Origin of the sequence: Nitrosomonas sp. Nm34 (genome assembly GCF_900113925.1) — a bacterium.
GTDB lineage: Bacteria > Pseudomonadota > Gammaproteobacteria > Burkholderiales > Nitrosomonadaceae > Nitrosomonas.
In genome coordinates this window covers 1-55,572 of record NZ_FORD01000022.1, presented here as the reverse complement: position 1 = coordinate 55,572, position 55,572 = coordinate 1, and the positions used below count along the sequence as shown (strand labels likewise).

At 44.8% G+C, this 55,572-nt stretch carries 43 protein-coding genes and 1 pseudogene; 13 read left to right on the top strand and 31 right to left on the bottom strand.

The window, feature by feature from the left end; all coding sequences use genetic code 11:
• The 7 genes from BM283_RS10225 to BM283_RS10195 form a co-directional block, all read right to left on the bottom strand.
• Positions 1–152: GTP-binding protein (locus BM283_RS10225; RefSeq protein WP_254776322.1), on the bottom strand; the 152-nt coding region annotated here is incomplete at its 3' end.
• A gap of 22 nt (positions 153–174) precedes the next feature.
• A complete protein-coding gene (gene fusA, locus BM283_RS10220; RefSeq protein ID WP_090692701.1) occupies positions 175–2,268 on the bottom strand; it encodes an elongation factor G in 2,094 nt (697 codons plus the stop codon).
• A gap of 109 nt (positions 2,269–2,377) precedes the next feature.
• Positions 2,378–2,848: a 30S ribosomal protein S7 gene (gene rpsG / locus BM283_RS10215; RefSeq protein WP_090692698.1), complete on the bottom strand. Its 471-nt coding sequence runs from the start codon at positions 2,846–2,848 to the stop codon at positions 2,378–2,380.
• A 79-nt stretch (positions 2,849–2,927) separates the two neighbouring features.
• Positions 2,928–3,305 carry a 30S ribosomal protein S12 gene (rpsL, locus tag BM283_RS10210; RefSeq protein ID WP_090692696.1) on the bottom strand — a complete coding sequence of 126 codons (378 nt, stop codon included), beginning with the start codon at positions 3,303–3,305 and terminating at the stop codon, positions 2,928–2,930.
• Between the two features lie 426 nt (positions 3,306–3,731).
• The gene (locus BM283_RS10205; RefSeq protein WP_090692694.1) at positions 3,732–4,955 is read right to left on the bottom strand and encodes an argininosuccinate synthase; all 1,224 of its coding nucleotides are present in this window, start codon (positions 4,953–4,955) and stop codon (positions 3,732–3,734) included.
• Positions 4,956–4,997: 42 nt separating this feature from the next.
• Positions 4,998–5,921, bottom strand: coding sequence for an ornithine carbamoyltransferase (argF, locus tag BM283_RS10200; protein WP_090692692.1), 924 nt, complete (start codon positions 5,919–5,921; stop codon positions 4,998–5,000).
• Positions 5,922–5,933: 12 nt separating this feature from the next.
• On the bottom strand, positions 5,934–7,151 hold the full coding sequence (locus BM283_RS10195) for an aspartate aminotransferase family protein (RefSeq protein WP_175492099.1): 1,218 nt from the start codon (positions 7,149–7,151) through the stop codon (positions 5,934–5,936).
• A 447-nt stretch (positions 7,152–7,598) separates the two neighbouring features.
• Between BM283_RS10195 and gyrA the strand changes: the two genes are divergently transcribed.
• From gyrA to BM283_RS10160, 7 genes are all read left to right on the top strand, one after another.
• Positions 7,599–10,145, top strand: coding sequence for a DNA gyrase subunit A (gene gyrA / locus BM283_RS10190; protein WP_090692687.1), 2,547 nt, complete (start codon positions 7,599–7,601; stop codon positions 10,143–10,145).
• Between the two features lie 63 nt (positions 10,146–10,208).
• Positions 10,209–11,312 carry a 3-phosphoserine/phosphohydroxythreonine transaminase gene (serC, locus tag BM283_RS10185; protein ID WP_090692685.1) on the top strand — a complete coding sequence of 368 codons (1,104 nt, stop codon included), beginning with the start codon at positions 10,209–10,211 and terminating at the stop codon, positions 11,310–11,312.
• Positions 11,305–12,513 (top strand): phosphoglycerate dehydrogenase, encoded by a 1,209-nt coding sequence (locus BM283_RS10180; RefSeq protein ID WP_090692683.1) that lies wholly within the window; start codon positions 11,305–11,307, stop codon positions 12,511–12,513. The genes serC and BM283_RS10180 overlap by 8 nt, the downstream gene beginning before the upstream one ends.
• A gap of 12 nt (positions 12,514–12,525) precedes the next feature.
• The gene (pheA, locus tag BM283_RS10175) at positions 12,526–13,593 is read left to right on the top strand and encodes a prephenate dehydratase (protein WP_090692681.1); all 1,068 of its coding nucleotides are present in this window, start codon (positions 12,526–12,528) and stop codon (positions 13,591–13,593) included.
• Between the two features lie 51 nt (positions 13,594–13,644).
• A complete protein-coding gene (hisC, locus tag BM283_RS10170; RefSeq protein ID WP_090692678.1) occupies positions 13,645–14,763 on the top strand; it encodes a histidinol-phosphate transaminase in 1,119 nt (372 codons plus the stop codon).
• Between the two features lie 54 nt (positions 14,764–14,817).
• Positions 14,818–15,699, top strand: a complete 882-nt coding sequence (locus BM283_RS10165; protein ID WP_090692676.1) for a prephenate dehydrogenase — start codon at positions 14,818–14,820, stop codon at positions 15,697–15,699.
• A 142-nt stretch (positions 15,700–15,841) separates the two neighbouring features.
• Positions 15,842–18,607: a M16 family metallopeptidase gene (locus tag BM283_RS10160; RefSeq protein ID WP_090692675.1), complete on the top strand. Its 2,766-nt coding sequence runs from the start codon at positions 15,842–15,844 to the stop codon at positions 18,605–18,607.
• 121 nt (positions 18,608–18,728) lie between these two features.
• Here BM283_RS10160 and BM283_RS10155 read toward each other — a convergent pair whose 3' ends face one another.
• Both BM283_RS10155 and BM283_RS10150 read right to left on the bottom strand, forming a co-directional pair.
• Positions 18,729–19,142, bottom strand: coding sequence for a VOC family protein (locus BM283_RS10155; RefSeq protein ID WP_090692672.1), 414 nt, complete (start codon positions 19,140–19,142; stop codon positions 18,729–18,731).
• A 261-nt stretch (positions 19,143–19,403) separates the two neighbouring features.
• On the bottom strand, positions 19,404–19,988 hold the full coding sequence (locus BM283_RS10150) for a CBS domain-containing protein (RefSeq protein ID WP_090692669.1): 585 nt from the start codon (positions 19,986–19,988) through the stop codon (positions 19,404–19,406).
• Between the two features lie 354 nt (positions 19,989–20,342).
• On the opposite strand from BM283_RS10150, the gene BM283_RS10145 reads away from it, so the two are divergent.
• Complete coding sequence (locus BM283_RS10145; protein WP_090692667.1) at positions 20,343–22,994, top strand: cation-translocating P-type ATPase; 2,652 nt, start codon at positions 20,343–20,345, stop codon at positions 22,992–22,994.
• A gap of 230 nt (positions 22,995–23,224) precedes the next feature.
• On the opposite strand, the gene BM283_RS10140 is transcribed toward BM283_RS10145, so the two are convergent.
• The 7 genes from BM283_RS10140 to BM283_RS10105 all read right to left on the bottom strand — a co-directional run bounded on the left by BM283_RS10140 (position 23,225) and on the right by BM283_RS10105 (position 33,758).
• The gene (locus BM283_RS10140; RefSeq protein ID WP_090692707.1) at positions 23,225–24,193 is read right to left on the bottom strand and encodes an ornithine cyclodeaminase family protein; all 969 of its coding nucleotides are present in this window, start codon (positions 24,191–24,193) and stop codon (positions 23,225–23,227) included.
• An 89-nt stretch (positions 24,194–24,282) separates the two neighbouring features.
• Complete coding sequence (trxC, locus tag BM283_RS10135) at positions 24,283–24,717, bottom strand: thioredoxin TrxC (RefSeq protein WP_090692664.1); 435 nt, start codon at positions 24,715–24,717, stop codon at positions 24,283–24,285.
• A gap of 201 nt (positions 24,718–24,918) precedes the next feature.
• Complete coding sequence (locus BM283_RS10130) at positions 24,919–26,529, bottom strand: S10 family peptidase (RefSeq protein ID WP_175492098.1); 1,611 nt, start codon at positions 26,527–26,529, stop codon at positions 24,919–24,921.
• A 54-nt stretch (positions 26,530–26,583) separates the two neighbouring features.
• On the bottom strand, positions 26,584–28,050 hold the full coding sequence (locus tag BM283_RS10125) for a DegQ family serine endoprotease (protein WP_090692660.1): 1,467 nt from the start codon (positions 28,048–28,050) through the stop codon (positions 26,584–26,586).
• Between the two features lie 515 nt (positions 28,051–28,565).
• Entirely contained in the window at positions 28,566–29,375 is an 810-nt protein-coding gene (locus BM283_RS10115) for a hypothetical protein (RefSeq protein WP_139225245.1), read from the bottom strand.
• A gap of 857 nt (positions 29,376–30,232) precedes the next feature.
• The gene (locus tag BM283_RS10110; protein ID WP_090692653.1) at positions 30,233–30,598 is read right to left on the bottom strand and encodes a glycine zipper domain-containing protein; all 366 of its coding nucleotides are present in this window, start codon (positions 30,596–30,598) and stop codon (positions 30,233–30,235) included.
• Between the two features lie 481 nt (positions 30,599–31,079).
• Positions 31,080–33,758, bottom strand: a complete 2,679-nt coding sequence (locus BM283_RS10105) for a bifunctional acetate--CoA ligase family protein/GNAT family N-acetyltransferase (RefSeq protein ID WP_090692650.1) — start codon at positions 33,756–33,758, stop codon at positions 31,080–31,082.
• A gap of 188 nt (positions 33,759–33,946) precedes the next feature.
• On the opposite strand from BM283_RS10105, the gene BM283_RS10100 reads away from it, so the two are divergent.
• Both BM283_RS10100 and BM283_RS10095 read left to right on the top strand, forming a co-directional pair.
• The gene (locus BM283_RS10100) at positions 33,947–35,512 is read left to right on the top strand and encodes an amino acid permease (protein ID WP_090692648.1); all 1,566 of its coding nucleotides are present in this window, start codon (positions 33,947–33,949) and stop codon (positions 35,510–35,512) included.
• 29 nt (positions 35,513–35,541) lie between these two features.
• On the top strand, positions 35,542–36,465 hold the full coding sequence (locus BM283_RS10095; RefSeq protein ID WP_090692646.1) for a histone deacetylase family protein: 924 nt from the start codon (positions 35,542–35,544) through the stop codon (positions 36,463–36,465).
• A 377-nt stretch (positions 36,466–36,842) separates the two neighbouring features.
• On the opposite strand, the gene BM283_RS10090 is transcribed toward BM283_RS10095, so the two are convergent.
• Positions 36,843–38,105 (bottom strand): AI-2E family transporter, encoded by a 1,263-nt coding sequence (locus tag BM283_RS10090; protein WP_090692643.1) that lies wholly within the window; start codon positions 38,103–38,105, stop codon positions 36,843–36,845.
• 778 nt (positions 38,106–38,883) lie between these two features.
• Here BM283_RS10090 and BM283_RS10085 point away from each other — a divergent pair.
• Positions 38,884–39,459 (top strand): hypothetical protein, encoded by a 576-nt coding sequence (locus BM283_RS10085; protein WP_090692642.1) that lies wholly within the window; start codon positions 38,884–38,886, stop codon positions 39,457–39,459.
• A 49-nt stretch (positions 39,460–39,508) separates the two neighbouring features.
• On the opposite strand, the gene BM283_RS18835 is transcribed toward BM283_RS10085, so the two are convergent.
• On the bottom strand, positions 39,509–39,664 hold the full coding sequence (locus BM283_RS18835) for a hypothetical protein (RefSeq protein WP_175492097.1): 156 nt from the start codon (positions 39,662–39,664) through the stop codon (positions 39,509–39,511).
• A gap of 157 nt (positions 39,665–39,821) precedes the next feature.
• Here BM283_RS18835 and BM283_RS10080 point away from each other — a divergent pair, with 157 nt between their 5' ends.
• Positions 39,822–40,847 (top strand): ornithine cyclodeaminase, encoded by a 1,026-nt coding sequence (locus BM283_RS10080; protein WP_090692639.1) that lies wholly within the window; start codon positions 39,822–39,824, stop codon positions 40,845–40,847.
• Positions 40,848–40,961: 114 nt separating this feature from the next.
• Here the strand turns inward: BM283_RS10080 and BM283_RS10075 are convergent, their stop codons facing one another.
• The 11 genes and pseudogenes from BM283_RS10075 to BM283_RS10030 form a co-directional block, all read right to left on the bottom strand.
• Positions 40,962–41,825: an arginase family protein gene (locus BM283_RS10075; protein WP_090692637.1), complete on the bottom strand. Its 864-nt coding sequence runs from the start codon at positions 41,823–41,825 to the stop codon at positions 40,962–40,964.
• A gap of 888 nt (positions 41,826–42,713) precedes the next feature.
• Positions 42,714–43,070: a DUF2934 domain-containing protein gene (locus BM283_RS10070; RefSeq protein ID WP_090692634.1), complete on the bottom strand. Its 357-nt coding sequence runs from the start codon at positions 43,068–43,070 to the stop codon at positions 42,714–42,716.
• A gap of 875 nt (positions 43,071–43,945) precedes the next feature.
• Positions 43,946–44,164, bottom strand: a complete 219-nt coding sequence (locus BM283_RS20565) for a transposase (protein WP_368086427.1) — start codon at positions 44,162–44,164, stop codon at positions 43,946–43,948.
• Positions 44,130–44,789 (bottom strand): annotated as a pseudogene (locus tag BM283_RS20560) (IS1380 family transposase). Before BM283_RS20560 ends, BM283_RS20565 begins: the two are co-directional and overlap by 35 nt.
• 189 nt (positions 44,790–44,978) lie before the next feature.
• Positions 44,979–45,248: a hypothetical protein gene (locus BM283_RS10060; protein WP_090692631.1), complete on the bottom strand. Its 270-nt coding sequence runs from the start codon at positions 45,246–45,248 to the stop codon at positions 44,979–44,981.
• A 105-nt stretch (positions 45,249–45,353) separates the two neighbouring features.
• Positions 45,354–46,076 (bottom strand): MT-A70 family methyltransferase, encoded by a 723-nt coding sequence (locus tag BM283_RS10055; RefSeq protein WP_254776321.1) that lies wholly within the window; start codon positions 46,074–46,076, stop codon positions 45,354–45,356.
• 113 nt (positions 46,077–46,189) lie between these two features.
• Entirely contained in the window at positions 46,190–47,092 is a 903-nt protein-coding gene (locus BM283_RS10050; RefSeq protein ID WP_090692629.1) for an alpha/beta hydrolase, read from the bottom strand.
• 3 nt (positions 47,093–47,095) lie between these two features.
• Positions 47,096–47,722 (bottom strand): alpha/beta fold hydrolase, encoded by a 627-nt coding sequence (locus tag BM283_RS10045; protein WP_090692626.1) that lies wholly within the window; start codon positions 47,720–47,722, stop codon positions 47,096–47,098.
• Positions 47,723–48,463: 741 nt separating this feature from the next.
• Complete coding sequence (smbP, locus tag BM283_RS10040; protein WP_090692624.1) at positions 48,464–48,838, bottom strand: small metal-binding protein SmbP; 375 nt, start codon at positions 48,836–48,838, stop codon at positions 48,464–48,466.
• Positions 48,839–49,474: 636 nt separating this feature from the next.
• Positions 49,475–50,113: a hypothetical protein gene (locus BM283_RS10035; protein WP_090692621.1), complete on the bottom strand. Its 639-nt coding sequence runs from the start codon at positions 50,111–50,113 to the stop codon at positions 49,475–49,477.
• A gap of 458 nt (positions 50,114–50,571) precedes the next feature.
• On the bottom strand, positions 50,572–51,846 hold the full coding sequence (locus BM283_RS10030) for an MFS transporter (protein ID WP_090692620.1): 1,275 nt from the start codon (positions 51,844–51,846) through the stop codon (positions 50,572–50,574).
• A 226-nt stretch (positions 51,847–52,072) separates the two neighbouring features.
• Here BM283_RS10030 and BM283_RS10025 point away from each other — a divergent pair, with 226 nt between their 5' ends.
• The gene (locus BM283_RS10025) at positions 52,073–53,965 is read left to right on the top strand and encodes a potassium transporter Kup (protein ID WP_090692617.1); all 1,893 of its coding nucleotides are present in this window, start codon (positions 52,073–52,075) and stop codon (positions 53,963–53,965) included.
• A 95-nt stretch (positions 53,966–54,060) separates the two neighbouring features.
• Here BM283_RS10025 and BM283_RS10020 read toward each other — a convergent pair whose 3' ends face one another.
• Entirely contained in the window at positions 54,061–55,293 is a 1,233-nt protein-coding gene (locus tag BM283_RS10020; RefSeq protein ID WP_302848286.1) for an SLC13 family permease, read from the bottom strand.
• A gap of 3 nt (positions 55,294–55,296) precedes the next feature.
• On the bottom strand, positions 55,297–55,572 hold a 276-nt coding region (locus tag BM283_RS10015), incomplete at its 5' end, for a transposase (RefSeq protein ID WP_175492096.1).

Below are 55,572 nucleotides of genomic sequence, written 5' to 3'. Positions count from 1 at the left end.
TCAATCTGAGCATACGACTTCGCCTCTCCCCCAAATTTTTTCGTCAATACCATCGTAATGGCTGCCGTCAATGTCGTCTTGCCATGATCCACATGGCCTATCGTGCCAACGTTTATATGCGGCTTCAATCGCTCAAATTTACTCTTCGCCATGCTATATCCTTATCTTCAATAATTATTTACTTTTATTGATAATTGCTTCAGCAACGCTTTTGGGTGCTTCTGCATAATGTTTAAATTCCATTGTATATGTCGCTCTACCTTGTGTTGCAGAACGCAGGATCGTGGAGTAACCGAACATTTCTGCCAAAGGTACTTCTGCTCTTATAATTTTGAAACCCATTGTATCATCCATGCCCTGAATCATGCCGCGCCTAGATGACAAGTCTCCAACAACATTCCCCATAAAATCTGCTGGCGTTTCCACTTCAACCGACATCATTGGCTCCAGAAGCACTGCATTGGCTTTACGCATACCGTCTTTAAACGCAATCGAGGCTGCCATTTTAAACGCATTCTCATTAGAATCTACGTCATGATAAGAACCATCAAACAACGCCACCTTAACATCCACCACTGGATAGCCGGCCAGAACTCCCGCTCCCAAGGAGTCTTGCAACCCCTTTTCAACGGCTGGAATATATTCACGAGGAACAACCCCACCTTTGATTTCATCAATGAACTCGAATCCCTTACCGGCTTCATTTGGTTCCATTCTTAACCAAACATGGCCATATTGTCCTCGACCACCACTTTGCTTGATAAACTTGCCTTCTATCTCTACTTTTTTCTTAATAGCTTCACGGTAAGCAACTTGTGGCGCTCCGACATTTGCTTCAACACCAAACTCGCGCTTCATGCGATCTACAATTATCTCAAGATGCAGCTCACCCATGCCAGATATAATGGTTTGACCCGATTCTTCATCAGTTCGAACTCGAAATGATGGATCTTCCTGCGCCAAGCGATTAAGCGCAATCCCCATTTTCTCTTGATCATTCTTGGTTTTTGGCTCAACGGCAACATGGATAACTGGCTCAGGAAACTCCATTCGCTCTAGCGTTACAACATGCTCGGTATCGCACAACGTATCTCCTGTGATGACATCTTTCAATCCTACCGCAGCCGCAATATCACCTGCACGCACCTCCTTGATTTCTTCTCGCTGATTAGCATGCATTTGCAATAACCGACCAATTCTCTCTTTCCGCCCTTTTACTGAGTTATAAACGGTATCCCCTGAGGTAACTACACCAGAATACACACGAAAGAAAATCAACTGACCGACATAAGGATCGGTAGCAATCTTAAATGCCAAACTAGAAAATGGCTCATCATCAGTTGCATGTCGCTCATCTTTTTCCCCATTTTCCTTGGTTCCCTGAATTGCCGGAATATCTGTTGGAGCTGGCAAATAATCCAAAACCGCATCCAGCATTGCCTGCACGCCTTTATTCTTGAAAGCCGAGCCACATAGCATCGGCACTATTTCGTTATTCAGTGTACGCGCTCTCAATCCCTGCTTTATTTCCTCTATTGACAAAGCACCTTCTTCAAGGTACTTATTCATTAACTCCTCGGAAGCTTCAGCAGCAGACTCCACCATTTTCTCATGCCAACTCTTTGCTTCACTCTTCAAGCTCTCGGGTATCTCGCGCTCCTCAAATTTTGTACCCTGAGTAGCGTCATTCCAATAAATTGCCTTCATTTTTAGCAAATCGACTATACCTTCAAACTTATCTTCTGCACCAATCGGCAACTGAATTGGCACGGGATTAGCTTTTAATCGCGTTTTAATCTGTTCCAGAACACGCATGAAATTCGCGCCTGAACGATCCATCTTATTGACAAAAGCAAGTCGCGGCACTTTATACTTGTTGGCCTGCCGCCATACCGTTTCAGTTTGAGGCTGCACTCCCCCGACCGCACAAAAAACCGTGCACGCACCATCCAATACTCTTAGAGACCGCTCTACCTCGATAGTAAAATCTACGTGACCCGGCGTATCGATAATATTTATACGATGCTCTGGATAGTTACCCGCCATGCCTTTCCAAAAACAGGTTGTTGCCGCTGAAGTAATGGTTATACCGCGCTCCTGCTCTTGCTCCATCCAATCCATCGTAGCCGCACCATCATGGGTCTCTCCTAACTTGTGAGAGACTCCAGTGTAAAACAACACGCGCTCTGTTGTAGTTGTTTTACCTGCATCAATATGCGCCATGATTCCAATATTGCGGTAGCGCTCTATGGGCGTTTTTCTAGACATTAAATTTAAACTCTTAAATTACTAATTTAACTAATTTTTAATAATATGACTCTTCCTGATATGCGCTATAAAGCATATTCATCAAAGCCAAACTCTCTATAAAACCCTATCAAAACCGAAAATGAGAAAATGCCTTATTTGACTCCGCCATGCGATGCACCTCTTCACGCTTTTTGACTGCCCCACCGCGACCTTCAGAGGCCTCCATTAACTCGCCAGCCAGGCGCACATCCATTGATTTCTCACTGCGCTTACGCGCAGCATCACGCAACCAACGCATCGCAAGCGCACTACGCCGTACCGATCTTACCTCTACGGGAACTTGATAATTTGCCCCACCAACGCGCCGACTTTTTACCTCAACCATAGGGCGTATATTTGCCATCGCCTGAGTGAATACCTCCACCGGATCCTTTCCAGTTTTTTTCTCGATTTGTTGCATAGCACCATAAATTATTCGCTCTGCAACCGATTTTTTTCCACCCGTCATCAAAACGTTAACAAACTTTGATATCTCAACATTATGATATTTCGGATCTGGCAATATTTCACGTTTTGGCACTTCTCTGCGTCTTGGCATTTACAAACCCCAAACAATCCTAGTTAACTTTAATTGACTTCCACTCATTTCCACTAACAGACTTCGCTGAAAAATTATTCTATGATGCCTTAGGTTTTTTGGAGCCATATTTAGAACGTGCTTTCTTACGATCTTTCACTCCAGCAGTATCCAAGCTTCCTCGCACAGTATGATATCGCACACCCGGCAAGTCCTTAACACGTCCGCCTCGAATCAATATCACCGAATGCTCCTGCAAATTATGGCCTTCACCACCAATATAACTTGCAACTTCAAACCCATTTGTCAATCTTACACGCGCAACTTTACGCAAGGCAGAATTAGGCTTCTTAGGTGTTGTTGTGTAAACCCGCGTACAAACACCTCTCTTTTGTGGACATCCCTCTAGAGCCGGAACTTTACTTTTTACACGCTTAGCTTTTCGCGGTTTTCTTACAAGTTGACTTATGGTTGGCATAATATTTTATTTCTCAATTAAACCCTTGTCTTATTCGTCTTATTCTTCATCACGATTTTAATGTTATGGACAAACTACTTTATATTTAACCTATCTCTTGACTTGCTTTTTCTTTTAAATCTATTTCTCTTTTTCTTCACCGTGTATTTAGTATTAGTATTCGAAAAGAGGAGGCTAAAAAGACTGCGGATTGTAGGGGTTTTATCGTTTCATGTCAAGGCAGAAAGATAAAAATTGCCTAATTTTCATTTACAAACATACCCTATATTCCGTAGGAATTTCAGCCATTATTTTAAACGCGCAACCTAATTTCCCGATAAATAATTCCATTTCTTCGATTCGCTCAATATTTCCTTGAATATTTACTCGGCCTTAAATCTCTACCCTATAACAATCCGATAATTTCTTATGTCAACCCGCTTGCCTTTATTTTTTCAATGATTTTCTGAGTTGCGCAGCAATTCGCATTCTAAGCGCATTCAATTTAATAAATCCTGCTGCATCTGCTTGATTATAAGCGCCGCGATCATCTTCAAAAGTTGCAACAGCCGGATCAAACAATGAATCGGTTCTAGAATCACGACCAACCACTACTACATTGCCTTTATAAAGCTTCACCCGCACCCAACCGTTGACATTAAGCTGAGATTCATCAATCATGGTTTGCAACATTTTACGCTCAGGACTCCACCAATAGCCGCTATAAATAAGAGCCGCATAACGTGGCATGAACTCATCTTTTAAATGCGCCACTTCTCGATCCAAGGTGATAGATTCAATGGCACGATGAGCGCGTAACATGATGGTGCCGCCTGGCGTTTCATAGCACCCCCGCGACTTCATACCGACATACCTGTTTTCAACCAGATCTAAACGCCCAATACCATGTTTACCGCCCAGCTGATTTAGTTTTGCGAGAACAACTGCAGGAGATAACCTTTCTTGGTTCAGCGCTACAATATCACCACGCTCAAATTCTATGTCAAGATACTCTGGTTCATCTGGCGCTTTCTCTGGCGCAACTGTCCACCGCCACATTGATTCTTCAGGTTCTTTTGCCGGATCTTCCAATAGACGCCCTTCATAGGAAATATGCAATAGATTTGCATCCATACTGTACGGAGACCCAGTTTGCTGCTTCATCTCAATGGGAATACCATGTTTTTTCGCATACTCCAAAAGTTTCTCGCGTGAAGTGAGATCCCATTCACGCCACGGAGCAATGACATGAATATTGGGTTTCAATGCATAATAACCAAGCTCAAAGCGAACTTGATCGTTTCCTTTACCCGTTGCGCCATGCGAAACAGCATCTGCTCCCGTTTCTTGAGCAATCTCTATCTGCCTCTTGGCAATGAGTGGTCTGGCAATGCTTGTTCCGAGCAAATATTCACCCTCATAGATAGTATTTGCACGAAACATTGGAAAGACATACTCTCGAACAAATTCTTCACGTAAATCTTCTATATAAATTTCTTTAATATCAAAGCTTCGTGCTTTTGCCCGCGCAGGCTCAATTTCTTCACCTTGACCGATATCAGCAGTAAACGTCACAACCTCACATTGATAAACATCCTGCAACCATTTCAATATGACCGAAGTATCCAATCCACCCGAAAAAGCCAGAACCACCTTGTTAATTTTATTCATAACAACAATACAATTTCCCTACCAATTAATTAAAGCATCCGCTTACTTAATTTCTACTTTTCCCTGCAATAAATACTCCATTAACGCTTTCTGAGCATGCAATCGATTTTCTGCCTCATCCCAGACCACTGATTGCGGCCCATCCAATACTTCGGCCGCCACCTCTTCTCCACGATGAGCGGGTAAGCAGTGCATGAATAGAGCATCCTTTTTGGCATAAGACATCATTTCTTCATCAACACAAAAATCAGCGAAGGCATTTTTTCTAGCCTCTTCCTCGGCCTCAAAACCCATACTTGTCCATACGTCAGTAGTCACAAGATCAGCATTTTTTACCGCATCATGTGGACAAGAAAACTCCTCATAATAATCAGCACTATACAATCCAGCACGCTCTAGCTCAACCTCATAGCCGGGAGGAGTTGAAACATGAACATTAAAATCAAAAATCTCTGCAGCCTGCAGCCATGTATTACACACATTATTGGAATCACCAATCCATGCAACTGTCTTACCGGTAATATTTCCACGATGCTCTATATAAGTAAAAATATCCCCCAGAATTTGGCAAGGATGATATTCATCAGTTAATCCATTGATAACAGGAACACGAGAATATTCAGCGAAACGTTCAATTATACTATGCTCATAAGTACGAATTATGACCATATCTACCATTCGCGACACTACCTGCGCCGCATCCTCTACAGGTTCACCACGGCCAAGTTGAGTATCCCGAGTTGAGAGATAAACCACATTTCCACCTAGCTGATACATCCCCGCCTCAAATGATAATCGCGTTCGCGTAGAATTCTTATCAAAAATCATCGCCAGAGTCCGGTCTGTCAGCGGCCAGTATCGTCGATATTGCTTGAACTCATTTTTAATCCAACGCGCTCGCTCGAACAAATATTCAAGCTCTCTACGGGTCAAATCGTTAATCTTGAGAAAATGCTTTATTTGCATATAATAGTTGATTTAATTTGATGAACCAGGTCGGTCACGCGTGATTATATTCGCAGCTTGACTTGTCAAGAATCTATCAATAATTTCCGAAGAAATATCAACTACCTGCTCAGCTTCCGCTTGATTTATTATCAGAGCAGGTAACAATCGCACGACTCTTTCCGAAGTGACATTAATTAATAGTCGATGTTTTAGCGCCTCCTTAACCAGCTCAACACAAGGTACAGGGAGTTCAATTCCCAGCATGAGCCCTTGACCTCGAATTTGTATCACATTCAGCCAATGAGCAAGTTTTTCCTTAAACCGATCTCGTATAAAATTACCCACCTGTACTGCATTTTGCATCAAACGGTCTTTTTCAATCACATCCAAAGTAGTTAACGCCGCTGTACAAGCCAGTAGATTACCTCCAAACGTCGAGGCATGATTACCAGGCTTAAATACCTCTCCCGCCTCACCTGTTGCAATACAAGCACCGATCGGTACACCAGAGCCCAGACCCTTTGCTAGCGTCATAACATCTGGCATGATACCGCTATGCTGAAATGCAAACCATTTTCCTGTGCGGCCGATACCACATTGCACTTCATCGAGCATCAACAACCAGCCATTCTGATCACATAATTGGCGCAAACCTTGTAAATAATTAATTTGCGGAAAATTGACCCCACCTTCACCCTGGTAAGTTTCCACTAACACTGCCACGACGTGCTTATTGTTATCAGCAATCTGAGCAACCGCATTGAGATCATCATAGGGAACACGCACGAAACCAGCGAGCAAAGGTTCAAAACCAGCCTGGGCCTTACGATTACCCGTTGCAGTCAAAGTTGCCATAGTGCGACCGTGAAAGGACCGCTCCATTACGATGATAGTAGGTAATTCAATTCCTTTATTGTGACCATACAATCTTGCCAATTTAATAGCAGCTTCATTTGCCTCTGCCCCTGAATTACAAAAGAATACTCTGTCCATTCCCGACAAAGCAGCCAACCTACCAGCCAGCAATTCCTGTTTTTCGATATGATAAAGATTTGAAGTATGGATTAACATCCCTGCCTGTTTACACAGCGCTTTGGTCAATTCAGGATGGCTGTGCCCAAGACTACATACAGCAATTCCACAAAGAGCATCCAGATAACAATCGTCACGATCGTCCCATAACCAGACTCCCTCACCTTTGATAAAAGTTACGGGAAGTCGCAAATAAGTACTCATCAAGTTTGACACAGCGCTACACTCTCGCATTTAAATTTGAAGAAAAAGAAAACAATACAGCGGCATTTGCCGCCGTTAATTGGTTAATTACCTTATACTCAATCTATATTTACTTATTTAGTAAGCTTTTTCAAGGGGCCTTTTGGTTTTATGTTATTTTTAACATGAAAACATTTTATGGTTAAGATATTTAATCTGCTCAATAATCTAGATTAATATATTTATTCTGTCTTAATATATTCTATTCTGTCATCAAAACTTATTAATACTTTCATTAGCTAAGTTACAGCCAAGGTTTATAAAGAAATAAATAGAGAGATGACATGCTAAAATATAATAACTAATGCTCTAACTGTTTTAGCAGGAAATCAATTTTTATAGCCATATCAGACTTTTCAGCTCAATCCATCAATAATGAATGAGGCGGGCTGAATTCCGAATTCGATAAAACCCATCAAAATGAACCAATTCGCCAAGGAAACTTTACCTATTAGTCTCGAAGAAGAGATGCGACGCTCCTATCTGGATTATGCTATGAGCGTCATTGTGGGACGTGCTCTACCCGATGTTCGGGACGGGCTGAAGCCAGTCCATCGGCGAGTTCTGTATGCCATGCATGAACTCTCAAATGACTGGAACCGTCCTTATAAAAAATCTGCGCGTATTGTAGGAGATGTTATTGGTAAATATCATCCACATGGTGACACCGCGGTATATGACACCATTGTCCGAATGGCTCAAGATTTTTCTTTACGTTATATGTTAATCGATGGACAAGGCAACTTTGGTTCGGTTGATGGTGATAACGCCGCAGCCATGCGCTATACCGAAATTCGAATGTCGCGTATCGCGCATGAATTACTTGTCGATCTGGACAAAGATACGGTTGATTTCGGGCCTAACTATGACGGGTCTGAACATGAGCCACTCATTTTTCCAGCAAAGATTCCCAATTTACTCATCAACGGTTCTTCGGGAATTGCAGTAGGCATGGCGACCAGTATTCCGCCACACAATCTACAAGAAGTAATCGATGCCAGTCTTTTGTTACTTAATAATCCGGAAGTGAATATAGATGCGTTAATGGATTATATTCAAGCACCTGATTTCCCTACAGCCGGCATTATTTATGGAACAGCAGGCATAAGAGATGGTTACCATACTGGGCGAGGTCGGGTAATCATGCGAGCTCGCACGCATTTCGAAGACATCGATAAAGGTAATCGCCACAGCATCATCATTGATGAATTACCTTATCAGGTAAACAAAGCTAATTTATTGGTACGTATCGGTGAATTAGTACGTGATAAAAGAATCGAGGGAATTTCTGAATTACGAGATGAATCTGATAAATCAGGCATGCGTGTCGTCATTGAGTTGAAGCGCGGCGAAATTCCAGAAGTAGTCTTGAATAATCTGTACAAAGAAACTCAGATGCAAGATACCTTCGGGATGAACATGGTAGCCCTGATAAATGGTCAACCTCGCCTATTGAATCTAAAACAGATTTTAGAAGCATTTCTGCGTCATCGGCGTGAAGTAGTGACGCGCCGCACCCGCTTTGAATTGAAGAAAGCACGTGAACGTGGACACTTGCTCGAGGGCTTAGCGGTCGCATTATCGAATGTAGATGAAATTATCGCACTCATCAAAGCTGCACCCACACCTGCCGAAGCTAAAAGAACACTCATGTCTAGAGTTTGGCGCTCCCGGTTGGTAGAAGAAATGCTCACGCGAGCAATGATCGATGCACAAGCTTTTCGTCCAGAGGGATTAGCAGCTGAATTTGGTTTATTCGATCAAAGTTATCGCCTGTCTGATACACAAGCCCAGGCCATCCTGGATCTTCGCCTTCAACGCCTTACCGGCTTAGAACAAAATAAAATTACTGATGAATATAGACAGATCATTGATAAAATCATTGATCTTCTGGATATTCTTGCTAATCCCCTGCGAATTACTGCTATTATTTCGGAAGAACTCACCAGTATAAAGCAGCAATTTGGGGATAAACGTCGCAGTGAAATCGTTATTGATACCCAAAATTTAAACACAGAAGATTTGATTGCACCAGCCGATGTCGTCATTACATTGTCGCATGCGGGTTACATCAAATCACAGCTGATGGACGATTATCGAGCTCAAAAACGTGGTGGTCGTGGAAAATTAGCGATAACGACTAAAGAAGATGATTTCATTGATAATATGTTCATCGCCAACACCCATGATTATATACTGTGTTTTTCTAGCCTAGGGCGCGTATATTGGGTTAAGGTTTACAATGTCCCTCAGGGTAGTCGATCTTCTCGAGGAAAACCCATAAATAATCTGCTACAGTTGGAAAAGGATGAAAAAATCAACGCAGTATTATCGGTAAAAATATTCGATGACAACCGTTATATTTTTATGGCGACTGCTTTCGGCACTGTTAAAAAAACACCCCTGTCTGAATTCTCACGGCCACGCAATAATGGAATTATTGCAATCGATCTCGATAAAGATGATTATCTCATCGGTGTCGCATTAACCGAAGGAAAACATGATGTCATGCTGTTTTCGGACAACGGCAAGGCCATGCGTTTCGACGAAAATGATGTTCGAGCAGTGGGGCGCAGTGCGCGTGGTGTGCGCGGAATGAAGCTCGGTGCTGGACACAAAGTTATTTCAATGCTTGTCGCTGAAAACGAGGAATTAGCTGTCTTGACGGCGACCGAAAATGGATACGGCAAACGTACTCCGATCAGCGAATATACTCGCCATAACCGTGGCACCCAGGGCATGATCGCAATCAACACGGGCGCACGTAATGGCAAAGTGGTAGCAGCACAACTCGTCAAGCCCGATGATGAAATCATGCTGATCACAACAGGGGGTGTATTGATTCGAACCCGTGTCAATGAAATTCGTGAAATGGGTCGTGCCACTCAGGGGGTTATACTCATTAACTTAGATCAGGGAGAAAAACTTGCTGGACTCGAAAGAGTGATTGAAACTGATGAAACATAGGATCAATCTCCTTTGAAATTGAGAAACCGCAGATTTAAATTGAAATAATTCAGAAATCCACCGATGAACACAATCTATAACTTTAGTGCCGGACCAGCTGTATTGCCCAAAGAAGTACTCGTAAAAGCTCGTGATGAAATGCTGGATTGGCATGGCAGCGGCATGTCTGTCATGGAGATGAGTCATCGCGGTGAGGAATTCATGTCCATCGCCGCCAAAGCCGAAAGAGATTTACGCGAACTCGCGATCATCCCTGATCATTACAAGATACTTTTTCTTCAAGGGGGGGCGTCCAGTCAATTTGCCATGGTGCCAATGAACCTTCTGCATGAAAAAAAGAAAGCTGATTACGTTAACACGGGTCAATGGTCACAAAAAGCTATTGATGAAGCAAAAAAATATTGCACAGTTCATCTCACTGCTTCAGCAGAAGATGCGCATTTTACCTATGTCCCTACACTCGATAAATGGGAAATTGACCCTGACAGTGCTTATGTCCATTACACACCCAACGAAACCATTGGCGGAGTGGAGTTCAACTGGATACCCGATCTTACACAAGTGAAAGGCGGGAGAGCTGATATTCCCCTGATAGCGGATATGTCTTCCAATATTTTGTCACGACCGCTAGATGTCACACCGTTTGGGCTCATTTATGCGGGCGCTCAGAAAAATATCGGTCCAGCTGGGCTTGTAGTTGTGATCGTACGCGAGGACTTACTAAGTAAGCCGCTAAATGGTACTCCTACCATGTATCATTATAAAACTCATGTAGAGCATCACTCCATGTATAACACACCCCCTACCTACCAAATTTATATCATGGGTCTTGTGCTTGAGTGGCTGAAACAAAAGGGGGGATTAATAGCCATGGAGACGATCAATATCTCTAAATCCAAATTGCTTTATGATTTCATCGATGCTAGTGATTTCTATCAATGCCCTGTTGCTAGACCTGACCGGTCACGGATGAATATTCCGTTTACACTGAAAGATGCTGCACTGGACAATGAATTTTTAAAGCAAGCTAAGGCGCAGGGATTACTCCAATTAAAAGGCCACCGTTCTGTAGGTGGAATGCGCGCTTCAATCTATAACGCCATGCCCTATGAAGGCGTCATGGCTCTGGTTTCTTTCATGAAAGAATTTGAGAAGATCTATGGTTGATCAGACGCAAAGAATTTTTAATATTCTCACGCTTAATCAAATTTCAGCAGTTGGGTTGAAGCGTTTTCCCTCAGATCATTACCATATCGGTAGTGATTTAGCTCATCCCGATGCCATTTTGGTACGTTCGCACAATATGCTGAACATGGACATACCCAAAAGCGTTATCGCAATTGGGCGAGCCGGCGCTGGTACCAATAATATTCCTATTAACGAAATGAATTGCCGTGGTGTTCCAGTATTTAATACACCTGGTGCTAATGCTAATGCAGTTAAAGAATTGGTATTAGCCGGTATGTTAATAGCAGCACGCAATCTGATTCCTGCATTTCGTTTTGTCGAAAGTTTGCAAGGTGATGATAAAGCTTTACACAAGCAGGTTGAAGATCACAAAAAAAAATTCTTGGGAGTAGAATTGCCCAAACGGACGCTTGGCATCATTGGTTTAGGCAAAATTGGGCGGCTTGTAGCAGATGCTGCCATTAAGCTTGGCATGAAAGTATTGGGGTATGATCCAAAAATTACGGTTGAATCTGCCTGGAGTCTCTCTTCAGAGGTACAAAAAGCCCACAGTATCGAAGATCTGTTGCGCCACAGTGATTTCATTTCGTTGCACGTGCCTCTAATGGATTCTACTTATCATCTCATTAATGATGAGATGATACGCTATTTAAAGCGAGACACCATACTTCTTAATTTTTCCCGTGATGCAATTGCTAATGAAGATGCAGTGCTCGCTGGCATCACGAATGGTAAGATTAAATATTATGTATGTGATTTTCCCAGCCAAAAATTACAGCATCATGAAGCAATCATTACATTACCTCACCTGGGCGCATCCACTCAGGAAGCGGAAGAAAACTGTGCGATAATGGTTGTTAATCAATTGATGAATTATCTACAACACGGCAATATTATTAATACGGTTAATTTTCCGGATGTAGTGATGGAACGAGGATCACCTTACCGGGTTGCCATTGCCAACGCCAATGTTCCCAATCTTTTGGGTCAAATATCAACTTGCATGGCTAATGCGGGACTGAATATACATAATATGACCAACAAATCTCGTGGTGAAATGGCCTATACCTTGGTAGATATAGACAGTCCAGTATCAGAAAATGTGATTGAGGATCTTTCTAGCATCACAGGCGCCTTACTGGTACGTTATTTGCCCATTCTGGCAGAAAATTCAGACTAATATTGATTTCCCATGACTGAACAACTCAAACAGTTGCGAGATCGAATCGATTCGATTGATAGCGAATTACTTAGGCTCATCAATATGCGTGCTGAGTTAGCACAACAAATTGGGCATCAGAAGAATGGTGTAACCTACCGTCCTGAACGCGAATCTCAGGTATTGGCACGTCTACAGCAGTTAAATCCCGGACCACTCACCAATGAGCATATTACACAATTATTCATAGAAATCATATCGGCTTGCCGGGCGATGGAAGAACCCTTGATTATTGCTTATCTTGGCCCTCAAGGAACTTTTTCTGAAGAAGCTGTAACCAAACGTTTTGGCAGCACCGTGGCAACTCTAGCCTGCAATTCGATTGATGATGTTTTTCGCAAGGTAGAATCAGGTACTGCTAGCTATGGTGTTGTCCCTGTGGAAAACTCTACAGAAGGTGCTGTCGGACGGACTATGGATTTGTTATTACAAACCTCACTCACTGTATGTGGTGAAATAGAATTGCCAGTCCATCAGTGTTTGATAGCGCAACAAACGGATCTAACAGTTATTCAAAAAATTTACTCCCACCCACAATCATTTGCGCAATGCCTTGGTTGGCTGAACAAACATTTACCCAATCTGCAAGCCATAGCACGCATTGATACCGCAAGCAATGCTGATGCAGCTCGAATGGCTGCAGCAGACAAAAATGCGGCCGCTATTGCAGGAAGGAAAGCTGCTGACGTGTTTGGTCTTACCATCTGCGCCAAAAATATTGAAGATGATCCTAACAATACCACTCGATTTCTAGTGATTGGCACACAGCAAGTTTCTGCCTCTGGCAAAGATAAAACTTCCATTGTCACGTCGACAAGTAACCGACCTGGCGCCATCCATGAACTATTAGCCCCCTTTGCTCGCTATCAAGTTAGCATGAACCGGCTCGAATCCCGGCCTTCTCGTAGAGGGCTCTGGGAATATGTATTTTTTATCGATATAGAGGGCCATCAACAAGATGACAACGTTGCAAAAGCGCTTGAGGAAATTCGCAACAAAGCGACTTTCCTTAAAATACTTGGCTCATATCCTTCCGTGTAATAATGTGATCTATTCCTGATCCTAGTAATTTTTTATTTCAATATTGTTTTTATGAAACTTTGTGAACTTGCACCAGAATGTATCCGAGCTATCCACCCTTATCAGCCAGGGAAACCCATTTCCGAACTGGTACGAGAGCTTGGCCTGGAAAAATATGGTGTTATTAAACTTGCTTCTAACGAAAATCCGCTCGGAACCAGCCCTTTGGCTATCGAAGCAATGACTAGCGCACTCCAGGAAATTGCCCGATACCCTGATGGAAGTGGTTTTGAGCTAAAAAATGCTTTATCAAAACACTATGGCGTCAATGTCGATCAAATTGTACTCGGGAATGGCTCGAATGATGTGCTGGAACTAGCTGCTCGTATTTTTCTGAAACCAGGTGCTTCAGCGGTTTATTCACAACATGCTTTTGCAATTTATCCATTGCTGGCACAGGCACTAGGAGCGCATGGTATAGCCGTTCCTGCCAGGCTTTATGGCCATGATCTAGTTGCCATGCTCAATGCCATCACACCAGAAACACGTATCGTCTTTATCGCTAATCCCAATAATCCCACAGGTACGCTCTGCGATGCTGATGATCTATTACGCTTTCTTGAGCGGGTTTCACCGGACGTCTTGGTCATTTTAGACGAAGCCTACGATGAATATCTGCCTGAAGCTAATAAAGCCAATAGTATTTCGTGGTTAAGAAAATTTTCCAATCTATTAATTACCCGCACCTTTTCAAAAGCCTATGGCCTAGCAGGCATCCGGGTAGGATTTGCGCTGGCTCATCCTGATTTAGCCGATTTAATGAACCGCATCCGCCAACCGTTCAATGTCAATAGTATTGGATTAGTCGGAGCGCTCGCTGCATTACAAGATACCGAATTTGTTAAACGTTCCTATACACTCAACCGGGCGGGCATGCTGCAGATTACCAATGGCCTGCGCCAATTGGGGGTGGAATATATCCCTTCTTATGGAAATTTCATCAGCTTCCGCGTGAGAGGGGATGCTACCAATACCATTAAAACCTACCAAAGCTTGCTCGAGCAAGGCGTTATCGTACGCCCACTCGGTGTTTACGACATGCCTCATCATTTAAGAGTTACCATTGGACTGGAATCTGAGAATGAGAAATTCCTACATGCTTTGGAACAAGTATTGAAAACCTCTCTCTGAAGATTCCTATCCGCAATGACGATCATCCCAAAGTCCACCTAAAGATACGCACCCATGGCCTCTCCCCTCCTTCAGAAGCTTCTTGTCATTGGCGTCGGTTTGATTGGAGGCTCCTTTGCGTTGGCATTGCGTCAGGCAGGCATGGTCAAGCACATCGTTGGTATCGGACGCAGCCAGAAAAATTTGCAGCGTGCGCTTGAACTGGGCATCATTGATGAAGTAGCGAGTAACCCAATATCTGCACTGAAAGACACCGATTTTGTCCTGCTTGCCATGCCCGTAGGTCAAACCAGCAACATCATGGCTCAGATTGCTCCTTTTCTGGGACCTAGCACAATTGTCTCTGATGTGGGAAGTACCAAACAAGATGTAATATTGGCTGCACGCACGCATCTTGTTCGACATCTCACTCACTTCGTTCCTTGTCACCCTATAGCCGGAACTGAATTCAGTGGCGCCGAAGCTGCAAGTACTCATTTGTTCTGCGATAAACATCTGATCATCACCCCTTTGGCAGAAAATGATGACCAGGCAATTAAACTAGTCTCAACGCTCTGGCAGCATTGTGGTGCAAAAATCTCTTGCATGGCTGCAGATCAGCACGATCGGATACTTGCCATTATCAGCCACTTGCCACACATTCTAGCGTTCACGCTCATGAATCATGTTCGCACTAACGTGGAAGATAAACTAGAAGAAATATTGCGCTTTGCAGGCAGCAGTTTTCGTGATTGCACTCGCATTGCCAGCAGTTCGCCGGAAATGTGGCGCGACATTTGTCTAGCTAACCAAGAATGGTTACTTAAACAAATTGATGCTTATCAGAATGAGCTAACCAATGTACGCACTATTCTAGCAAATAACGATGGAGAAGCACTCGAAAAGACATTTGCGAATGCTCGCCAAACACGGCAACAATGGCTAAGAAGCGATTAGCTTTCCAGGCAACTGCACTATGGAGTCACTCTCCTGCAAGCTTACTCTGCAAATATAAAAATAGGCAGCTTGATCGAACTTCCTGCTGAAAAAGCAGTCTTTTAATCGTTTATTAATCTTAATTCAAGAATAAAAAACACCTATGCATCGACATCTGATTACATTTATCGCTTTTGCAGTATCACTTACTTGCTTTAAGGAAATTAACGCTCAACAGGAAGTTAACGCTCAGCAACCCAATGTGGAAATTCCTGCTGGTTTAACTAAAATTACGACAGTTGAAGGTATCTCTGAATATCAGCTTACCAATGGGTTACGCCTACTGCTTGCCCCGGATAACTCACTTGACTCGATTACAGTCAATGTAGTTTACCTCGTTGGTTCCCGTGATGAAGGTTATGGCGAAGCAGGAATGGCGCATCTGCTCGAACACCTGTTATTCAAAGGAACTGAGCAATTTTCCGACATCAAAAATGAATTTACCAAACGTGGTGCCCGTTGGAACGGTACCACTTCCTATGACCGCACTAATTATTTTGAAACCTTTACCGCCAGTGAGGATAATCTTGACTGGGCGCTCCGCCTGGAAGCGGATCGCATGGTTAATTCACGGGTTGCAAAATCGGATCTCGATAGCGAAATGACCGTGGTGCGTAACGAATTCGAAGCCGGTGAAAACAGTTCCTTCAGCGTGCTATCTGACCGCATGACTTCAGCAGCTTATTCTTGGCATAATTATGGCCGCTCGATCATTGGTTCACGCTCAGATATCGAGAATGTACCGATTGAGCGATTACAAGCTTTCTATCGCCACTACTATCAGCCAGATAATGTTGTGCTTGTAATTGCCGGAAAATTCGAGGAGGCTGAAGCATTGAAAATGGTGGCGCGTCATTTTGGCTCTCTTCCACGTCCGACACGTCAATTGCAAAAAACTTATACGGTCGAGCCAACGCAAGATGGCGAACGCATGGTTAAGTTACGTCGTGTGGGGGATACCCAGATTGCTGCCACGCTTTACCATCTTCCTTCTGGAGCACATCCTGAATATGCTGCGATTGATCTACTCGTCACCATCCTCAGAGAAGTTCCTGGCGGTAGATTACACAAAGCGTTAGTAGAGCCTAAACATGCAACCACTGTTTTAGGTTTTGATCGACAGTTGCGCGAAGCTGGTTATGCTTTTTTCAGCGCAAATCTACGACCCGACATGCCGCTGGATACTGCACGTGATGTTCTGATCGATACCGTTGAATCGCTCACTGATCACCCGATTACTGCCGAAGAGCTTGAGCGTGCTCGTACTCGCCTACTAAATGAGATTGAGCAACTACTTGCCGATACACGCAAATTGTCCATCACGCTCACTGAATTCATTGCCATGGGTGATTGGCGGTTACTGTTCCTGCATCGTGATCGCATCAAGCAAGCTACACTTGATGAGGTACAGCGTGCCGCCAATAGCTATTTCAAACCAAGCAATCGCACCCTGGGTTTATTTATACCTACTTCGGCCCCTGATCGTGCCGAGATACCAGCACTCCCCAACATAGCCCGTATGCTTGAAGGGTATCGCGGTGATCCCAGCGTTAGCACTGGAGAAGCCTTTGATCCCACGCCTGAAAATATTGAAGCAAGGATCATTCGTACTACCCTGTCTGGAGGCATGAAGCTCGCGATGTTACCCAAGAAAACCCGCGGCAGTACCGTCGTAGCATCACTTTTACTTCATTGGGGGGATGAAGAAAGTACGCAAAATCGTTCTACCGCGTGTAACATTGCTAGTTCGATGTTAATGCGTGGTACGAAACACCATACTCGTGAAGCATTACGTGATGCATTCGACAAACTTAAAGCACAGGTCAAGGTTGATATTGAAGGCGTTTCCATCGAAACTGTCCGTGCCAACCTACCTGATACACTAAGACTGGTTGCCGAAGTATTGCGTGAGCCGACTTTCCCTGAAAAAGAGTTTGAACAGCTAAAGCTCGCCATGCTGTCATCCATAGAAAGCAAGCGAAGTGAACCTAGCGCCCAGGCAAGCTTGGTCATAGAGCGTCATCTTGCCCCTTACCCTGCTTCGCACTGGCACTATACACCTACATTAGAAGAGCGTATTGTACGCATCAATGCATTGACTCTTGACGAAGTAAAGCAATGTCACAGTGAGCTATTCGGTGCGTCAGACAGTGAATTTTCTATCGTGGGTGATTTTGAGCCGGAAGAAGTAGCTCAACTCTTGCAACAGCTTTTTAGCGACTGGAATAATCCACACCCCTATAAGCGTATTCCTGTGCTCTATCAAGACATTACACCCATCAATCATGATATTGAAACACCTGATAAGGCCAATGCTGTATTTCAAGCTGGTATGAATCTAAAGTTGCGTGATAATCATCCTGATTATCCTGCTTTGATTATAGGCAACTATCTTCTGGGTGGTTCGGCCGACTCAAGACTATGGCGCCGCATCCGCGAACAAGAAGGCTTGTCCTATAATGTCGCTTCGAGTCTCTCAGCCAGCGCTTTTGAGGAACAGGGCGAATTCAGTATATATGCCATTTACGCGCCAGAAAACCGTGCACGAATTGAGTCAGCCATGAAGGAAGAACTGGCGCGCATCATGAAAGATGGTTTTACTAAAGAAGAAGTTGAGACAGCTAAGGCTGGTTATCTGCAAGCACGACGCATCGCACGCGGGCAAGACAAAGCACTTGCTGAACGTCTGGCTAATTACCTGACACGCAAACGCACCATGCAATGGGATATCGAGTTTGAAACCAACATCGCTGCGCTCACTCCACAATCAATTCTTGCAGCACTACGCAACCATCTCGATTTCAACAAGTTGACAATTATAAAAGCGGGTGACTTTTCCAAAATCACTACCGCGACTGCTTCACAATAACTCCAAACGATCTCAATCGTTATGAAGGAATAATAAAACAAACACTCGGAGCCCCAGCCAGGAAATACACTAGGCTCCGAGCAAGCGCAGTCGGGTATACTTTGCACGGTATCCCTCTCACTTATTTATTGAAACTCTCTCTCCCGATACCCAGCTTGGGTTCTGGTTCACTTGCTGCAAAATCGAGTTCTACTTTCGCACCATCTGGGTCATGACAGAAAAGTTGCCACGTCTGTTGCTCTATGAGACGGTGGAGTTTGAATGCAATATTGTAAAAGTTTAGTTTGTCCACGACCAACTGGAGATTGGATGCAGTAAACGCCATATGATCAATAATACCCTGTGACTCTGCTGGCAAAGGCCTGCCAGCAATGATGTGTAGAATGGCTTGATCGCCGGAATAAAGCCAAGCACCTGGAAAAGGAAAAGGTGGACGATAACCTTCCGTTAACCCAAGCACGCCAATATAAAAAGCTTTGCACTTTTCCAGATCGCTGGTCAGCACTGTAAAATGGTTCATCCCCTCGATTGCCATTTTAATTTCCCTGAATTCGTCCTTTTCTATAATCTATAGTGACACAATATTTTAAGCATATTTTTCTCGAGGGAAATTAAAATTTACACAACGGATTGAATATATGACAAAAAACCTAGTACTGCCTAAAAATTGCACTTTAGTTCCGAGATTGTTATCAGATACTATCATATGCTTTGACATGAATTGAGATTGAAAGGTACCGAAAAGCATCCATACTATCTGGTCATCGTACTCAAGCTGAATTAGACTCTGCTGCTATCAATGAACTAAAGTCGCTTCAATTTCTGCAAAGGTCTTGGCAACTTCTGAAAGTGGCACAGCAGTGCCTAACTGCTTTTCGATTTGGGTCAACGAAAAAATTCCGCATATCATAGGTACGCCACTGACATCTCCCTCCATAACCAAAGTATGCTGGCGCCCCGCATCACACAGGCTAGCAACCACATGCCCGACTTTGGCATGCTGCACTTCCTCGATAGGGATCGCTTCTAAGCAATCGAGGGGTGTCATGATATCTGAAACCAGAATCTCACTACGTTTCACGCGGTGTTCCTGAATAAAGCGCAATGGCTTCTCACCCAGAATATCGGAAGCGGTAATCACACCTTGCAGAAAACGATCATTATTTAATATAAACAATAAACGAACCTGCCTTTGCATCATATATGCATTAGCTGATTCCATCGTTGCATGCGGATCAATCCCAGCGACATGACTGTGCCGTAAATCAGTCATAATTTCGAGCGCTGGTGATTCCATTGTCACATGTTTAGGCGGAATTGGGTGGACTATTCGAACAGTATCTGTTAATTGCCGTGCAGGAAGTACATGGTATCCAGTCATGGTAGCATCCTCCATAGATAGTGGATAAGTACGTAAAAAATTAAGAAGGGTTAAAACTTTATCCTGTCTGTTTTACTCTACGCTTATCAAAATGAAGGGTCAAGACGATATATTGCATTGTTTTTAAAAAAACCATAGGTTAAACACTCAGACTCAGAAATATGCGGAGCGGGCAAGTTGTTTTTCTTTGTTCTAACTTATCAGCAATTAAAACAAATTATGCCGCTTCAATTTAGGAAATTACAATAATGACCAGGTATGCTTGGTCATAACATGAATAACAGACAGACTGCCTTAGAATAGAAACAAAAGGCGGCCAGAAACTCTAATAATTTATTATTTCACAAAGCTCTAATGGATACTGCCGATACGCCTGAAAATCAAGCCTCTCGGCCCTTCCATCTTTTGGAAGCCGAGGATGTCTGTGCGTTGCTGGAAGTCACTCTGACAGATGGACTAACGTCTGAAGCAGTCACACTCCGTCGTCAGAAATATGGCACTAACGAGATTATCGAAACGGCGGAACATCCCTGGTGGCGCATATTGCTTGGTCAGTTCACTGATTTCATGATCGTTGTACTTATTGCTGCTGCTGCCGTGTCTGGAATACTAGGAGAGCTTACTGATGCAATTGCCATCATAGTAATCATCATTCTGAATGCACTGGTTGGCTTCATACAAGAATTTCGCGCCGAGCAAGCAGTCATTGCCTTGAAGCAGATGGCACGTACCATCGTACGTGTACGACGCGATAAGATTACGCATGTGTTAGCTGCGGCAGAGCTTGTTCCAGGTGATATCGTGTTATTGGAAGCCGGCAATATGGTACCAGCGGATATTCGACTGCTAGAAGCGATCGATCTGGAAGTTGACGAATCGGCGCTAACGGGTGAGTCTTTGCCGGTGCACAAAATCATCGCTTCGATCAAGGATAAGGACGCTATTCTTGCTGAGCGTCATAATATGCTGTTTCGCGGTACCTTAACCACACGTGGCCGTGCCACTGGGGTAGTGACAGCAACGGGAATGCAAACAGAGTTGGGTAAAATCGCCGCCATGCTGGGCAGCGAAACAATCCAAAAAACACCGATACAAAAGCGTCTCGCAGTATTCGGGCGCAAGCTGGCATTATCCATCATAGCGATTTGTACCATTATCTTTGTAGCCGGCTTATTACAAGGCGAAGATATAATAATGATGTTTCTGACCGCAGTCAGTCTCGCCGTTGCAGCGATTCCCGAAGCGTTACCAGCGGTGGTAACCATTGCGTTTGCGCTGGGTGCAAGTCAGCTGATACGTCAACATGCACTGATCCGGCGCTTACCTGCGGTGGAAACTTTAGGATCAGTTACCTTTATTTGTTCCGACAAAACAGGTACGCTGACCAGAAACGCCATGCATGCAGAGCTATTCTATATAGCTGGCGTTGAATATACTACACTCGCGTCTCGTGATGCTATTTCATCAGAAATTAAAATCTTCATCCAGGCATTAGCGCTGAATCACGATGTGGAAAAAAACCCGGCAGGCAAACTGATCGGGGATCCAACTGAGATTGCGCTGTTACAGGCAGCGCTCGATACCGGTATCGATAACACAGCGCTGAGCAAGTCATGGCCACGTATAGCTGAAGTCTCGTTCGATTCGAGCAGGAAACGCATGACTACTTTTCACCAGGGTAAGGAGCAGTTACTCGCTTTTACCAAAGGCGCCCCAGAGCAGATTCTAGAACATTGCACGAGTGATATTCATGGGCAATTCAGTCATGCTGCTATCCTTGATATTGCAAACCATTGGGCCACGCGGGGTTACCGAGTCATCGCCTATGCTTATCGCGACTGGCCAGCGCTACCTGAACCCATAGATGCTAATAATGTAGAACAAGAGCTAACGTTTCTCGGTTTGGCAGGGCTGATGGATCCACCTCGTGATGAGGCGCCGGCAGCCGTTCGGGAATGTTATCAAGCCGGGATCAAACCCGTCATGATTACTGGCGATCATCCAGCGACGGCGCGTGCAATCGCAGAGCGAATTGGCTTAGTGCATGACCATGCCGACGTTATCACGGGAAAACAGCTCGAACGCCTCACTGACGAGCAATTAAGCGACCAGGTAAAGTATACGCAAATTTATGCGCGAGTCTCACCGCAGCAGAAAATACGGCTAGTACAAATTTTACAGCAGCGTGGTGAGTATGTCGCTATGACCGGAGATGGGGTAAATGATGCCCCAGCTCTGAAAAAAGCGGATATCGGTATCGCCATGGGCAAAAAGGGCACGGATGTTGCGCGTGAAGCTGCTGATATGGTGCTGATGGATGATAATTTTGCCACAATAATACGTGCTATCCGTGAAGGACGACGGATTTATGACAATATTCGCAAGTTTATCAAGTATGCGATGACGGGTAACTCAGGCGAAATCTGGACATTGTTTCTGGCACCGATTCTCGGGTTGCCGCTACCGCTGCTCCCTATACATATATTATGGATTAATCTGGTAACCGATGGTTTACCCGGTTTAGCATTGGGTCAAGAGAAAGCAGAAGAAAATATCATGCAGCGCCCACCGCACCATCCGCAGGAAAGTATTTTTGCACATGGTATGTGGCAACACATTTTGTGGATCGGATTGTTGATTGGCGCCTTGTCATTGTTTACTCAAGCATGGGCCATTCAAAATAATATCGAAAACTGGCAGACAATGGTCTTTACTGTTCTAACGTTTGCACAGTTGATCCACGTCTTGGCGATCCGCTCGGAAGCACAATCGTTATTTACCATCGGCTGGCTGTCAAATCGAGCCCTGATTGGCGCTGTATTGCTAACCATTCTGTTGCAGTTAGGCGTAATTTATATTCCTGTGTTTAACAGCATCTTTAATACTGCGCCATTATCATTAGAAGAGCTTCTATTCTGCTGCACAGTACCGTGGTTAGTATTACTTGCGGTCGAAGTGGAAAAATGGCTGGTACGGCACGGTATGATTTATCGTGATTCCAATTGAGGTTATGATGTCTATGGCCTAACCAGTTAATAATGATTCATAAGGTTTAGAATTTGAAGAATATATCGATAGTTTTTTTGTTTTGTTGTTTACACAATGCTTTGGTCTGCTTCCATTTGTGTCCGGTAAGACAATGAGAATATTCTTTAAATCATTATTAACTGATTTGGCTATATATCAGGATGAGGCATGATTTTTGGCTGATATCTCTTTTTCCAGACAGTGTTTCGCTAGCGTTCAATTTCTGATCCTTTGTGTAAATGACGGGCGCGCTGATAAGCCAGCGCTGCGAGGGCAAGATCCCCCAAAGCCAGACCACGAAATACAAAAGCAGTTTTCTCATCGTCAGAGCAGCGTCCAGTCATGTCATCATTAACCAGCCCTGCCAGATCACCGCTCACTAGCTCGGGATCAACCAAAGGTTTAGGCATTTGCGCTTCCTGCTCGATATCATCAATAATAATGCGATCAAACGCGGGCATACTGTCTGTTAACCATGAAGCAGCCAAGTCTACCACTGCCGCAAATGCGCCTGGCTTCAACCAGCGTGCGTCCAGAAAAGGTATAAGCTCGGGTGAGAGCGTGACAGTCGAGATTATCAGATCAGCATCCCTCACCGCTTCCCTTGCACTCTTGCTGGTGATCGCCAATAGACCCAGCTTTTCTGCTGCCTGACATAAGGCTTCCCGATTTGTGCTTCCGCGACCGAATACTCGAATTTCCCTTAAAGGAAACAAATCAGCAAAGGTCTGTAAATGGCTGCGTGCCTGAGTACCGCAACCGATAAATGCAGCGGTGGAAGCATTCATCCTTGCCAGTCGCTTGGCTGCCACCGCACTTAGTCCTGCTGTACGCACAGCCGTAATCCAGTTACCATCCATGACAGCCAGCGGCAAACCTGTATCACTATCGAGCAGAATAACCAGTGAGTTAATGTCTGGCAGACCCCGCTGCCGATTACGTGGATTGAGAATAAGTGCCTTCACAGCCAGAAAAGAGGGCTCATCAGCCGCAGATAGCGTCGCCATCATATATCTTCCATCCGGTGGTGTAATAACAGCTTTCGGTGCATTCCAGACCTTGGATTGTTTGCGCCCCTGCAAAAGGTGTTCAATACTTTCGATGACATCTTTGGTCGTGAGCGCCAGGCTCTCAAGTGTTTTGTGAGACAGATACCATAAGCTATCAGGATGTTCCATTCCCATTACCCATTTTCATTACCTGGAAACTTACCATAACTGGGCTACGGCAGATACAAGCATATAAACAATCTGAGGAAAGGGCCTTATCAGCTATGACTCAGCGTCCATCGCACGATATCTGCCATTCCCATCGCGCCTGACTGCCGCGCCAACTCGCGGCCGTGGTGAAACAGTATCAGCGTTGGAATACTGCGGATACCAAACTGGGCGCCCAGCATTTGCTCAGCCTCGGTATTGACCTTGGCCAGGCGCATGTTGGGCTCAAGCTGGGTTGCAGCCTGAATAAACTGAGGTGCCATCATTTTGCAGGGGCCACACCACGGCGCCCAGAAATCGATCAATAACGGAATATCATTATGGTTAACATGCTGTTGAAAGTTGGACCCAGTCAATTCCACCGGATGACCATCAAATAGTGGCTGATGACATTTACCGCAATTCGGCGCTTCGCTCAGTCGCACAGAAGGAATGCGATTGATGGCATCGCACTGTGGACAAACAATATGCATAGATTCGTTCATTATATTTTCCTAATCAAAGATGAGGGTTCTTCCTCTTATTCCCTTTCCAGATCAAAGCTAACTTTGCCGGCTTCATTTTGTCTTATTATTGATACTGTCTGCGGTTCGCCTTCGCCTCATATTTGATCTGGAAAGGGAATTAGCCAGATCACGCTCAGATCAGCGCCCATGCATCACCTGATCAACTGCTAAGGTAATCAACTATGGCGTCAGTTTGTAGAACTGTAGCGCATCCTCGAACATGCTATCAAGTGTCTTCTGGTGTAGGTAAGGCATGTGTCCGCCATGGTAGACCTTGAGCTGGATGTTATGACTCATCATCGGATCCAGCGCCATTTGTTTGATCATTATCTCGGAAGCATAGTATGGGGTGATCAGATCGAACACACCATGCATAATCTGCGTGCGCATGGCGGGATTCAGGCTCATGGCCTTTTTCAGATCTGAAAGGGCTTCGGCAAAGCCTTGTTGCCCGCGAATTCCGGATCGCCAATTCCACGATTGATATACTTCTTCATTTAACAGCAGAAAGGGTATATCAGTTTTAAAATCGAGGCGATCGCGGACATAATGGTTAAAAGCTGCCGTCAGAGGCGCATTGAGCCGCTGGAGATAGAAATCACTGCCAGTAATCAGAGATTTTGCTGGCTCCGGATCAACCAAGGTAATCGATCCATCATATAAACTCAGCACACGGTATTGATCGGCGAGCAGCGCTTTGGCAAAACGCGTGGAAGGCACACGTCCCATCTCACGTAACAGGATATCCTTATCCAAGCCGATCAATTTGCTGATTTGCTTAAGCCACTCCTGTTCGAACGAACCTGCGGCCAGTCCGCCAAGATAATCGGTCAAGGCGGCACGCTCCACTTCCGCTAGCGAAGAACGGGGATCACCTGCCCGGTAGGGTATCTCGTTATTACGCTCATGGACTGCCGCAACCGCCGCGTAACTCGGCAATAAGGACACCCATGGCCACAGGCTGCGCTCATTACCCCAGATAAAACTAAAGTCCAGTGCTGGCGAAATCAGGATCAAACCAGTTGGTGCAATACCAAACTGGGACTGCAGCCGTCTAGAGAGACGTGCAACTCGGAATCCGCCATAACTTTCACCCACTAAATAAACGGGTGACAACCAGCGATTTTCCTCAGTCAAATAGGCACGAATAAAACGAGATAGCGAAACCGTATCTTCCTCAATTCCCCAAGCTTTCGCTCGCGGAGAGGTATGGCCGGAAGATTCCGATTTCCACCTATCTTCACCTTCTCTCTTGCTGCTTTTGCCATCTCGTAATTCTCGACTATAACCCGTGCCTACAGGATCAACAAAAACCAGATCAGTAAAAGCCAGCCAGCTTTTCGGGTTGTCCACGATCTGAGCCGGCATCGGCGGTACTGTACCATCTGCATTGAACATGACGCGCTGTGGTCCGAGCGCACCAAGGTGGAGATACGCGGAAGCGGCACCAGGGCCACCATTAAATACAAAGGTAAGCGGCCGGGAACGCTCCCCCTGTTGCTCCATCGAGTAGGCAATATAGAAAATCTGACCCATAGGTTTTGATGGTTTATCATAAACTGTAATCGATCCCACAGTCGCTTTATAGTTGAATTTTGCATCCCCTGTCTGAAAGGTATGCGAGGTGATCGAACGATTGGATGGATCAAGCGCGCCCGGCTCGTTGACAGATTTTGCTTGTACCTGAGCCTTTTCTGGTACATCTGTCCCAATCGCAACTTGCGGCAAACAAAGCCAGATGGTAACGAGTATTCCTATTATGTGCGGATCCTGAACAAACTTCTTTATCACTTGCATTTCCTTCCTCAAGCGCTAAATTGACGTCCACCTGCATGTTTTAATTGATTACCAACTCAACACGACAAAACGCTGCGTATCGCCTTCGCGGATAAGCAACAGTAGGCGTTTGTCACTACGGCTTTCCTTGATCGCGCGCTGGAACTCAGCAGTATTCTTCACTGCTTTGCGATTTACCTGCAGGATAATCGTGCCTGACTTGATTCCCGACATGGCCGCTACAGAGCCGGGCCGAACTTCTGTGACAATTACGCCTTCGCCGGCTGTGGCACCAAATTGCTCTGCCAATTGCGGCGTCAGCGTCTGCACTGTCAAACCAATATCTTCGGCACGCTGCGATGTTTGTTCGGTAGGCAGTTTCTCCTTGATGAGTTTACCGATCTCAACTTCTACGTTTTTTTTCTTGCCATTCCGTAGAATAGTTAACTCTACGGTAGTGCCAGGGGCAAGCAACGCCACCTGGTTACGAAAACTTCCTACATCTTTAACCAGCTCGCCCTGGAAGCGTTCAATGATATCGCCCTGCTGTAGACCTGCTTTCTCTGCGGGGGAATGCTTACTGACTTGCGCAACAAGAATTCCTTGCGATGCCTCAATTCCAAACGATTCCGCCAGGTCAGATGTTAGTTGCTGAATGACGATACCCAAATAACCACGCGTCACTTCGCCATGTTCAATGAGTTGAGTAGTAATTGCCTTGGCGAGATTACTCGGGATAGCAAAACCTACTCCCATGTATCCTCCACTGCGACTAAAAATGGCCGTATTGATGCCTACTACCTCACCATCTAAATTGACTAAAGGACCACCTGAGTTACCTGGATTGATAGCTGCATCAGTCTGAATGAAATCTTCGTAATCATTGATGCCAAGACTGGTTCTCCCTTTAGCGCTGACTACGCCTACGGTCAGTGTGTGGCTAAGACCGAAGGGATTACCAATCGCTACCACCCACTCACCGACCTCAAGCTTAGAAGAATCAGCCAGAGTAAGCGCAGGATAGCCGCGCGCATTAATCTCGATCACCGCAATATCAGATTGTGGATCACGGCCGGTGACCTTGGCCACGAATTGGCGGCCATCTTGAAATTCAACTCTGATTTTGTCGGCATTTTCTACCACGTGGTTATTCGTCAGAATATAAGTTTTGTCAGATAACAGGGATCGGGTTTCAAAAACGAAGCCCGATCCCTGCTCCATAATGCGGCGTTCTTCTTGTGGCTTGTCAGAATACGGGCTGCTTGGAATGCCTGGGAGCCGATCACCAAAAAAGCGTTTAAAAAAATCATCACTAAATGGCCACTCATCATCAAATGGTGGAAAAAATGGCGTAGCCTCTCTTGATGCTTTACCCTCTACCTGAATGAACACGACAGAAGGTGAAACGGCGCGTGCTACGGAAGCAAATGCTTTACTAGTCTGCCGCAAATTCGCGATAGCATCTTCTTTCGCTTCACTAGGTAGAGCTATCAGCCATGCCACACCCAATAATGAAGCAATTAAGTTTTTTTTCATAAGACTAGAACCTCCTCTTAGATGCATGAGTGATCTATATAAATGAAACAACCATAAATACCTTAATCCCTTTCCAAATTAAAAATGAAGCGAAGGCGAGCCGCAGATAATATCCATCATACGGCAAGGTGAAGCCGACAAGGTCATTTTGATTTAGCAATGGAATTATTCATGATAATCCGCTCCCACTATAAGATGTAATGGTTTGTTACTCGATTCTAGTCAGCACTCGCACCGAAATGCGTGGTTAATTCGAAATCAGGCGTCAAATCTTCTAGGTTTAGGAGGATTCAAGTGCAGTGCGTAGAAATTTTAAATTTCTGATCATTTGCTGCTTTAGCCGCTGGCGACCGATGCTGCGCTTCAAATTGTTGCCTTGAACTTGATCAGTGGAAGTTCTATGTGTATAAAACAAGACAGAGCCATGACCGTATGGCACCCAACCCAAGATCATATGACCGGAATTATATGAATGACCAACAAAGAATTGCCTGGTGATAATGACCGAGGCCGCATCAGTCATCAACATCATACGATGATTGAGAATTACCGTAAGTCGATTTTGCACTTGCCGATTGAGCCAAAAAAAATCGTTCTTCAGTATCGGCTGACAACTGAGTCGAATAATTTAGCCAGATCTCTTGTAGAGCTGGAGAAAAGTGTACCAGCAATTTACTGTTAGCTGCTGCTATGCGTAATTCGTCAGTAAGATTGGTATTTGCTCGTTTGCGTGCGTAAGCTGCAACTCCAGCCAGGTCCTGCTTACTGTAAGCGTGCCAGCGCTGCCATAAAATATGCCGGTAAGGCTGCGATACGCTTACAACCGGGGCCGTTCCGTCAGCATCAGTTAATTTTTCCCTAAGAGAAGCAAAGCTATCCATTTCCTCGGCAGACAAATTGAATTGATCACCCGCGGTCACTGCGAGCAAATTGCGGGCTTCATTGCTCTGCTCATGCGTAAAAATGAATCTCTTGAAAGCTTTTATATCGGATGGTGGGAATATCTCGCCCAGTGCTGAGGCATCTTGATCGGCTGTCGCCACATCTTTACGATTGAAAAAAGCTGCCAGCTTTGCTGGAGGAAATGGAAAATACATACTCAGACCCATCATCAATTCTTTTTGAGTGGTTGCTTCTCTTATCTCAAACGGGACGATTTTACCGCGCTCAAGATCAGCTACTTCATCCGGCTCAAGCTTAAGCATGGTAAAGACGGTATCTGGTATGAATTCCGCAATCTCCGTAGCAGACAATAGCGATATTTGCTCAAGTAGATACCACAAAAATAGAGCGTGTATTGGATAACTAGTGGCACACTTACTCATTCATTATCTCTATATATTCAGTTGAGAATTTGCGGTTTTAGATGCTCGCCACATCTTTGCGCTTCCCAGATCATGATCATCGAGTTATTGTCTATCAAAACTTGTCTACCGATTTGCTGCTTGATCAGCTACTTGTTATTGCTCCGATAGATAAAGCTTGAACTATCAAACTAGACTTATAGCTAAAACTAGCGCACGAGTGGCACACCTAGAATGGTAACTTCAAACACCAAAATAGAAGCAACAATCAAAATAATTTCGCACTTGATTACATTATTATGATGCTAGGGAATAACATTCACACAGGCAATAATGCATTTGTATACAATTTTATTCCTCAGCATCTACTTCCATTTCTACATCAAAACTGATTTTGTCGGCTTCACCTTGCCGTATGATGGATATTGTCTGCGGCTCGCCTTCATGTCATTTTTGATTTGGAAAGAGAATAAATCTCTCGGATGGTAACCAATATATAATTTAAGTGTCGCCATCCGCATCATTGATTTGCTAAGAAAAAGATTTAACTGTCGTCCTAGGAAGTCGTTTTGCAGGACAATGAATTAAAGAAAAGAAGACCGATTAAAACATGAGCCATCATAACTTGACTCATGGATTAATCAATGATTGCTGGAATTAGTTAAAAAGTTAGATGTAATGATTTAAAGGCACCTCTAAAAATTCATATTTGCGAGCATCCGCTTCGCGGATTGCCTGCTTACCCCGTCTCGTCACAATACTTCGTTGTTCACAAAAATGTTTCCTTACCTATCAGTTATAGGCTGCGTCAACTTTTTTTCGCCTTGTCTGGTGAGGACTCTGAATTTTTAGAGGTGCCCTTAAAATTCTTCTGTCAATCAGCAACGACCTTTTTTTGCTTGACCAGGAGGGCAGTGATAGCCACGGTCATAGTCATAATGATTATATTGATGGCGAACACCACTAGGTGGCGCATTATAATACTGACCCCCTGGGGGAGCGGAATAATATGGATTTTTACGTGACGCATGACGATGATCATCATCTGTAGTAATCGCTGATCCTACCCCTGCACCCACAGCGCCACCAATAATCGCACCATTGCGACCACCTATCTCATTACCCAGTGCTGCTCCAGCCGCTCCACCTAGCGCCCCACCGATGGCTGCATCAAGTGTGGAGTTATCTGCGCTCACTTCCACCGCTGCCAGAGCAAGTGCCAAGAAAAAGTATTTCAATTTCATAGAATAAACGTCCTGTTTAAATTAAATTGATCAATATATTAAATAGCGTTACTTATCATCAAAGCTTTAGAGAATATAACCTGATATCTCATCAAAGCATATTTGAATGCACATGGTATATGTTATATGCAAATCCTTGATGGGTAAAATAACTGTTTATTCTGATCTACTACCTTTTTAATGATATTTGAATTGCAAGAATACCCGTCCTAAGCTGAACTGGTGATGAATGAGCGCTATGAGTAAAATCATATAACGGATGACGTAGGCTTATCTGTCCGGATTATGTATTCCCACTGAAAATTAGAATGAGACACCAAATAAAAACCCTGATAATCATCGTAATGTAGTAACAGCGATGATCATTAACAAAATGATTGCATGGTTTAACGAGCCGACTTTATTAAATAAAGCCTCAACCTCTTTGAAGAAACTTATTTCAGGTATCTAAGCAAATAAAATCTATCTTCCAACTATCATGTCAAAGCTGTTTGACGATGTGCTTAACGGCAGTGTCTTCCTCGCTGCCACTGACTTTGAATCCCAGTTTGCGTACTAACTCCAGCATAGATTGATTGGTTGCCAATACTTCTCCTTCCATGGTTTTAATTCCCTTGGCACGAGCCGCATCGAACAGGCAATTCATGAGTTTATTGCCAATACCTCTTCTCTGCCATTCATCTGCTACCACAAGCGCGAATTCACAGGAATAGCCATCAGCACTGGCCACATAGCGACATACACCTAGCTCCCTTTCCTGATTATCCTGTTTGAGCACGGCAATCAATGCCATTTCTCGGTCATAATCAATTTGCGTAAAGTGCAGGAGTGTATTCTGTGAGAGCTCCTTCAACGCATCCATAAAACGAAAATATTTTGATTCATCCGATAAGCCTTGTACAAATTCCTGCTCGATTTGTGCATCCTCCGAGCAAATCGGACGTATCATCAGGTCGGTACCATCTGGCAACTGCCAGTACGTAATCAGGTGAGTGGGATAAGGGTGGATCGCCATGTGCGCATAGCGGTCGACAGAAGGTGGCAGATAATCCACGACCATACGCGCATCCACCGCGCAGGCACCGCTTTCATCGACAATTAAAGGATTGATATCCATTTCCCTGATCCACGGAAGTTCACATACCATTTCCGAAACGTGCAAAAGTATGCTTTCAAGCTCCTCCATATTGATGGGTGGCATATTACGGAAGGTCGAAAGAAGTTTCGAAATACGTGTGCGTTGAATCATATTTTTAGCCAAATAATTGTTAAGTGGTGGAAGCGCAACCGCGCGGTCACCCATCACTTCAACGAGTATTCCCCCTGCCCCGAAGGTAATAACAGGGCCAAATACCGGATCAGTGATGACCCCGATCATCAATTCCCGACCATTGGGTTTGATCACCATCGGCTCAACGACGATGCCATCAATCCTAGCATTGGGATTTTTCTTTTGCACCGACTGGATAATGTCGTGATAGGCTGACCGGACTGCCTGTGCATTACCAAGGTTGAGACGTATTCCACCTGAATCTGATTTATGTGAAATATCCGGGGAATTGATTTTCATAGCGACGGGTAGACCTAGTTCTTCAGCAATTAATAAAGCTTCGTGAGGGGTACGTGCCACCATGGACTTGGCAATAGGGATATGAAATGCTGCCAAAATCGCTTTGGATTCCATTTCATTCAGGACTTTACGATGATCTGCCAATACACCTTCAATCAATAAGCGGGCACCTTCTTTATCCGGCATACTGCGTTGAGATATCGGGCAGGGTGTCTGCATGAGCAGCTTTTGATTCTGATAATAAGCAGAAATGAAGGAAAATACTTCAACGGCGGGTTCTGGTGTACGGAAAGTGGATATCTTTGCCTGGTTGAAGAGCTGTCTGCTTTCAGCCACTTGCTCCTCTCCCATCCAGCATGCGATAAGCGGCTTGTCAAACTTACCAGCGATTTTGATAACCGCTTGCGCCACTTCCAGTGGTTGAGTCATCGCTTGCGGTGTTAGTATTACTAGCACACCATCCACCCCCTCATCCTGCATACAATATGTGACAGCATGATGATAACGTTCTGCAGTTGCGTCACCGATGATATCGAGCGGATTACTATGCGACCAGGTAGCTGGTAACACTGCATTTAATTGGGTTAATGTATTTTCAGAAAGTGTAGCCATAGTCACCCCCAACTCAACAGCTCGGTCAGTCGCCATGACACCGGGCCCACCCCCATTCGTCACAATCGCTAACCGATTGCCGCGCGGGCAGATATGAGTGGAGAGGGCTTTGGCTGCAGAAAATAATTGCACGATCGTATCAACACGTACAACACCTGCGCGTTGCAAGGCAGCATCAAATACATCATCCGCACCGACCAGTGCACCCGTATGGGAAAATACCGCTTTAGTGCCGGCTTCATGGCGACCTGCTTTGACGATGAAGATAGGCTTGACTCTAGCCGCCGCACGCAGCGCGCTGATAAAGCTGCGTGCGTGCTGAATACCCTCGATATAGAGTAGAATACTTTGGGTATGTGGGTCAGATGCGAGGTAATCGAGTATTTCACCAAAATCCATCCCTGCTGCAGCACCCAAGGATATAATACTGGAGAAACCAACATCATTGGGTCGCGCCCAGTCCATAATTGCAGTGCAAAAAGCTCCAGACTGAGAAATCAATGCCAATCCACCAGCTTTTGCCCCTCCCTTGCTGAAGGTGGCATTCAACCCTGTCTCCGGACAGAGAATGCCAAGACAATTAGGGCCGATGAGCCGCATACCATAACGCCGTGCGTTTTCTACTATAGCGCGTTCCAGCGCAGCGCCTTGTGGCCCGGTTTCACTAAAACCTGCCGACAACACCAAGGCAAACCGCACACCGTGCTTACCACACATCTCAATAATATTTGGCACGATTGCTGCGCGTGTGATGATGACAGCCAGATCAACTGTTTCCTCAATCTGCTCAATGCCCGCATAGGCATGCTGACCTTGGATTTCAGGGTGGTTCGGGTTGACTGCATAGAGCTTGCCCTGATAACCGCTTTCCTGCATGTTTTTAAACACGACACCTCCAACGGAATCTATACGGTTACTCGCACCAATCACGGCTACCGATCGAGGGGAAAAAAGTAGACTGAGATAATGTTTGTTCATTGAAAGTTCTCCCAAACCTTAACATTCCTGGCGGCAGTATAAAGGATTCTTTTTGAATATCGGTTATATCAGACTGATCTCGCTCTTAAGCGCCTATTTTATTCTTATAGTAGCACCATTTCTTGTACACTATTCTGCATAGCATTTAGAGTAATTAAAAATATACAATTAATTAAAAGGGGGAATTCATGATCTTCTGGCGCGTAAAATCGCTAGATGCCATATTGGCTACAGCCGAAAAGAGAAGCCTTCACCGCTCGCTGGGAGTATGGCAACTGACACTCTTGGGCGTAGGTGCCATCATCGGGACCGGTATCTTCGTTTTGACTGCTGAAGCCGCACAGAAAGCAGGCCCCGGTATGATGATTGCCTTCATTATCGCTGGCTTTGTGTGTGCCGTGGCGGCACTTTGCTATTCTGAGCTTTCTTCAATGGTGCCTGTATCCGGCTCTGCTTATACCTACTCCTATGCGGTATTGGGTGAATTTGTAGCATGGATGGTAGGCTGGGCATTAATCCTTGAATATTCCGTCGCTGCTAGCGCAGTCGCTGTAGGCTGGTCCGGCTATTTCGTTGGACTATTAAATAATTCTCTTGGTATTGAAATTCCCTTTGCTCTGGCAAATGGCCCCTTTGCCGGCGGAATGATCAATTTGCCAGCAGTGGTCATCTGTTTGCTGATTATGGGTCTGCTTGTCATCGGTACGCGCGAAAGTGCCGCGTTCAATGCCGCGCTGGTGGCGGTCAAAATTGTTGCCCTTACAGCTTTTATCGCGCTGGCACTACCTGTTGCTGAGCTGGAAAATTTCCAGCCGTTCTTGCCGTTAGGTACCTCTGGGGTGGTCGCGGCAGCTGCTTCTATTTTTTTCGCCTATGTTGGTTTTGATGCCGTCTCGACTGCTGCAGAGGAAACGAAAGATCCGCAACGCAATATCCCCCTCGCTCTCATCGGCTCACTGGCGATCTGCACCTTATTCTATCTTCTGGTATCAGCCGGCGTGATCGGTGCAATTGGGGCACAGCCATTGACAGATGCTAGCGGTCGTGGTCTTATGCCTGGCTCATTAGCACTGGCCGAGCAATGCCACTCACTTGCCGCTCTCGGACAGCAGCCCATTGTGTGTTCACGTGAAGCGCTCGCGCATGCACTGCGTGAAATCGGCTGGGAAAAAATCGGCAATCTGCTTGGCCTGGCCGCTTTTCTGGCATTGCCTTCGGTTATCCTGATGATGCTGTTTGGTCAGACGCGCATCTTCTTTGTGATGTCTCGTGATGGCCTGCTGCCGGAAGTACTGAGCCGCATCCATGCAAGGTTCAAAACACCGCACATTGTCACCATGATCACCGGTATCGGAGTAACGTTTGCCGCTGCTTTCCTACCGGTTGGCAAACTCGCGGATATTTCCAATTCCGGCACATTGTTTGCTTTTCTGGTCGTGGCACTCGCAGTCATGATTTTGCGCATCAAAGATAAAGATCGTGACAGGCCTTTCAAGACACCAGCCGTTTGGGTGGTAGGACCGCTCGCTATTGTCGGCTGCATAACGCTCTTTCTCTTTCTGCCAGCGGATGCCAAACTGGTATTCCCGATCTGGACGGGAATCGGCTTGATTGTCTATTTTTTATATGGTTACCGGAAAAGCCATGTAGCGCTGCACATTAAAACATCCGCCGGTGGTGAAAACCTCATCGAACCGATTCGCCCGCTTGCGGATTACCGAGATAGCTTTGAGTCGCTTAAGCGAAAGGATTAACTACTTACTGCAAACATAGGAAGCAATTAATGCAGACAGCCTACATTACCCATTCCGCCTGCCTTAAGCATAGCATGGGATCTGATCATCCAGAGTCACCCGCCAGACTGAGGGCGATTGAAGACCAATTGATAGCATCGGGTATTTTTCCGCTGTTGCAGCAACATCAGGCACCCTGTGTAATGCCTCAGCAACTCGCGCGGGTACATTCGAAAAGCTATCTCAAATCCATTAAAGCAGTTGCACCGCAACATGGATTGATCAGCCTGGATCCTGATACCTTTATGAACCCTTTTACGCTGGAAGCGGCATACCGCGCAGCCGGTGCCGTAGTGCTGGGCACTGACCTCGTTATGACCGGTAAGGTAGAAAATGCGTTTTGTAATATCCGCCCGCCCGGCCATCATGCTACCCACGATCGGGCCATGGGTTTCTGCTTTTTTAATAATGTCGCGGTCGGTGTTGCGCACGCCTTGACACAATATGAGCTGAAGCGGGTCGCGATCACAGATTTCGATGTCCATCACGGCAATGGCACCGAAGATATTTTCAAATATGACCCTCGTGTCATGCTTTGTTCTACTTTTCAGCACCCATTTTATCCGTTTTGTGGCGCTGATAGCAGTAGCCCTCACATCATCAACGTACCGCTTGCTGCAGGTACAAATCATCTGGCTTTTCGTACTGCCGTTACCCAGTATTGGTTACCAGCGCTGGAAAGCTTCCAGCCAGAAATCATCTTCATTTCTGCAGGCTTCGATGCCCACCGAGAAGATGATATGGCTCATCTGAATCTGATCGAATCGGACTATTCCTGGGTCACTGAACAAATTAAAATGATCGCTGGCAAATATGCCAAAAAACGCATTGTCTCTGTGCTCGAAGGCGGCTATGCGCTGCATGCGCTCGGTAGAAGCGCTACCGCCCATATTAAGGTATTATGTGGATTGTAATTTGGTTAAAAGCTGCATCCGGCACTTCAGCATAAGAATCCTCTCTTGGATTGTGCGACGCTAACTCTGCAGCTAAATCGCAAACACCCTTGCAACATCAACTTTTGAGTACCATCAGCTGAAAATTAGCCCAATAAATGACTCGAGCTAGTCGAATTTATCTCTGGTTAGCCAATACTACCTGGCTGAAAATACCATTTGAGCTCCAATAAGGAGCCATCCCTGAAAATTTTTCAAGAATGGCTAATTAAACCTGCCTCCAAGTACCGAACTATCATTAAATTTTTTTACCAAAACTGTTTCACATTGAAACGTTCTGGGATTCTCTGCACAAAAGTCGAGCAAAGCAGATTATTCATTGACAACTTATCATAGATTCATTCATTTACGCTTGCTTCTAAAGTTGTATTTGGTGGTTCCAAGCGCCGTTCATCCCACAACGGCACACCAAATACATCGTGAATAAAGTAATAAGTCACCGGAACACCCAGTATCATTCCCCACAGGCCGAAGCTGTGGTAAGCAATCAGTAAAATGATTAATACCAGCACCGGATTGAGTTTGAAGTGTTTACCATAGATTAAAGGATTAAGCCCGTAGGCCTCAATAATATGGATAACGGTAATCATCACTACTATTGCTAAGGCCAGAGTCAATCCACCCGTATTCAATGCAATCAGCACCATCGGTGTAGTAGAGATAAACACGCCTAATACTGGAATAAAGCTGCACACGAACACAATCAAAGATAAAAGTGCAACGGAAGGAATCCCAAGTATGATCAGGCCTATCAGAGTTAAGAAAGTATTCACACATGCGATCATTGCCTGTGCCTGAATAGCTCGGCCAATTACATAGGCAAAGCGGACTACCGGCTGTGCCGTTTCCTGATAAAAATCACGCAAGCGTGAATCATGCAAGCTTTTCATCAGATCTCCCAGGCGAACGCTATCAAACAGGATCAGGAAACTGAATAACAGAGCCAGCAGCATCGTACCGGTGGCTTGGTAGAAATAATTGATAAGTTTAGGCACTTGCTCACGAGCTTTATCCATCTGTTTAGTCATCAAAGAATCAATGAGCAGCTCGGCTTCCTTATCGTAGTATTTTTTCAGCTTCTCCTGCATCTTTTCCGTCATGTTGCCGTCTTCTTCATTTTCAGTGTCTTCCGGCTGTTCGAACTCAGAAAGATTGATGGTTCTCTTGAACAAATTAAGCTCCCTATCAATAACCTTTTGAGTATCTTCATTCAGTATGCTTCGGATATAACCGTGCAAAGAGCGTTCTATACCAGGGTATTTACTGCCAATATCTTGTTTTAGTTCCAGCAGCTTCAACTGCAGTTCACTAAGGTTATTCATAAACCGACTGGCTTCACCGATCACACTGGGTGTGACATAGTGAAAAAAGCTTCCCAACCCTGCCAGAAAAAAGATATATACCAACGCCAGAGAGAGGCGGTAAGACAATTTCAATTTATTCTGGCCGAGGCGAATCAGAGGTGTAGCAATAAATGCAAGAACAAAGGTGATAAAAATCAGTCCAAAAAAGTCACGCAATAACCAAAGCAAACCGATCAGGATGAGCCAGATCAATATGCGGCGGTTAGCTTCATAAAAACTATCCAAGCTGAATGGCATTATTTAGATTATTTGAGTAGTTATTATTCGGGCAGGTTTGATCAAAATTCATTGAACCAAATAGTAAGTTACAACATAATGATAAATACTTCTTCTATGCAAGTATAAAGTATAACAACGCAGCAGGATATCTGTCGGTTATTGGTTGGTTATATGTTTTCGCATAATAATCCTTTCAATCTCATCTTCGAGAATGTCGATTCTATCGAAAGCTTGACCGCATGTAGACTAAAGACTGCTAGTCTAGCAAACCATGCTATTTATCCAATGCACAACCAGATAGAACGATCATCGTAAATTCTATCTGCCCAACCATCATACCCTTTTTCAACTGCTCAGGAATATCACCTGTCCGATGGGACAATGAGTATAAAAATTTAATTCTATAAGCTGTCAGTCAATCAAATAAAGTTTACGGCACCGATCTTTCTAGCTTTACTCAATACGCCAGACTTAGTATTTTATGAATCTAATCTAGTTCGAGCCGTGTCTAAGCAAATCAATATGCGTTTTGTCATTAAGACTGCATATTGAAGGTGTGAATATGGGCTCAAGGAGAAACCAATATCTATGTCACTCAATCTCACGACCTTTATTCAAGAGTTGCTCTAATTTATTTTTCTGATTATTTTTTACTTTATTGATTCGATAGAGCTTTATTCAATGCACTAACTAGTGCTAAATGCTATAAATCAACAGTTCAGGCATTGTCTAATCAAATCAATGCGCATGCTGCTCACAAAAATTGTATATTTTCTGTAGGCGCAAGGAGGAACAAATGTTAATGTCATCCAATCACACTGCCTTTAGACAGTCCATGGCACTCAATATCACTGTTTTCAGGCAATTTATGGCCACTATTTTCTCTGTTATTTTTTTCCTAGTGGCGTTAATACTCACTTTTCTCACCGGAGAAGCCCTTTTTCAAGGATTCGTAGGCAATATTGGGCTGGTAGAAGCCGTTATTAAATCTATCAACATGGCTATTGTCGCACTAGCAATCTTTGAGCTTGGCCTGGTAGTTAATAAGGAATATGCGTGCAAAGAAGGTGAACAAAACCTCATAGTTGTGCTCAGACGTACAGTGCCCCGTTTTGTCAGTATTGTATGTATCGCGCTTGTTCTTGAAGGGTTATTATTAGTTATCAAGTACAGTCAACTTGGACCGGCAAGCAATCTCAATTATCCGGCCATTATCATTATTAGTGCCGCGATACTGCTGGCTGCTCTTGGAATATTTATGCGTTTGACTGACGATAGCCACAATAACCATAACAAAATTCTGTTTAATGACAAAAAGATGCAAGCTGACAGTGAATCAATAGGAAATTCACATCATTCTTTAAACCAGTAATATCAATCTAGCTGATTTTCTTTGATTATACTGGTTAATGACTGACATATCATTTCACATGATACAGCAGTCGATCCAGGTGCGAGGCAAGTGTTAGATGGCCGCAGGACCAGCCCCTGCTACGAAAAATAACGCCACCTTCGTTGCCTGGAACAGCAATGATGCCCCGTAACGGCCTCACTATTCCGGTAAATGACCCTTCCATTTCCAAATCAAACATGACGCGAAGGCGAGCCGTAGACAATATCAATAATACCGCAAGGTGAAGCCGACAAAGTTGGTTTTGATTTGGAAATGGAATTATTTAAGCTTGATACTTTTTACTGATAGAAAAGCTGATTTGATTTATCGGGAGCCGCACAATGAAGGTTATGAGTATTAACGATATCCAAAAACTGATCAAAATTATCGGCTTGAAAGCCTTCCTTACTAGACTGATTATGTTTCTGGAAAGCGATTTCGCCCGTTGGGACACCTTCCATAAATCTGTACGGCATGCGACTTATTTTGCGCAAGGGGCTATTGAATTGATGCCTTGTGCAAATGACCAATTCTATGCAATCAAATATGTCAATCGCTATCCCGGCAATACAGCACAAGGTAAATTGAGCGTGATCGGCATTGGCCAGTTAAGCGATGCCGCTACGGGTTACCCATTGCTACTGAGTGAAATGACCTTATTGACCGCTTTGCGCACGGCAGCAATCGGAGCTTTGGCAGCAAAGTATTTAGCTAGAGAAGAGGCCCGCTCTCTGGCAATTATTGGTACCGGCGCACAGGCGGAATTTCAGGTAATAGCCTTTAACAGGCTTTTCCCATTACAACAAATACGCTACTTCGATATTGATCCAGCGGCGATGGCTAAATTTTCACATAATCTGGCATCCTATGCTTTTGAATTGATACCTTGTGCCAACGTACGGGAGGCCATTCACAATACCGATATTATTATTACTGCAACGGCAACAACTAGGAGGATGAGATTGTTCGAATTGCAGGATGTCGCAATAGGCAGCCATATTCACGCCATGGGCGGCGATTGTCCAGGTAAAACCGAATTAAGCCAGGCCCTGCTAAAGGCAGCGAAAATCATGGTTGAATTTATTCCGCAAACACTCAAGGAAGGTGAAGTACAGCAATGTGATGCAAGCGATATTTATGCTGAATTATGGGAGCTCGTCACCAAGCGCAAACGAGGCAGGGAAAACGCTACTGATATTACCGTGTTCGATTCGGTTGGCTTTGCGGTGGAGGATTTTGCAGCGCTGCGTTTAGTATATGAATTGGCTTTAGAGCATCAATTAGGTAGCGAGATCGCGTTGCTGCCTGAGCCAGGCGACCCTAAAGACTTGTTCAGTGTATTAATTCCATTTCCAAATCAAACATGACGCGACGGCGAGCCGTAGACAATATAAAGATAATGCAGCAAGGCGAAGCCGACAAAGTCAATTTTAATTTAGAGATGGAATAAAACCTCTTCCTGACAATAAATAAGCCGATGATTAATTTGCATAAAACGTTTCCACAATTGATTTCATCAGAAGCAGCGTTTTAGCATGGTGATCACTTTTCGGATTGAATTCACTGATTTCCAGACCAAAAAACTTGGCATGATGCTTCACCAAGGCAAGCGCTTCCAGCAGTGCAGCAGCTTTAATTCCACCCGATACCGGCGTCTCTACGCCAGGTGCATCTTCAGGATCGATTAAATCCAAATCGAGGCTGATACCTATCGTTTTGCAGGTTCTGCTTAATTGCTCGGTAGCCGTAAGTAGCGTCTGTGAAAAATCGCTGATTTGATCGGCAAATACAATCTTGACATTTGCCTGTTTTAATAAAGCGTATTCCCCCGCTTCATAACTACGAATACCGATCATCAGCAGATTTTCTGCCTGAATAAAGCAGCAGGCTGGATAAATTGCGCCCAGCCGTTTATCCGCTTTGCCTAGCAGCGCGGCAACAGGCATACCGTGTATATTACCAGAAGGTGTAGTGGCAAAAGTGTGCGCATCCATGTGTGCATCAAGCCAGATTAAGCCAAATTCGCTGCTGTGCGGCAATCCCTGCAGTACGCCTGACCAGGTACCTAGTGCACAAGAATGGTCCCCACCGATTACCAGAAAAGGGTGGTGGTTTTCAGTCCAGTAGCGGGTAAACTGACTCGCTTTTTGGTAGAGATGGGCTAATCTGACCTCTTTTGTGCCTGTCTTTTCGGGATACAGCATATGCCATTGCAGTTGCAAGCCGGTTTGCGTTACTGGCAGTTTAGCAAACTCGTCCCGCAGCAGTTCTGCTGCGTTACCGCAAGTACGCATCGGTCCGCCTAGGCAAGAAGCAATCCCTAGTGTTTGTATCAGTTTTGTCATAAAATAATGATGGCATAAGCTGAGGATAATGTCTCTAAGACAAGCTAATTTTTGGCATTTTCCCAGCCAAGACTACCAATCACACCCTGCTCACTCCGATAAGAATATACCCGAAAAAGCAGGAATCGCTGAGTTACTCAAAGTTCGCAAGACAAGATCTCCATGCGCTCTGGTAGCAGTTGGCAAAAAAAACATCAAATGCTACGCAAGCTCAGTTTTCCCCTTGCGTTTTGCTACGGTTGTCGTTACTACCTCCGGTTATCTCTTTTCAGATAACAAGTTTTAGCCCATGCCGGGTACACTAGGGTGCAATAACCATCGGGCATTGCGCCGTATGTGTACCTTACCATCTGGTGCAATGCGTTACATTTATTGCATCCTACCAGCTAAATCAAACATGACTTTGTCGGCTCTTCTTGCCGTATTATTGAAATTGTCTACAGCTTGCCGTCGCGTCATGTTTGGTTTAGATGAGAATTCTTTTTGAATCATTCTTAACTGGCTAGACTATATTGGTCGCATTGAGGCCGGAAGCTGGTTCATCAATAGCATCTTTAAGTTCAGCCGCACTCTTTTGTGGAGCGGTTGATTGAGAACACTACGGGAGAAAAGCCACTGCGAAAAACTGTGCCACCCAATTCGTGAATTGACCGCAGATGGTTAGCTGAGAACTAGAAGAGAGATTGATAAATCCCTTCTAGAGTATCATTATGTACTATGCCGTTTGACAGGAATTGATCAAAAATAATGACAATAAACCTTTTGCTCATCAGCATCTGATGAGCAAATAGCAGCAAATTCTAAGTGGAAAATATACAGCAAAATTATTTCCATCTGCTATGTTAATTTCATAGCACCAAACACTCACGCCGCGCTGCTACTTCGGTGTCATTCCTTGGCAGGTGCCTCTTCCGGCTCGATACTCTCGACTTGCGGAATAGCTTTATGTGGATGCTGTTTGACCATCCGCTTCAATTTATCATCCTTCGCTCGCCCATGAGTGCCGCTTTCCTGCAACTCTATATTCGGTAGCGATTTCTCAGACTCTGGCATTCTGCGCTCAAATTCTGCTTCAGCGGCAAGCCAGTTCTCAAGCTCATACCCCGAAGCGTATCCACGCTTCGCATACTGGTAGTAGGCAGCCTCGCGAATCATCGCCTCGCGCTGCTCTGGACTGTAACTTCCTTGCCCTGTAATGTTGGGATCGCTGTTTTGTTTAACGGAAGTGCGTGTCTGTTTAGCCATGTTTTGTCCTCCATCATTGAAGATAACCAGTACATAGCGAATGAGTCAAACCCTTGCGCTATGCATCCTTCATGCATCCCTGGCTGGTTTGCAACTTTAATCATGTGCACCAGGACCATGCAGTATAGGAAAAAATAAATGTTTTTTTATTTAACTCTAATATTGCAATAGATTATGGCAATACTTTGATTAAAGAAATACGTGCTAGCACGTACTAGCCCGGATATTGCACGAGCATTCAAAATAAGAGCGAATTTGCCAGAAATTCATTTTTAATTTAGATTAGATGAATCGTATTTCTAGTCAGAATTTGTTGTTAAGCATTATGCTTTTTTATGTTTTCTGGTGGAGTTATGGCCAAAAAATGGCAACTTCTTCAGTTAATAGTAGGCATAGCGCATCCACCACATAGCTATTTTATGCAGTAAACGGCAGTAACATAACCCTGAATCCTGGAAATGAATTACCCAGAAGTCAGTCGAGCTGCAACTTGCAAGAACAGTTTCTGGCAGGGACAGCTGCTTGCAAGTAAAAAGCGAATACGGCGAGTATTACTAGGATGACAGCACGGATTTTGATTAGTTTGAGGCGCGTAGTGTGCTCACATAGGCTTGAGCCAGTTCTGTGGCTTGCAGGCAAGGCGCCGTATGGTTCCAGTAGGATGTAAGCCAGCGAGGACAGCAGCAGACGAAATTGATTTGACCATCAGCGATGGCAACTGGTGCGGTCAGCAAACAGATCAAGCGGTTGTTCTTTGATGCGATTTTCCATTTAACCGCGTGGAGAATAAAAGCTTATCGTAGAAAAGCTGCAGTTTACCGGTCAGATTGGTGACCACGTAACGTGGATGAGTGCCTTTCTCAGTATGCTCGATTTTAACGATGATGCGCCATAGCTGCTTGCTGCCAGCTCCTGGCAGCATAGTGAAATTCACCAAACCAGCGTACTTTCTCACCTGATATGGCATATTGCTTCTCTGCTGCTTGCTGCCATTGCGCAGTGATCTCATTCAGTCGCTTGTTTTGGGCGATACCCACGATATAACCCACCTCATGCCGCTCACACCATGCCAGTTCTGCGGCGGCAAAAGCCACTGTCACCTCGAAAAATGATACGAACTGCAGGCCAGCTTTGCCTGAACCGTTTTACCAGCAATGACAGAAGAATAGCCCAGGCATATTTTGCCCCATCAATATTGCCTGGCCGCAGGTAACTCACCAGCAGTTGATCTTCACAAAATACATACAGCGGCAAAAAGCAGTAATGATCTGCATGCCATGAAAAAAGTAGCCCTCCTGTTTGCCATGGACCGCATCATCGGTGGCATCAAAATCCAGAATCAGTTCTTTGGGTGGTTGCTCGAAGGAAGCCATAAACCGATCTATCATCACTTGATGAACATGCCAGGATTTGTCGATTCGCCTGATTCTCCCAGCGGCACAAGGTGGAACTGCTCGCCAACACCTCTTCGCGTTCAACCGCTGATTGAATCGCTAAATCATAGCATAATTGCTGATGATCATTGAGGTCTTCATAGCCACATGCCAATGCATAAACTCGTTGGCGCAATAGCGTCAAACTACCATGCTTACAACTTGCCTGCCGACGATTATCTTCCAGCGCCTGAGCAACCGCTTTGCTCAGCCCAATGTGCTTATCCACCTGCCGCAATAACATGACGCTACCATCTGAAGTGATATCTCCACCCTCGAAATTCACTTCAACAGTACGCTTTTTTACATCTGGAAAATTAAACGATTCCTGGGTACACTTTGTTACTGGTAATCCCTTTTCTTTATTCAGTATAGGTAACTGAATTATAAAAAACTATCATGGAAGTGCCACTTCCTTTCATGCAATATTCAGGCTAATACGGTCAGCTTGAAATTCAACAGCCAACCATAGGAACTAGCAACCAATGCGTGCTAATAAGTTGTCACCATACAGTCTGCCACTATTAAACCCGTTGCTATTATCAGCAGCATCACAGGCAAAGCAGTCGCAGAAGATGTCTTCAGAGATGCTGCATTTAATTGAGAGTAAAGCCCGAAGACTGTCATATATAATGAATAGAAAAGCTGGCAGCGCACCAAACCATATTCCTGCCAGAAGAATATGCAGCGCATAAGGAGCAATCGATGAAAATGATATTTCCTCTGCTGCACCGGAATAACTCATCAATGAATCCGCAATCAGAGGTAATGACGCTGCAACTGACCACAAAATATAGTGCCACCGCACACGAGACAAGCGCCGGATATACAAAATCACCCTAAAGGGAGTCTACTCGTCCTTACCCTTGTAACCGTTTGCTATTTTTGACAATCGCTGTTGCGTATCAATATGGCCTTTGCGACGAGCCACTCCATAGTGCGTGTTATCTTCTACATCTTCGTTACCCCACTGAAGCCAGCCATGACGACGAAAGCGTGCGAATAACTCAAGATAAGGGCCAGGCGAGCAGGATTCGATCAAATCGTAGATTTCATCAGGTTTGCGAGAATGTTCCCGTTTCCGGCTTAAAAAAAGATTGACCTGCGTGCGCCCTGGAGAAAGGGTCCGCAGATTGCCACGTACACCGAATAAAACCAGTTCTGTAACATTGCGAAAATAGAAACCCACCCCTCGTCCATCTGGGCCGCCATCTTTGCGAATCTTATACCAAACCAGGTTTGATTTATAGGTAAACCCCCATGCTTCCATTACCTTAAGGCCTTCCTGCAGCAGAGTATTCGGCACCCAAAGATAAAGATGTGATTTGGCAGCTGCAAGCTGGAAAACAGGAAGTTCCATTATTTCTTTCAATTCCATGGTAGAATATCTGAGTAACCGTCTGTGCTCTGGTGCCATTTTGCCGGTACGATTCTGAAACTGCCAAGGCGGATCAGCCAGGATAGTCGAATACTGACCTTCTGTCTTTGCCAATAAATCTTCCGATGGATGCGACTCTGTAGTGTGATCTACCTGCGCTATCACGATCAAACTTCCCTTTTCAAAAATTATCAAAATAGCGACTTCTTACGAATTGCATTATCACCCTTAGATTCTTTTGACCAATAAAACAACAGAAGAAGCCACTCCAAATGCAGGTTTTCTTTGTGCCACAATTACGCTAAAAGCTAACCTCCATCCCGCAGATATTTTTGCAAAAAAGCAGACACCCTGGCTTCGTATTCTTTGGGATTATGCGCGTGGAGGTTAATGTGGGCGGCACCTTCAACGATCCACAGTTCTTTAGGTGAATTAGCGGATTCAAACAGGCATTGTGTTTCTGCAACTGTGGGGTGCAGATCTTCTGACCCTGACATGATGAATACCGGGCTATGTAAGGCAGCAAGATTGGTGATAGGACGAAGCCGATCAGCTGTAACGCCCAGCCGGATGGGTAATTGCCAAAGGAATAGCGGCGTAAGCAAACTTCCCAGTGGACCAAGCCGCTTCTGCAACCTGCGCGCAATGGCTTCTTCAATGGTCGGGTACATTGATTCCAGCACCACAGCACTCGGAGCAGGAGATGCTTTCGAGAGCACGAGCGATGCCGCGCCCAAGGAAACGCCAATCACAGCAATCTTTTCATGTGGAAATGACTCGACCAGATTTCGCATGGCAGCCTCGACTCCCTCAGCCTCCCGATAACCAAAAGTAATATATTCCCCACTACTTTCACCATGGGCAGGAAGATCGATCAGCATGACCGAATAGCCTGCCCGCACTAGAAATCTAACACGGTCCAGCATCTGGCGTCGATCATTGCGCAAACCATGCAACAGCAAAACCACACCCATTCCAGGTGCTCCACGTATGAGCCATCCTGAAACCACCAGCTCGCTCGTTTCATTTGGAGGACTTTGCAATGTAAATGTTTCGACAGGCAAATCAGCCGGGGGACTACCGACGGATCGTTGTGCAGGACGGCAGAGCTCACCTCCAGCCATGATACCGATAGCTATCACTGCTATGCCACAGATAACGATAAGAATGATTAACGCAATGAAAGCTGGCGCATGAACAATGTGAAGCATTGTTTAAACTTGACTGGTAACTGAGGTTGATTTGGCAAGATGCGCATCAATCAGCGGCGAGATCTCTTTAGCATGGACCATGACCAAATTGTGGTCACCGCCTGGCACAATGTGCAAGTTGGCATTTGGCATCAACACAGCAAGGCGCAGACCCACACTGACAGGACTGATCGGATCGGCAGCACCCCATAACAGCAAGGTGGGAGCCTTGATCTTGTGGAGCTGAGGCGTCAAGTCTTCATCGTATTCCGGCAACCAACGAGGGAAAGACGGATGAGCAGCATGAATGAGTGGACGCCAATCCTGCGCCCCAAAGCTCTCCAAATCTATACCGCCTGAGGTAGCCGCCAATACCAAATGAGTGATGAGTTCAGGTTTCTTGAGTGTGGCCTGGATCGCCATGATGCTTCCTATCGACTGTGCGATGATAGCAACAGGTTGATCTACTTCGGCAGCCACTAAATCTACCAAACCATGCATGCTGTTCACCTTGGGATCAGACGGCATAAACCCCAACCCCGGCCATTCCAAATAAACTTTTTCTGCAGGATAAGTAAGTAAATTAGCCACAGGCAGCCAGAACTGGGTATCACCTGATGCACCAGACAGAAACAAAAGTTTAGATGACATGGAATTATTCCAAATTGTAAATCATTTTATTTTCACATCAAACATGACGCAAAGGTAAACCGTGGAAACGGGTCGGTATGTAGTAATCCGAGGCGAGGTAAGCGCAATGAACCGCACGGCCTCTTCCTGTACCAAAGACGCCACCGCATTTATGCCTGGAACAATATACGATCATGCATAGCTGCCCCATTCTGATAATTGAGAAAATTTCAAAATGCTTCTATAGGGCATGGTTTAACTCTCCAATTAAAAATGCAGGAGACAGCCTAAGGTTCACGGTTCATCAGGAAAGTAGGCATTGTGAATTTCATTACCAATTATTTGTTACATTAGTGTGGTCCACCAGAGAAAGCAGGACGGTTGCAGCACAGTTTGTTTCGTATGAAGCATACTTACACGGCTGAGATTCATATTACTTTCGCTTGGAAGCATTCGAGCTGAATGACTGAGAATACCCCCAGCGGCTAATGAGGGTGATAATGCTAACTGCCCTGTAGATTTCATTCTTACCTTCTGGGTATTTCGCGCCGTTACGGATTGGTGATTCTGCAAGCACATGGCTATATTACAACTCCTTGGAATGACACGACTATTCCACATCGTTGCGCCTTGCCCTGCACTCGCAAAACCACGCAACTTTACTCTATTTAATTGAAACATCCACGTTAAATGGCCCAGGTTGGGAAAAGATACCCCTCCACCATTCCTCAGCTATGCTGAGGAGCACCTACTTTCTACCATTTAATCCTTTTTGCTCGCTTTAGATTCATGCAAATGAGTCAAGGCTTCTTCGGCATGTTTGGTTCCTTCCTCGGCATGCCCCATATCAGCATGCTTAATGGCCTCTTCTAAATGCTCAATCGCCTGATCCATATGAGCATCAGCACCCGATTCCTTAGCTTTTTTAGCATGTTCCAGGCTTTGCTTCGCATGCTTGGACAGCTCTGTGGCATGACCCATCTTTCCGTGCTTTATCGCCTCTTCAAGATGTCGTGTTGCATCTGCTTTATGTTTTTTAAACTCTCCAGCTCCATCTTCTGTATCTTTTGCATAAGCGGGGATGCTCAAGAAAAATGCCAACATTGCAATTGAAAAAATAGCTGATATTGTTTTCATGACAATTACTCCTTATTTGGTTAAAGATTAATCATGTCAAAACACGCGCAACAATCGTGCCATTCAACTCCACAACTTCTGGAAAAGAATCAGCTACTGAGTAGCTCTCTCAGATTCGTAGCACGCATTTGCTTTATAACATATATTGCAAGAAAACAATATTGCTTAGATAGTTTGGCAATTTATCCAAGCAATAGATTAGTATCTCAACTACTCTGGCCTACCTTGGGAATGGATAGCTGCTGTCAACTATGGGGATAGTTTTTATTCATATCATTTTTTCAGACACGTTTGTTCTAATCAAGGATTACGATCACGAGTTTCAATCGATTTATCCGAGCTAGCATGCTGAGTTATACGGTTATCTGTCAATCTGGCAGTATTTGTTATTCCGTTTCTAAATCAAAAATGAAGCGAAGGCGAAATGCAGACACTATCAATAATACGGCAAGGTGAAACCGACAAAGTCAGCTTTGATTTAGGAATAGCGGATTCAGGTTTGATTCAGCATAAAATAAAGTAAATCCGGCTTAAATACCTCTTTACACTGTATTTTATCTCCATGTGCTATTACTCATCATTTTTGTCAGTGGTCATGAAATATGGGCCACGAAAGGCAATATCTTTATTGCTGTGCTAAAAGAGATCAGTACTCTCCTCCATGCCGCCTAAATCAACATACTTTTTCACGCTGATCAGCGTACGTGCTATCAGTTTTTTCTTGAATAGATCTTCGATAAAGATCGGAACATTTTTCAGCGATACTACACAACCGTAACGACCCAGGGTTTTGGCTTGACCAAACGAATAGAAGCGCCAAAGGCCGCGCAAATCTGTAAGGTCATTATCAAATTTTGGATCCAGCTTCCAAAAGAAATTAAGCCCTTCCTTATCAAAGGTAAGATTGACACGGTTAATAAGAGTCAAGAAGGCGAATCTGGTTTTAAATTCAACCGTTTCCTGTTGAGGGCGCTTAGCGATGACTTTGGCCTCTTCGAGCTCTTCAAGGTATTTAACCTGATCTTCAATACGAGAAAGTAATTCCCACGTCTTTTCAGTATTTTGATTAAAGATAACGGCAGCCTGGATCAATCTCGAGTGTTCATGCCCAGTCAAATGACTAATAGTAAACACAATCTCGCCACTAGCAAGCCGTTGTCTTTGATCACTATCCAGATCTTTGAGACCATCCGAGCCGAAATCGGGTGTAGCGGCAAGGGACAGCGTTGAGATCAGGCAAAGTATTCCAAAAACAACTTTAATATATTTTTTCACTACACCAATCTTCCTCCTTGAATATCTATTAAATCAATATTTAATGGAAGTTTCACATAAGTATTAAATTGACATTGAACAAAAATACCTGAAGGGAAGATGCATCACAAGGATAAATTTGCTTCATTACATTTCCAAATCAAACATGGCGCGCCGGTGAGCCGCAGACAGTATCAATCATACGGCAAGGAGAAACCGACAAAGTCAGCCTTGATCTGGAAATGGAATAGGGACTATTCTATGAATTAATAGGCAAGGTTGATTGCCTGAATATTTTGAATAAACGTATTGTATTATGGTTGGCAAGGTAATAGCATAAAATGCGCCTTAAATCAGGCAAGCACAAAAAAGCTCATATACTTATGCCGCTTCTATCTTTGCGCAAGCTTAATGTTGAGCAAGCTGTATAGCATGAGACTGAAGTGGTTCGAACGACACAACCTCTACGTTCAGTATGTTCATGGACTTACTACAACCATTTTTTTAATCTTGAAACTAGGCAAAAGGAATAAACAAAATAAAGTAGCCGCACCTGAGAGAATAATGAGGGGCGCTAAATATCCTTCAAACCAGTTAATCAACATCCAGGAACCCATCATAGCGGATAACTGAGCACAGCCATTTACTATCGACATCAGCAAGGCAAAAGTAAAGCCTTCCGATCTCTCAGGGCAGGCTCTAGCTGCAAGGGTAAGAACAGCTAGCAGAGCGACCATACTCGTAATACCAAAGAAGAAAGACAAAGCAATGAACAACAGGCCACTGTAAGAAGTTGGCATGATCGCACCCAGGTAGGAAAACGTGCTAAGCGCGCTTGTAAGAATGCTGAAAACGAGCTGATACTCCATACTGCGGTTACTCATGTATTTCCCATAGAGCCAAGCCCCTAGAATTGAGCCCACTGAGCTTATCGCTCCTAGATGGCCGATAAATGATTGTGAAAAATTGAGCGTGTCAGTCATAAAGTAGTAGATAGGAATGCCAAAGCCTGGGCTAAAATTCCATAAAATTAAAAATAATATCGTGGCCCAGAGTAATCGACTCCGAAAAGTTTCACGTAAACCCGCAACAGTGGCTTTCAATGAAGCGAGATCCATTGCAGTTTTTTCTTCTTCTACTATCAGCCAGCTAAGAATGGCTATGATTACGGGAGCGACCATAGTAATGATCGCCGCTGTACGTAAACCTGTACCAGGATCAGCCATTTCTGCTAACCATCCGCCTAATATTGAAGTAATTATTTGAGCGACACAAAGCCAAAACCACTGCACAGCCTGAAAATGAGCAGTCATATTAAATTTCCGGCCGTTTTCTACCATTAAAGCATCAATAATAACATCTGCGGCGGCTGTTCCTATGGCGGTTAGAAGAAGTGCCATAATTAATTGGTCGCTATCTGCTATTTCAGCTAACCAGAAATAGCCAATGCAAGTAAGTAGGTTTAAAACTAACAGCCAAGACTTACGACGATATCCAAACAGAGAAATAAAATCGCTAACTAAGCCATAAACAGGCTTAATCACCCAAGGAATTGTTAAAATGGCCAGGTAATTAGTCGCACCTAACTCGTCCAATTGCATAACTTCCTTAAGATAATAGTTAAGAGGCAGGCTGATAAGGCCCCCCGATTGAGCAATACCCTGGGCGAAATAAACAATACCGAAGAGAAAAATAAGATGATTAACATAACGGCTGTTAATCAATTGCTGACTTGCAAAAGGAGTATTTTCCATAAATGTTACTTCTTAAAAGTGCTATCTTTGGTAAGATATAAATAACTTCACTCAACCAAAAGTTTTATTATTCCATTTTCTGCTCAAGCATTTACATTTCTTCCAATAATAACTTTTTACCACATTTTCTTGATAACCTTTCATGAGACAAGACAGGATCAGTTTCGTTTCAAGGGTCAGGATTAGAAACCACACACAATCGAAGGTCTGAAAACTATTTTCTATCATGACCATATCTCACTCTCATCAAACTTCCAGCAACAAGGGAATACTTGCACTTATGGTAGGAGCAATAGGTGTCGTTTACGGTGATATCGGCACCAGTCCGCTTTATGCCATGAAGGAGGCTTTTAGCGGTACCCATGCGCTCTCACCAGAGCCACAGAACATACTGGGTTTTCTCTCACTGGTCTTCTGGGCACTCACAATTGTGGTATCTGTCAAGTATGTACTTTTCATGATGCGCGCAGATAATAAAGGTGAAGGTGGCATCATGGCACTCATTGCATTGACTCAGCGGGTAGGGAAAGCTAATTCACGATTACGCTGGCTGTTGGCTTCACTTGGGTTGTTTGGAGCGGCACTCTTTTACGGTGACGGAATGATTACTCCGGCTATTTCAGTACTGAGCGCTGTAGAGGGAATAGCGGTTACGACGCCAGCACTGGAATCCTGGGTCATTCCTTTTGCAGTCATTATTTTAGTAATGCTGTTTCTATTTCAACCACGCGGCACCGCTGGGGTAGGGAAATTGTTTGGTCCAGTCATGGTAGCCTGGTTTCTGGTTTTGGCGGGGTTGGGAATCATCAACATCATTCAGTATCCGGTTGTGCTCAAGGCGATAAACCCCGCCTATGGCCTTGATCTGCTGTTACACCATGGATGGTTTGGATTTTTAGTGTTAGGCACAGTGGTGCTGGCGGTGACTGGCGCTGAGGCGCTCTATGCCGACATGGGGCATTTTGGTCGCAGGCCGATCCAGTTTGCCTGGTTTGGGTTTGTCTGGCCGGCACTGCTGTTAAATTATTTTGGGCAAGGAGCATTGCTGATAAGCGATCCGACGGCAGCGCGCAGCTCGTTCTATCTAATGGCCCCTTCCTGGGCGCTTTATCCCGTGATTACGCTTGCTACCGCGGCCACAGTCATCGCTTCACAGGCAGTCATTACCGGAGTCTTCTCGGTCACTCGACAGGCGATCCAACTGGGTTATATTCCTCGCATGCAGATACTACATACTTCAGAGCGCGAGATAGGACAGATCTACATTCCGTTTGTAAACTGGTTCCTAATGCTGGGTGTAGTAGTACTGATAATTGGGTTTGGTTCCTCAAGTAATCTAGCAGCAGCTTACGGCATCGCTGTAACCGGCACGATGGCTATTGACACGCTGCTGGTCTTTTTTGTGATTTATGGCCTGTGGCGCTGGCATTGGTTAGCAGCCATCCTCATCATTCTACTTTTTCTAGTGGTCGACCTCGCCTTTGTCAGTGCCAATCTTACTAAGATCCTTCACGGCGGCTGGTTTCCGCTGCTCATCGCCACAGTTATTCTTGCTTTCCTGACCACATGGAAGAAAGGACGCAGCATTCTGATGCAACGCCTTCAGACGGATGCAATCGATATTGATTTTTTCCTTAGCAACATCGAAAAGGAACCTCCGACCCGAGTACCCGGTACAGCCGTGTTCCTGACCGCCAACTCCACAGGCGTGCCTCATGCCCTGCTTCACAACCTTGCGCACAATAAGGTGCTGCATGAGCGAATAGTGCTGCTGACGGTAATCACTGCTGATGTACCCTTTGTACCGGCCAATGAACGCATTGAGACTAAATTACTGGGGAACGGCTTTTATCGCGCACTCTTCCACTTCGGCTATCTGGATCAACCGGATGTACCCGCAACGCTGGCACAATGTGAACTGCTAGGGCCAAAATTCAATATGCTTGAGACCTCATTCTTTCTCAGCCGAGAAACACTTATTTCCACCTCTTTCCCAGGTATGGCACGATGGCGCGAGAAGCTGTTCATTACTATGGCGCGCAACGCTTCCAGTGCCATGACGCTGTTCAAGATTCCAGCTAACCGTGTCATTGAGCTGGGCACACAAGTCGAATTGTGAACCCATCACTTTCCTCGCCAGGGAATATTTCAACGATACTACTTCTATCCTAAGAGTTGAATTGCTTGAAATATATGGATACGCTGAGAAACTCACTACGGAACCAATGTATAACATACTAAGGTAATGACCAATACCCCAATAAAATTAAGCACCAGACCTTCACGTACCATCCGATCAATCGGAATCATGCCGGTTCCAAAGGCAATCGCATTGGGTGGGGTTCCTACTGGCATCATAAAACCACAACTCGCACTCATGGCGGCAGGTACCATCAGCAGTGCCGGCTCAACGCCTGCAGCTAGCCCTGCCGGGCCAAGAATCGGCATCAACAAGACAGTGGTTGCGGTATTACTGGTCGTTTCAGTCAGAAAGGTCACGATCAGTGCAATGGTCGCGATAATAATCAACGGGTGCAGATGGGATAGCACTGTGGATTGTTCAGCGATCGACTTGGATAATCCAGATGCCACAAATGCCTGAGCTATAGCGATGCCCCCAGCGAACAGAATAAGAATGCCCCAAGGCACTTTCACCGCCGTTTGCCAATCCAATAATTTTCCGTCACGACCATTGGGAATCAGAAACATGGCAATGACAGCAAGCAGTGCAACAGTCGCATCTGAGGCTCCCTTCACATCCAACCAGGTACTCCAGCCCCCAAAGGGTTCGGTACGGGTGACCCAGGCCAACACTGTAAAAGCAAAAATAATCAGAATACGTCGCTCTTCTAGCCGCCATGGGCCAGGCTGAGGCATGGAAAGTTCGCCGACATAAGTCAGGTTGCGCGTCAACCACAATCCTGCCAGTGGCACCATTAGCAGAACAACGGGCATCCCCCAACTCATCCATTGTGTAAAACTCACGGTTGTTCCGGTGAAATTCTGATATTCCTGCATGAAAACCAGATTAGGAGGAGTGCCAATCGGTGAACCTAAGCCACCAATACTACTACCATAAGCGATAGATAACAGAAGAGGTAAAGCGATCTTTTTATCGCTACTTTGATCAATCACAGCCAGCGCAAGCGGCAGCATCATCAATGTGGTTGACGTATTGGAGATCCACATGCTCAGCAAGGCACATGTACACATGAAACCCAACACAATGCGTCGGCTGCTATTTCCTCCCACTAACCTTATCAAGCCCAAGGCAAGGCGGTAATGTGTTCCCGAATGCGCCATCGCAGCAGAAATCATGAATCCACCCAGCATCAGTAAAATCATGTCGTTGCCGTAGGCTTTGGCGATTTCTTCTTTCGGCAAAACGCCAACCAGTGGAAAAATGGCTAACGGAATAAGTGAAGTATAGTCTAACCAGTTAAGAATGATTCAGAATGTATAGGATTTGAAGAGCATCTCAACGGTCTGGTTTTGTTGTCTACGCAGTGCTTTGGCCTGTGCCCATTTATGTTCAATAGGATTAAGATCAGGAGAATAAGCGGGCAAATATTCAAGGGTGTGCCCAGCGTTTTGTATGGCCTCTTGCGTATCCTGCCTCTTATGGAAAGTGGCATTGTCCATCACAACGACGGCATGTGACGGCAATTCAGGCAACAGGTCCTGCATCGCCCATTCGTGAAACACATCCGCATTGATATTGAGTGC

What these genes read in the sequence shown, in the direction of transcription:
- fusA (WP_090692701.1), bottom strand. Translation starts at nt 2,268, where the DNA reads ATGTCTAGAAAAACGCCCATAGAGCGCTACCGCAATATTGGAATCATG.
- rpsG (WP_090692698.1), bottom strand. Translation starts at nt 2,848, where the DNA reads ATGCCAAGACGCAGAGAAGTGCCAAAACGTGAAATATTGCCAGATCCG.
- rpsL (WP_090692696.1), bottom strand. Translation starts at nt 3,305, where the DNA reads ATGCCAACCATAAGTCAACTTGTAAGAAAACCGCGAAAAGCTAAGCGT.
- BM283_RS10205 (WP_090692694.1), bottom strand. Translation starts at nt 4,955, where the DNA reads ATGAATAAAATTAACAAGGTGGTTCTGGCTTTTTCGGGTGGATTGGAT.
- argF (WP_090692692.1), bottom strand. Translation starts at nt 5,921, where the DNA reads ATGCAAATAAAGCATTTTCTCAAGATTAACGATTTGACCCGTAGAGAG.
- gyrA (WP_090692687.1), top strand. Translation starts at nt 7,599, where the DNA reads ATGAACCAATTCGCCAAGGAAACTTTACCTATTAGTCTCGAAGAAGAG.
- serC (WP_090692685.1), top strand. Translation starts at nt 10,209, where the DNA reads ATGAACACAATCTATAACTTTAGTGCCGGACCAGCTGTATTGCCCAAA.
- BM283_RS10180 (WP_090692683.1), top strand. Translation starts at nt 11,305, where the DNA reads ATGGTTGATCAGACGCAAAGAATTTTTAATATTCTCACGCTTAATCAA.
- pheA (WP_090692681.1), top strand. Translation starts at nt 12,526, where the DNA reads ATGACTGAACAACTCAAACAGTTGCGAGATCGAATCGATTCGATTGAT.
- hisC (WP_090692678.1), top strand. Translation starts at nt 13,645, where the DNA reads ATGAAACTTTGTGAACTTGCACCAGAATGTATCCGAGCTATCCACCCT.
- BM283_RS10165 (WP_090692676.1), top strand. Translation starts at nt 14,818, where the DNA reads ATGGCCTCTCCCCTCCTTCAGAAGCTTCTTGTCATTGGCGTCGGTTTG.
- BM283_RS10160 (WP_090692675.1), top strand. Translation starts at nt 15,842, where the DNA reads ATGCATCGACATCTGATTACATTTATCGCTTTTGCAGTATCACTTACT.
- BM283_RS10155 (WP_090692672.1), bottom strand. Translation starts at nt 19,142, where the DNA reads ATGGCAATCGAGGGGATGAACCATTTTACAGTGCTGACCAGCGATCTG.
- BM283_RS10150 (WP_090692669.1), bottom strand. Translation starts at nt 19,988, where the DNA reads ATGACTGGATACCATGTACTTCCTGCACGGCAATTAACAGATACTGTT.
- BM283_RS10145 (WP_090692667.1), top strand. Translation starts at nt 20,343, where the DNA reads ATGGATACTGCCGATACGCCTGAAAATCAAGCCTCTCGGCCCTTCCAT.
- BM283_RS10140 (WP_090692707.1), bottom strand. Translation starts at nt 24,193, where the DNA reads ATGGAACATCCTGATAGCTTATGGTATCTGTCTCACAAAACACTTGAG.
- trxC (WP_090692664.1), bottom strand. Translation starts at nt 24,717, where the DNA reads ATGAACGAATCTATGCATATTGTTTGTCCACAGTGCGATGCCATCAAT.
- BM283_RS10125 (WP_090692660.1), bottom strand. Translation starts at nt 28,050, where the DNA reads ATGAAAAAAAACTTAATTGCTTCATTATTGGGTGTGGCATGGCTGATA.
- BM283_RS10115 (WP_139225245.1), bottom strand. Translation starts at nt 29,375, where the DNA reads ATGAGTAAGTGTGCCACTAGTTATCCAATACACGCTCTATTTTTGTGG.
- BM283_RS10110 (WP_090692653.1), bottom strand. Translation starts at nt 30,598, where the DNA reads ATGAAATTGAAATACTTTTTCTTGGCACTTGCTCTGGCAGCGGTGGAA.
- BM283_RS10105 (WP_090692650.1), bottom strand. Translation starts at nt 33,758, where the DNA reads ATGAACAAACATTATCTCAGTCTACTTTTTTCCCCTCGATCGGTAGCC.
- BM283_RS10100 (WP_090692648.1), top strand. Translation starts at nt 33,947, where the DNA reads ATGATCTTCTGGCGCGTAAAATCGCTAGATGCCATATTGGCTACAGCC.
- BM283_RS10095 (WP_090692646.1), top strand. Translation starts at nt 35,542, where the DNA reads ATGCAGACAGCCTACATTACCCATTCCGCCTGCCTTAAGCATAGCATG.
- BM283_RS10090 (WP_090692643.1), bottom strand. Translation starts at nt 38,105, where the DNA reads ATGCCATTCAGCTTGGATAGTTTTTATGAAGCTAACCGCCGCATATTG.
- BM283_RS10085 (WP_090692642.1), top strand. Translation starts at nt 38,884, where the DNA reads ATGTTAATGTCATCCAATCACACTGCCTTTAGACAGTCCATGGCACTC.
- BM283_RS18835 (WP_175492097.1), bottom strand. Translation starts at nt 39,664, where the DNA reads ATGGAAGGGTCATTTACCGGAATAGTGAGGCCGTTACGGGGCATCATT.
- BM283_RS10080 (WP_090692639.1), top strand. Translation starts at nt 39,822, where the DNA reads ATGAAGGTTATGAGTATTAACGATATCCAAAAACTGATCAAAATTATC.
- BM283_RS10075 (WP_090692637.1), bottom strand. Translation starts at nt 41,825, where the DNA reads ATGACAAAACTGATACAAACACTAGGGATTGCTTCTTGCCTAGGCGGA.
- BM283_RS10070 (WP_090692634.1), bottom strand. Translation starts at nt 43,070, where the DNA reads ATGGCTAAACAGACACGCACTTCCGTTAAACAAAACAGCGATCCCAAC.
- BM283_RS10060 (WP_090692631.1), bottom strand. Translation starts at nt 45,248, where the DNA reads ATGAGTTATTCCGGTGCAGCAGAGGAAATATCATTTTCATCGATTGCT.
- BM283_RS10050 (WP_090692629.1), bottom strand. Translation starts at nt 47,092, where the DNA reads ATGCTTCACATTGTTCATGCGCCAGCTTTCATTGCGTTAATCATTCTT.
- BM283_RS10045 (WP_090692626.1), bottom strand. Translation starts at nt 47,722, where the DNA reads ATGTCATCTAAACTTTTGTTTCTGTCTGGTGCATCAGGTGATACCCAG.
- smbP (WP_090692624.1), bottom strand. Translation starts at nt 48,838, where the DNA reads ATGAAAACAATATCAGCTATTTTTTCAATTGCAATGTTGGCATTTTTC.
- BM283_RS10030 (WP_090692620.1), bottom strand. Translation starts at nt 51,846, where the DNA reads ATGGAAAATACTCCTTTTGCAAGTCAGCAATTGATTAACAGCCGTTAT.
- BM283_RS10025 (WP_090692617.1), top strand. Translation starts at nt 52,073, where the DNA reads ATGACCATATCTCACTCTCATCAAACTTCCAGCAACAAGGGAATACTT.